The following is a 55,864-nucleotide window of genomic DNA, read 5'->3' as shown; positions in this document are numbered from 1 at the left end:
CCGTGTTCGCCGCGGCCTCCCTCGTCCGAGATGACGCCGGCATCGAGCACCGGGCCAATTTCCTGCCACTCGTTGGAGCCGCCGGCGCGCCAGAAGAATCGCAGGTCGTTGTCGCGGATCTCCATGGCGAGATGTATCGGGCCGTCGGGCACGGAAACACCGCTCCCTGCCTGAAAGCTCATGCGCCCATGCGGGAAATCACCCGGGCAGGAGAAGATCGTCACCACGCGGCCAAGCTTTTCGTGCAGTGACACCACGAGCGAGTGGAACTTGTGGCGGTTGTAATAATGCGTCAGGCCGGCGACCTGCTGGTAGGTCTCGGGCGAGAAATCGACTACCGTCTCGGTGCGGAAGGAATGGTGTTCCTGCCGGCGGGCGACGAGCGATTGTTCGAACCAGGATCCGATGCTTTCGCGGCCGAAGAGACGCAGATGACCGGGACGCTCGGTCAGGCTGAACAGGCGCTCCGGATGAGGTGTGCGCAGCCACTGGAATTCCGGAGGCAGGACCTTGTCGTCGAATGAGCGCTCGATGCGGACGGGCTGCTCGATGCGCTTGGCATCGTGCGGTGCCGGCACGTCGACATCCGGCACGGCGCCGCCTTGGGCGAGATAGAGCCAGTCGTCCTCCCAGATGCATTTCTGGATCGCGGTTTCGCGGCCGAGAGTGCAGCGGCGTTGCGGGGCGAGTGGCCGGCCGCAGAGATGGGTGTGATACGCTTCGCCATCCGGCGTTTCGACGTACTGGCCATGGCCGGCACGTTGCAGAACGGCTTTCGGATGGTCCTTCGAGGTGATGAGATGCGTCTGCGGATGCATCTCATACGGCCCGTCGATCGAACGCGCGCGCGCCATGGTGACGGCATGGTCGTAACCCGTGCCGCCCTCGGCGGTCGTCAGGTAATACCAGCCGTTGCGCTTGAACACATGCGGCCCCTCGACCAGGCCGAGTGCGCTGCCGGCGAAAATGTTTTTGATCGGGCCCTTGAGCGCCCTCGTCTCGAAGTCCCACTCCTGCAGCAGGATGCCGTCGAAGGCCGGATGTTTCGGCGCGCCGCCGTAACTCTCGGTGCGGTGGTTCCATTGCATGTTGAGGAACCACTTTCGGCCGTCGTCGTCATGGAAGAGCGAGGGATCGAACCCGGAGGAGTTCACATAGATCGGATCGGACCATTCGCCCTCGATCGTCGGCGACGTGACGATGTAGTTATGCGCATCCTTGAAGTTGCCGTCGAGGCGTTTGACGTCCGTGTAGACCAGGAAGAACAGTCCGTCCGAATAGGAGAGGCACGGCGCCCAGATGCCGCAGCTGTCGGGATTGCCGCGCATATCGAGCTGGCTCGCGCGCTCCAGCGGCCGGCGTACCAGGGTCCAGTTCGCCAGGTCACGAGATTGATGGATCTGCACACCCGGGTACCATTCGAAGGTCGAGGTGGCGATATAGTAATCCTCGCCGACGCGGCAGATGGACGGATCGGGATTGAAGCCCGGCAGGATGGGGTTGTGGATCATAAGCTTCTCCCAGATTGAAACCGCGGGCTTGCCCCTCATCCGGCTGCCGCCACCTTCTCCCCGCAAACGGGGAGAAGGACTGTGGAGCGCCGGCCGCGCCGCATCTCCCTTCTCCCCGTCAGAACGGGGAGAAGGTCCCGGCAGGGGGATGAGGGGCAAGCCCGCAACCCTCTGACGGCATTCTTACCGCGCCGGCCCTGCCCGCTCGGCCGACTTGGCCCAGAGGTTGATGTCGGCATCCTTGGCGTAGGTGTCGATCTCGGCGAGTTCGGCCGCCGTGAACTCCAGATTGTCGATCGCCCTGACGCAGTCCTCGACCTGTTCCGGACGGCTGGCGCCGATCAGCGCCGTGGTCACGCGGCCGCCGCGCAGGACCCATGCGAGCGCCATCTGCGCCAGCGTCTGGCCGCGCTTTTCGGCGATTGCGTTGAGCGCCTTGAGGTTGGCGATGTTCCGGTCGTTGAGGAAGGCCGGCCGCAGCGACTTGCCCTGCGCGGCGCGGCTGCCTTCCGGAATGCCGCCGAGATATTTCGAGGTCAGCATGCCCTGGGCGAGCGGCGAAAAGACGATCGAGCCGATGCCGAGGTTTTCGAGCGTGTCGAGCAGGCCATCTTCCTCGACCCAGCGGTTGATCATCGAATAGCTTGGCTGGTGGATGAGGACCGGCGTGCCGAGCTCCTTCAGGATCGCCGCCGCTTCCTGGGTGCGCTTCGAATTGTAGGACGAGATGCCGACGTAAAGCGCCCTGCCCGAGCGGACGATATGGTCGAGCGCGCCGCAGGTCTCCTCGAGCGGCGTATCCGGGTCGAAGCGGTGCGAATAGAAGATGTCGACATAGTCGAGGCCCATCCGCTTCAGGCTCTGGTCGCAGGAGGAGATCAGATACTTGCGGCTGCCCCATTCGCCATAGGGACCCGGCCACATGTTGTAGCCGGCCTTCGACGAGATGATCAGTTCGTCGCGATATCCCTTGAAATCCTCGCGGAGAATCTGGCCGAAGGCGGTCTCGGCGCTGCCGGGCAGCGGGCCATAGTTGTTGGCGAGATCGAAATGGGTGATGCCGAGATCGAAGGCCTTGCGGGCGATCGCGACCTTGCGTTCATGCGGCGTGTCGTCGCCGAAATTGTGCCAGAGGCCGAGCGAGATCGCCGGGAGCTTCACTCCCGAACGGCCGCAGCGGTTGTACTTCATGGTTTCGTAGCGGTTGGACGCTGGTTGCCAGGTCATGTCGTTTCCTCCGAATGAAATGCGACGCGCCGGTGTCTCAAGCGGTGCGCGCCGCATTCATAGCCGATCAGCGCAGAAGCGCCAGCGCCTCGTCGATGCCGAGCGCCGCCGGCTGGGTGCAGGTGGTCGAAAGCTCGATGAACCGCCCTTCCTCGCCGGATTTCAGGATCGAGGTCATGACGTCGACGCCGTGGAGCGTGCGCTCCAGCGAGCAGCGGGCATCGCGCCCCTCGATCAGCGCTATCGCCATGTCCGCAAGACCGGCCGTGCGGTAGTTGGCGCGCGGCCCCTGCGGGTGTTCCTGGTTGTCGATGCCGAACGGGTGATCCCAGGGCTCCAGCGGCTGGATATCCTTGTTGCGGCCGCTCGCCTCGACGACACCGCCGAAGAAGTTCGGGTCGGGCACGAAGATCGACCCTTCGGTGCCGTAGAGCTCCATATTGGCGTGGCGATGCGACCAGACATCCCAGCTTGCCGAGAGCGTGACCGTCGCGCCGCTGACGAATTCGAGCAGCGCGTGGATGTTGGTCGGCGTCTCGACCGGGATGATCTGGCCGTTCAGCGGCTCGCTGGTGACGAGGCGGGTGGGGTTCGCCATCGACGTCAACGCCCCGACCCGTTTGACCGGGCCGAGGAAATTGATGAGGTTGGCGATGTAATAGGGTCCGAGATCGAGGATGGGGCCGCCGCCTTCGAGGAAGAAGAAGCCGGGGTTCGGATGCCACATTTCCATGCCCGGGCTCATCACGTGGCAGGTGCCTGACGTGATGCGCCCGACACCGCCTTCATCGATATATTTGCGCGCGAGCTGGTGCGCGCCGCCGAGGAAGGTGTCCGGCGCGCAACCGACCGACAGGCCCTTCTCCCTGGCGAGCGCCTGCAGCGCCTTGCCTTCCTCCAGCGTGATGACGAGGGGCTTTTCCGAGTAGACGTGCTTGCCGGCTTCGAGAATTGCTTTCGAGACGGCAAAATGCGCTGCCGGGATGGTCAGGTTGACGATCACGTCGAGCTCGTCATTGGCAAGCATCTGCTCGATCGACTGTGCCTTGACGCCGTATTCCTCGGCGCGCATTTGGGCAGCCTGCGCGTTGAGATCCGCGCAGGCGAGAACCTTCAGGCCTTTGAAGAGCGGCGACAGCTTGAAGTAGGTCGTGGAAATATTGCCGCATCCCATGATGCCGACGCCAAGTTCCTTGGACATGGAAAACTCCGAAAAATCTGTGATCAATAGTTCTTGAAGGAAGCGATCGAGCGCGTCAGCAGCCGGTCGAGATCCTTCGGGTTGTCGTGTTCGAGGACGTAATGTTTTGCGGATGTCTTCTTGAGCGCCGCCATCAGGTCCTTCCACGGAACGGTGCCGTGGCCGACATCGGCCCAGCCGTCCTCGTCCGCGTTTTCGCCGGCCGGCGCGATGTCCTTGACGTGAACGGCGGTGATCCGCTTGGCGTAGCTCTCGATCCAGGCGAATGGATCGGCGCCGCCGCGGATGACCCAGGCGATATCCGCTTCCCAGGCGAGATCGGGGCCACCGGCAAGGATCTGTTCCTGCGGCGTCGAGCCGTCCGGCAGCGTCTTGAACTCGAAGTCGTGGTTGTGCCAGCCGAATGTGTAGCCGGCATCCCAATAGCGTTTGCCGACGTTCTGCAGCCGCTGGCCGAAGGCGCACCAGCCGGCGGCATCGGTCGGGCGCTGGTCGGCAAGCAGATGCGGGCAGTAGATCGCCTCGACGCCAAGCGTCCTGGCGATCAGCAGCGCCTGCTCCGGCTCCTTTTCGAGAAGGTCGATACCGAAGTGACCGGTCGGCATGGTCAGGCCATTGGCATCGAGATCACCTTTGAGCGTCTTCAGGCCTGCTTCGTCAAGCGTCGCATAGATGCCGCCATAACCTTCGACCTCCGTATAGCCCGCCTGCGCAACCTTCTTCAGGACATCCGAGAGCGGCGGAAAGTTGCGTGCGCAATAAAGCTGAAAACCGAGTTTCGACATGGTGTTCCTCCCTTGATAGAGACCTCAGCCTGCCGCCTGGCAGGAATAGAGGTCGTAGATGCGGAATTGCGGGATCGCGACCGTCGGGGCGGCGGGCGTGAAGCGGATGCTGCGGCTTTCGCCGCTGGCGAGATCGAAAGCATTGTCGGAATAACGGCCGGCCGTGCCGCTCTCGATCAGCACGAAAAGCGCAAGGCCGTCGGCCTTGACGACGAGGTCAAAGGCTCCGTCACCGGATGGAGACACGGCAAGCTCAAGCCCTGCCGGTTCGAGCTCCAGGGCCTTGTAGCTGCCCGGTACATGATGCCCCTCGCCCGCCATGCCGTTCGATACGGTAAAGCTCCAGGCGAGGATCCCGCCGTCGGGAATATCCGCGCTCGGCAAGGTGAACACGGTGACAGCTGCATCGGGCGTGCAGACGGCTTCCATGCTCTGAAGCGAGCTGCGCTCGCCCTGGAGCGTCAGGAGCGACAGATTGAGGGTCGCCGTCACGTCCTCCGCCGTATCGTTGACGAGCGAGAAGCGGACTTCCTGGGCGTCATCGGACGGGATCGCCGCAACCGTGACCGGCTGGAAGAAGCGCTTCGCCATGTAGTGCAGCACTTTCCAGCTGCCGCCATAGTCGAGGCTCGACCAAGAGGCGACCGGCCAGGTGTCGTTGAGCTGCCAGTAAAGCGTACCCATGTTATGAGGCTTCAGCGACCGCCAGAAATCCACGGCCGTCTTGATCGCCAATCCCTGCTGCACCTGGCTCAGATAGACGAAATTGGCGAAATCCGTCGGGAAGCGGAAGTTGCGGAACATCGTGCCGGCGATGCGCTCGTTGCCACCGGCATTCTTCTGGTGGTGCTCCATGACCGGCGAGGCAATGTTCATGTCCTTAGGTGCGGCATAGGTCTCGATGACCGGCAGCGACGTGTAGGACTGGAAGCCGAATTCCGAGCAGAAGCGCGGGCGAACAGAGCGGTAGTCGGCGAACGGTTTGTTCTCGTGCCAGACGGACCAGTAATGCATGTCGCCCGAACCGTCCGCATGCCAGGCGTCGCCGTAATCGAGATAGCCGGATGCGGGGCTGGACGGCCACCAGATGGCATCGGGCGCGGCCCTTTCGAGCGCCTGTTCGATGACGCGGTTCAACCGGTCGTAGGAGACGAGGTAGCGATCACGGTTTGCCCGGGATTCCGGAAACCATGTCAGCGCGCCGACCAGCTCGTTATCGCCGCACCAGAGCACGATGGAGGGATGCGAGATCAGCCTGCAGGCCTGGTACTCGACTTCCGCCGCGACGTTTTCGAGGAAATCGGGCGTCGACGGATAGAGATTGCAGGCGAACTGAAAGTCCTGCCAGACCATCAGGCCGAGTTGATCGCAGAGATCGTAGAACCAGTCCGGTTCATAAAAACCACCACCCCAGACCCGGATCATGTTCATGTTGGCATCGACGGCGGAGCGCAGCAGGTCCTCGGTCTTCTCCCGGCTCGAGAGAGAAAACAGCGCGTCGGCTGGAATCCAGTTCGCGCCGCGGCAGAAGATCTCGCGGCCGTTGATGCGGAAGGCGAAACGGCTGCCGGCTTCGTCCGGGTCGGTGAGCAGTTCGACGGTCCTGATGCCTATCTGGCGGGTGATGGCTTCGGTGGGGGTGCCGACCGTCAGCTCGTAGAGCGCCTGTTTGCCGCTGCCGGAGGGCCACCAGAATTCCGGCTCTTCGATATGAAAAACGTGCGTCACCGTGATTTCGCCGGCGCGCACGCCGCAATCGAGCCGGACCCGTTCACCGCCGAACGAGAAGAAGACCGGCAGGACACCCGGTCCTTCGGCATAAAGGGTCACCGTGACGACGAGGTCCACTTCGCCTGCGTCATGTCTCTGACTGGTGATGACATGCTCAAGGCGGGCAGTTTCGAGCTTCTTCAACGCGATTTCGCCGTAAAGCCCGAGGGGCGCGATCGCGATATTCCAATCCCAGCCGAAATGGCATTGCGGCTTGCGCAGCATGTTGCCGTTCGGGATCGGCGAATTGTTCGTGGAATAGGGAATGTAGAACGGCTGGCGCCCCTGCCGCTCCGCCCCCTCGGCGATGCTGGAACGGAAGAGAATGCGGATCGTATTCTCACCGGTTTTCAGCGCGTTCGACACGTCCGGCCGGTAGCGGTGGAAACAGTTGTCCGCCTGGAGCACGGGGACATCGTTGACGAAGACGGTCGCGACCGTATCTAGATAGGTGATGTCGAGATACCAGGAGCCGGCCGGATCATCGAGCGTGAAGCGCCGCTCGATCGTCCAGTCTGCATTTGCGACCCATTGCACGTCGTTCTCGTTGCGGCCGAAATACGGGTCGGGGATGATGCCGGCCGTCTTTAGCGCGCTGTGGACGTCGCCGGGGATCGGCATCCGCGTGCGATGCGTTCCGTCGGCAGAGGTCAGCTGCCAGGGGCCGGAGAGGTCGATATCCATTACGATGCCCACCCGCAAAATTCAGGGCGTACCGGGCCAGCCCCCTCTGCCCTGCCGGGCATCTCCCCCACAAGGGGGAGATTGGCTGGGCGCGCCCAGGTCACTTCGACCGTGAGCCTCGAAGATGGCGAGACGTTGCCACGAGTCGATCTCCCTCCTTGTGGGGGAGATGTCCGGCAGGACAGAGGGGGGTATTTCCTGCCGCGACCACAATTGCCCCAAGAGCGATCGGCCCACCTGCAACTGGCTCGGCGAAAACATCAGATCCGCTCTTCCGTCTCGGCGTCGAACAGCGAGGCCATGGTCATGTCGAAGGCGAGACGTACCTTGGCGCCGACGGCATAACGCCTTGCGCCGCCGATGCGAACCGACATCACATGGCCCGCATGCTTCAGCCAGAGCAGGTTGTCCGCGCCCATCGGCTCCTCGATATCGACCACCGCTTCGTGAATTTCGCCGCCGGTTATGTCGCCGTCTACCTTGATATGTTCCGGACGGACGCCGAGGGTGACCTTGCGTCCGGGCTTCAGCGGCTCGGAAGCACCATAACCGTCCAGAGAAAAGCTGACCCCATTCGTCCTGAAGACGGCGCGGCCGCCCTCCTCGGCCAGTTCGCCGGTGAGGAAATTCATCGCCGGTGAGCCGATGAAGGCTGCCACGAAACGGTTCTTCGGCTTGTTGTAGATCGTCACCGGATCGTCGAGCTGCTGGATGACGCCGCTCTTCATGATGGCGATGCGGTCGGCAAGCGTCAGCGCCTCGATCTGGTCGTGGGTGACGTAGATCATCGTGTTCTTGAGCGCCTGATGCAGCCGCTTGATCTCGACGCGCAGTTCGGAGCGCAGTTTTGCGTCGAGGTTCGACAGCGGCTCGTCGAACAGGAAGACGTCGACATCACGCACCAGCGCTCGGCCGATCGCGACGCGCTGACGCTGGCCGCCGGAAAGTTCCGAGGGCTTGCGCTTGAGAAGCGGTTCGATCTGCAGGATGCCGGAGGCGCGTGCCACGCGGCGATTGATCTCGTCCTTCGGGATCTTGGCGACGCGCAGGCCGAAGGATAGGTTTTTTTCCACCGTCATCTGCGGATAGAGCGCGTAGGACTGGAACACCATGCCGATGCCACGGTCCTTGGGCTCTTCCCAGGTGACGTTCTTGTCCTTGATGAAGATCTGGCCATCGGTCGGCTCCAGAAGCCCGGCGATGCAGTTCAGCAGCGTGGACTTGCCGCAGCCCGACGAGCCGAGCAGGACCAGGAACTCGCCGTCATAGATGTCGAGGTTGAGGTTTTCCAAGACCTTGACCGAGCCGAAGGACAGCGACAGTTCGCGGATGGAAACGCTGCTCTGAGTGCGCGTGGAAACATTGTTGAGCATCAGGCTTTACCCTTTGACTGCGCCGGCCGCGATGCCGCGGACGAAAAGCCGGCCGGAAACGAAATAGACGATCAGCGGAACCGCACCCGTCAACAGCGTCGCCGCCATGTTGACGTTGTATTCCTTCACGCCCTGGACGGAATTGACGATGTTGTTGAGCTGCACGGTCATCGGATAGGTATCCGGCCGGGTGAACACCACGCCGAACAGGAAGTCGTTCCAGATGCCGGTGGTCTGCAGGATCATCGAGACGACGAAGATCGGCAGCGACATGGGCAGCATGATCCGGAAATAGATCTGCCAGAACCCCGCCCCGTCGATGCGCGCCGCCTTGAAGAGTTCCTCCGGCAGCGAGACGAAATAGTTGCGGAACAGGAGCGTCTGGATCGGCATGCCGAAGATAGAATGCACCAGGATGAGGCCGTAGAGCGAGCCGTAGAGGCCCAGTTCGCGCAGCACGATGACGATCGGATAGATCATCACCTGATAGGGGATGAAGGCGCCGACGATCAAGATCGTGAAGAAGATCTCCGAGCCCTTGAACCGCCAGTTGGCAAGCGCATAACCGTTCACCGAGGCGATCGCGATCGACACGATCACCGATGGCACGGTGATGCGAACCGAGTTCCAGAAGCCGCGCGAAAGGCCGTCGCAATTCAAGCCCGTGCAGGCTTGAGCCCAGGCCTTCACCCAGGGCTCGAAGGTGATCTCCATCGGCGGCGAGAAGATATTGCCGAGACGGATTTCCGGCATGCCCTTCAGCGAGGTGACGACCATCACATAGAGAGGAATAAGGTAATAAATTGCCGCAAGGCCGAGCGCGCCATAGACGATGATATTGCGCGACGAGAGCGTTTTGCGGGGGCGTTTGCCCTGCGGACCGGATTCCAGCCGGGAACCGGCCTGGCCGGAGCCCGCAGCCACGGAAATGGCGGGCATCGTGAGCGATTTATCCACGCTTGCGTCCTCCGAATTCGAGGTAGGCCCAGGGCACGATGATGATGGCGACGGCGAGAAGCATCATGGTGGATGCCGCAAATCCCTGGCCGAGGTTCTGGGCGAAGAACATGTAGTCGTAGACGTATTTGGCAGGCACGTCGGAGGCGATGCCGGGGCCGCCGCTCGTCTGCGCCACGACGAGGTCGTAGATCCTGACGATGCCGCTGGCGATGATGACGAGCGTGGTGACGAAGACCGGCCGCATCATCGGGATGATGATGAAGAGATAGGTCTTCCACATCGGGATCCCGTCGACGCGCGCCGCCTTCCAGATGTCCTCGTCGATGCCGCGAAGCCCGGCGAGCATCAGGCACATGACGAGGCCCGTCCCCTGCCAGAGCGCGGCGATCAGGATGCCGTAGATGACGATATCGGAATTGTAGAGCGGATCGAAGGTGAAGCTCGTCCAGCCCAGTGAGCGGACCACGGACTGCACGCCGAATTCGGGGTTCAGGATCCATTGCCAGACAAGGCCGGTGACGATGAAGGACAGCGCGAACGGATAGAGGAAGATCGTCCGGAACGTGTTTTCGAAACGGATCTTCTGGTCCATCAGCGCGGCCAGCAGGAAACCGATCGTCAGGCTGAAGATCAGCGACAGGCATCCGTAGGTCGCCAGATTCTGGATCGAGACGATCCAGCGCGGCGTATCCCAGAGCCGCTCATACTGTTCCAGACCGACGAAGGACAGGCGCGGCAGGAGCTTGGAATTGGTGAAGGAATAAACGACGGTCCAGATCGTGCCGCCGAGGAAGATCACCACGGCTGTCAGCATCATCGGGATCGAGGCAATCTTCGAATTGAGATTGCGGAATAACTGGTTGGGTCGGCCGGGCTGAGTGTGCGCCGCCATGGTCAACTCCTCTGGATAGCAAAGGCTGCTGGAAGCAAGCCACCACCGGCCCCGCCCCTCTCGGACGCGGAGCCGGCTGTTGGATCGCTGTCTGTTGGATCAACCGGCCTTGGAGAAAATAGCGACGAAGCGCTTCTGGGCTTCCTCGGCAGTGATCGACGTGTTGGCGAAGAACTGCGACATCAGGTCTTCCAGCTGCTTCTGCGTATCCTGCGTAATAAGCTGGTCGGTGCTGGTGACGACATTGCCCTTGGCGAGGATCTCGAGACCCTTCTTCATGCAGTCGTTGGCGGCCGCAAGATCGACGTCGCCGCGCACCGGCAGCGAGCCCTTCTTGAGGTTGAAGGCAACCTGTGTCTTGGCGTCGAGAAGCGACGAGGCAAGCGCTTCCTGTGCCTTCGTCTTCGCCGCGTCCTTGAGGACCGGGAAATAGAAGGCGTCGCCCGCCGTCGAGATCACCTCGTTCACGCCGAGGCCAGGCAGGCAGGTATAGTCGACGCCGGCCTTCTTGCCGGCAAGCTGGAATTCGCCCTGCGCCCAGTCACCCATGATCTGGCCCCCGGCTTTGCCGGTAATCACCATGTTGGTCGCCTGGTTCCAGTCCTGGACATTGGTGCCCTTCGACATCTTGCGGGCGTCGTCGGCTGCCTTGAAGACCTTGGCCATTTCCGGACCGGCAGCGACCTTTGCGTCCTTGTCGCCATAGACCTTCTGGTAGATGTCCTTGCCGCCGATCGCGACCGTCAGCACGGCGAACAAGCCGGTCGATTGCCAGGCCTGGCCGCCGACTGCGAGCGGCACGATGCCGGCCTTTTCAAGCGCCGGAGCGGCTGCGACATATTCGTCCCAGTTCTTCGGAACTGCTACGCCCGCCTTCTTGAAGGCGTCGTTGGAAAGCCACAGCCATTGCCAGGAATGGATGTTGAGCGGCACGCAGTAGATCTTGCCCTCGAAAGTGCAGGATTTCAGCAGGCCCGCGGGGCGGACGATCTTGTCCCAGCCTTCCTTCTTGGCGAGATCGGTGAAATCGCGCATCAGGCCTGCCTGGACCAGCTCCTCGGCCTGGCGGCCATGGTTGAACTGGGTGGCCGCCATCGGATCGCCGCCGGTGATACGGCTGATCATGATCGGACGGGCGGTGCCCCCGGAACCTGCAATCGCGCCGTCAACCCACTTGTTGCCGGTTGCGTTGAAAGCCTTGGCGAGTTCCGCGACTGCGGCAGCCTCGCCTCCGGATGTCCACCAATGGGTGACTTCGAGATCTGTGGCATGAGCCGCGCCTAACGGCAGCATCACGGTTGCGGCAAGAACAGCCGCCATAGAACGAATATTCATGAGTCTCCTCCCTCACTGAAACGTTGCCGTAAAAACCTAAGGCAATCGCTGATATGACGCAACCGCTTTTGTCCGAAAAAATTTGCGAGTGGAGAAGATACAACCGAAAGAGGATTTGCGGGAAATTTGCTGGCTTGTTCATTCGCCCCGACGGGAGGTCCAAAAGGTAGGATATCGGCGACTGATGGGCAATATCAGGAAGTCTGATTTTCGCATCTGCAAAAAGTCATTTCGCATCTGCGTTGTACAACTCTGAGGAATAGGGGTTTCCCATTGGGCAAAATTCCTCTCGACATTTTACCTGTATCGTTTCAGTTATTGATTTCATATTGGAGGACAGGGAGGTGTCGCGACGTTTCCGGGCAAGCTTCGGCCCTTTATAGTGGCCACCTGACTCGGGGGCAGCGACGGCAAATCATGGATGACAGCGGAAGACCAAGGACGGCCGGAACGCAGACAGCGGTCCGTGAACGTCCAACCTTGAAAACGATCGCCTATATGACGGGCCTCGGCATCACTACCGTTTCGCGGGCGCTGAAGGATGCGCCGGATATCGGCGCCGACACCAAGGAACGCGTCCGCCTCGTCGCCAACCAGCTCGGCTACCAGCCGAACCGCGCCGGCGTGCGCCTCAGAACCGGCAAGACCAATGTCATCGCCCTCGTGCTCAGCATCGACGAAGAGCTGATGGGCTTCACCAGCCAGATGGTGCACGGCATTTCGGAAGTGCTGGGTGGCACGCAATATCACCTCGTGGTGACGCCGCATTCCTTCCAGAAGGACCCGATGGTGCCGGTGCGCTATATCCTCGACACCGGCTCGGCGGACGGGGTGATCATCTCACGCATCGAGCCCGACGACGCGCGGGTACGGCTGATGACGGAGCGGAACCTGCCCTTCGTCACCCACGGCCGCACCGACATGGGGATTGTCCATCCCTATCACGACTATGACAACGAGGCCTATGCCTATAAGGCCGTTCAGAAACTGGTAGAAAAAGGCCGCCGGAGGATCGCGTTTCTGTCGCCGGGAAGCCGCTTCTCGTTCTACGTCCACAGCCGCATCGGCTTCGAACGCGGGCTTGCCGATTTCGGTGCTACCGAAGTGCCAATGGGCCGGGTGACCAGCGAGACGCCGCTTGAAGAGACCCGCGCCTATGCGGAACGGATGATGCGCGCGACCGAGCCGCCGGATGGCATCATCTCGATCAGCGGATCGGCGTCGATCGCCCTAGTGGCAGGCATCGAGGCTGCGGGCAGGAAACTGGGCCACGACGTCGACATGGTATCGAAACAGTCGGCCGACTTCCTCAACTGGATTCGCCCGGAGATCTATACGGTCAGCGAGGATATCCGCCAGGCCGGGCGCGAGCTCGCCAAGGCCCTGATGGCGCGCATCGACGGCGTCGGCCCCGAACTGCTGCAGAGTGTCGCAAAGCCCGTCTGGTCGAAGATGGCGCCAAAGGACTGAAACGAAAACGCCCGCCGGATTGGCGGGCGTTTTGCGTTGCGTGGATCAATGATCAGGCAAATTCGCTAAGGCCGCTGCCCCACGGGCCGTGATGCTTGTCGACGCCGTCGAGGCGGTCGAAGCCATGGGCGCCGAAGAAGTCGCGCTGCGCCTGGATGAGGTTCGCCGTGCCACGGCCGCGACGATAGGCATCAAAATAGGAGAGCGCCGAGGAAAGCGCCGGAACCGGCAGGCCGGAGAGAGCGGCGTAGGAAACGACGCGACGCAGCGGGGCGTCGGTATCCTTGACCATCTGCGCGAAGGCCGGCGTGACGATCAGGTTCGGCACATGCGGATCCTTGGTGAAGGCCGAGGTGATCTCGTCGAGGAAGGCCGAGCGGATGATGCAGCCGGCGCGCCAGATCTTGGCGATCGTCGGCATCGGCAGGTTCCAGTTATATTCGGCGGACGCTGCCGACATGACGGCGAAGCCCTGCGCATAGGCGGCGATCTTGGCGGCGAGCAGTGCGCTTTCGAGGTCGGCGATGAACGATGCCCTGTCCTTCGGCGCTTCCGCGACCTTCGGGAGGCCGAAGATCTTTTCGGCAGCCAGGCGTTCGGTTCTCTGGGACGAGAGGACACGGCCGGCGACGGCAGCCTCGATGGCGGTGGCGGCAACGCCCATGTTCTGCGCTTCGATAACCGACCACTTGCCGGTGCCCTTCTGCCCGGCGGCATCGACGATGACATCGACCATCGGCTTGCCGGAAATCGGATCGGCGGCGGTCAGGACCGTCTGGCTGATCTCGATCAGATAGGAGTTCAGGCGGCCCTCGTTCCACTTGCCGAATACGTCGCCGATTTCGGTCGCGCTCATGCCGAGGCCGTCGCGCAGGATGCCGTAGATTTCGGCGATCATCTGCATGTCGGCATATTCGATGCCGTTATGGATGGTCTTGACGAAATGGCCGGCGCCGTTTTCGCCGAGCCAGGCGACGCAGGGCTCGTCGTTGAACTTGGCGGAGATCGAGGTCAGCACCTTCTCGACGCGCTTCCAGCTGTCCTCGGTGCCGCCGACCATGATCGACGGACCGTGGCGCGCACCTTCTTCACCGCCGGAGACGCCCATGCCGATGAAGGTCAGGCCGCTGTCCTTCAGATTGTCGAAGCGGCGCATCGTGTCGCGGAAATTCGCGTTGCCGGCATCGATCATGATGTCGCCGGCCGAAAGGTAGGGCTTCAGAAGTTCCATCTGCTGGTCGACCGGATCGCCGGCCTTGATCATGATGATGATCGGCCGCGGCGGGCGGATGGCGGCGACGAATTCCTCAAGCGTCTCGCAGGGGACAAGCTGGCCCTGCAGTTCGCCGGCGTCGGCGTAGAACTTGCGGGTCGCTTCCGGAGACCGATTGAAGACGGCGATCTTGTTGCCTTTTTCGGCAATGTTGAGGGAGAGGTTAGAGCCCATGACGCCGAGCCCGATAAGGCCGATTTCTGCCTGTTCCACGGATGTGCCTCCTTATTGAGATTCGAGGGTGTTGTCGCATTCATATGGGGAAACGGCAAGGCGATGGCGACGCTAAACGATTAAATTTCCATGACACTCCGTCTTCGTCCAGGCGACGCGGCGACCTGTATTCTCCGCGGCGGACGGCGTCTTGCGACTGCCCAATTCGGATGCGACAACAAGGTATGAATACGGGCAAAGATATGCGCAGGGATACGCCGATACTGGCAATGCGCGTCGGCACTTACCGAGAGCGAGCGGCGCACGGGCCGCTTTCGAGGCTGTTTTGCCGTGTCTGGTCGCATCGCCTACCGGAGGGATTCGACGGACGGATTGCCGTCGTGCCAGATGGCTGCGCGGACCTGATCTGGGCGGGCGGTCAACTGATGGTGATCGGCCCCGACCGCACCGCCGCCTTTCCTGCCCTCGCCCCCGGTGAAACCATCCTTGGCCTGCGCTTCAGGCCGGGTGCGGCCCTGCACTGGCTCGACGTGCCGCTCCGCGAGCTGGTCGGACGAGCCGTGCCGCTCCGCGAGTTCCGGGACAACGTCCGGACGGTCGAAGAACAGTTGGCCGAAGAGGACTGTGCACTGGAAAGGCAGCGACTGTTGAAGGCTTGGGCGGCAGGAGAGGCATCACTGGCCGCCGCACCCCAAAGCCTGGTGGAAACCCTTTTCGATGAGCTCGGCAGCGGCGCGCTGCATGGCTCGTCGGCGATGCAGGCGCTCGGCGAACGCACCTTGCGCCGCCGGAGCCACGATCACTTCGGGTATGGACCGAAAACGCTCGAGCGCATCTTGCGCCTCCAGCGCTTTCTTCGCATGGTCCGCCAGCCCGCATCCGTAAACCTCGCTCTTCTCGCGCTTGAAGCCGGTTATGCCGATCAGGCGCACATGACGCGCGACGTGAAGGAGCTGACCACCTTTACGCCGTGGGAAATCCGGAGACAGCTTTGCGCCTGATTGTCCGTTTTGTTCAAGAAACGCCGTTTCTCTTCAGATAGACCGAGGGGAAACTGAGGAGGCCCCATGACCACCCTGCCCGCCCGTATCATTCATATCGGCATCGAGAGACCTTGGCAGCACGTCTATGCCTTCGCGAGCCGGCCCGAAAACATGCCGCTCTGGGCGTCCGGCCTTGCCGCCGGGCTTACCCCGGACGGTGACGACTGGATCGGCGACGGCGGACCGGTCGGCCTGGTGCGCGTGCGGTTCTCACCCGACAATCCATTCGGCATCCTCGACCACACCGTGACGATGGAAAACGGCCTTGTCGTCGAAAACCCGCTGCGCGTCGTGCCGAACGGCGATGGCGCGGAAGTCATGTTCACGCTGTTCCAGCGCCCGGACCTTGACGACGCGGCTTTCGAGGCAGATGCCGCCCATGTGCGGAAGGATCTCAGAGCGCTGAAAAAACTGCTGGAAGAAACCAAATAAGAGAGTCCAATGGAAACCAAGGGAGCGGATCGCAAGATCGACTATATCGAGTTCAACGTGAAGGACGTCGAAGCCGCCAAGGCTTTTTACGGCTCGGCCTTCGGCTGGACTTTCACGGACTACGGACCGGACTACTGCGAGTTTCAGGACGGAAGGCTGACGGGCGGATTTGCGAAATCGACAGAAGTAACCGCCAAAGGCGGCCCACTCGTCATTCTCTTCGCGGAAGATCTGGAAGGCGCCCTTGAGCGGGTCGGAAAAGCCGGCGGCCGGATCGTCAAGCCGATCTTCTCGTTCCCCGGCGGCCGCCGTTTCCATTTCGCCGATCCGGAGGGTTACGAGCTGGCTATCTGGTCCGACAGGTAGAGGTCAGGCCGCGGGACGCCGGCGGCGGTCGGCTGTTTCCTGCATGACCAGGAGCGCGCCGATCAGCTGTGACGAGCCAGAAACACAGGGCGACATGCGGCAGCGGATCACCACGGTCTGCCCGTCGATCTGATCCGCATAGGTCAGTGATATGCTCTCGCCTGCAAAGCAACGGTCGAGGCTCGGCTTGAAATCGTTCCTGAAACGGTGGAGACCGACAAATTCTGCGAAATGCCGGCCGATCAGCGCGTCGCGGGCGAGATCGAGACGGCGTGCGTTGGTCTCGTTGGAGTAGAATATCCGATAGCCCGGCGCGATCACCACGATGCGGTCGGAAATCCGGTTCAGCAGGGCATCGTCGAGAAAACCGTCTGCCGTCGCATCGGCGATCACCGCGTGCTCCTGCGGTTCCGGCTCCGGACGGCGATTGGCCGACACGCCGGTCTCCGGAACGACGTAGCGCTCCACAAGCATCTGCAGCAGATGCCCGTTGCGACGGACGCAGCCGCGGTCGTCGGCCTCTTCGTTCAGGAGATCGAGTGCGAAGCGGAATTGCGCCTGGATGCTGGCCGGATCCTTGCTCTGGCTCGAAAAGACAGCGAGCAGAAGCGGATCGAGTTCACGATCGAGCGAGGCGGTTGCATCATCATCGTTGCGTTCGACGGCCCGCCGCAGATCGGCGTATTTTGACCAGAACAGATCGATCAACGCTTCCAAAATGCCCTCCCCCTCGTGCCGGAGACTATCGCGACCCTTCCCCAAGATCGACGCCTCCAAATATTCAACGCGAATCAGATTAATTTATCCCTCAAAAGCAGACCCGATTTCTAGCCGGTCACATAAAGTAGAAATTGCAGTAACGCGCTCCGAAAAATCTCAAAATCTGCTTACAGATAGCGCTTGATATGCCACCGGTCGTGGTACCAGAGCCATTGTTCGGGATATTCGCGAACCCAGCTTTCCACCTTGTCGTTGAGCAGCTGGCCGGTCGCCTGGAGATCGAGTTTGCCGTTGGCGTCCCGCGGCAATTCTATCTTCGGTTCGATCTCGAGCCGGAAGCGGTTGCCCGGCAGCCGGATGCAGCGGGCCGGATAAACTTCCGCATCGAACTGCCGAACCAGCTTTGCGAGCAATGGGCTCGTCTGGACGGGCTGACCGAAAAAGCTGGTCTTGAGGCCCTTGCGGAATTTCTGATCCACCAGAACGCCGACGCCGCCGCCCGTTTCGAGCTTGCGCGCCAGAGCAAAGGACGAGCCGGCATGCGAAGGCACGAGCTGGCCCATGCGGGCGCTGCGGAAGGCGAAGACCTTGTCGGCGATATAAGGATTGTTCGGCGGCCGGAAGAGAACCGTCACTTCGAGGCCGAACGCGTTGCCGGCGACCGGCAGCAGTTCGAAATTGCCCGTGTGGGCCGTAAAAACAATGAACGGCCGCGGATTGTCGCGCAAATCGGCGAAGATCGGAATGCCGGAGACTTCCACCCTGCCCGGCTTCTCCTGCTCGGGATCGAAATCGAACAACCGGTCGAGAAAGACGTATTCGGCGGCGAGCCGGCCCATATGGCCCCAGCTCGCCATGGCGATCTCCTCAAGTTCCTCGTCGGTCTTCTCCGGATAGGCGTTGCGCAGGTTGACGAGCATCAGCTTGTGGCGGCCGAGCTTCGGCCCGATGCGACGCGCCATGCGGTCGGCGAACCGGATGCCCGGATCCGCGGGAAAGATCTTCAGGAAATTCAGGAGACCGAACGCGCTCTGCGCCACCAGCCATTGCTGGAAGTGAAGCAGCGCCAGAGCGATCCGGGTCAGGAACATCTTCACGGGGGGACGCCTCAGTCCATCCGGAGCACGATCTTGCCGAACACCTGGCGGGTTTCCATCCGCTCCAGCGCCTTGTCGATCTCGGCGAAGGTGACTTCCGTGTCGATCACCGGATGAACGATGCCCTGGGCCATCTTCTGCATGGCGTTCGCCATGTTCTCCATGCGGCAGCCGAAGGAGCCGAACAGCTTCAGCTGCTGCTGGAACAGCATCATCAGGTTCATGTCGGTCGAAACGCCGGACGTGGAGCCGCAGGTGACGAGCCGCCCGCCGCGCTTCATGCACAGCATCGAGCCGGCCCATGTGTCCTTGCCGACATGTTCGAAGACGACGTCGACGCCCTTCTTCTTGGTGAGCTTGCGCACGACGCCTTCAAACCGGTCGGTGCGGTAGTTGATGACGTGATCGGCGCCGAGCGCCTTGGCCCGTTCGATCTTGTCGTCCGAGCCGACGGTCGTAATGACGGTACAGCCGATCTTCTTGGCGAGCTGGATCGCCGCCGAACCGATGCCCGAGCCGCCGGCATGCACCAGAATGGTTTCGCCCGGCTGCAGCTTGGCATTGTCGAACAGCATGTGCTCTACGGTGCCGAAGGTGACCGGCGCCAGTGCTGCGGCAACCGCATCGACGCCCGGAGGCGCCGGCACCAGCAGGCGGGCCGGAAGGTTGGCCTTTTCCTGCGCAAAACCGTCGAGATGGAAACCGTGCACGCCGGAAACGTGTTCGCAGAGGTTGTCGCGCTTCTCGCGGCAGGGCTTGCAGAGGCCGCAGGTACGCGCGCCGTAGATCGATACGAGTTGGCCCGGCAGGACGCTCGAGACGCCCGGACCGATCGCTTCGACCACGCCGGAGGCTTCCGCGCCGATCGTCAGCGGCATCTTGCGCTTGGCGAATGCCATGCCGCGCCAGCCCCAGACGTCGATATGGTTGAGCGCGACGGCCTTGACCCGCAGCGTTACCTCGCCTGGGCCGGGGGCCTCCGGCTCGGGAATGTCCACCGCTTCGAGCTTCCGGTCATCGATCAGTTGCAGAGCGCGCATAATAGGTCTTCCTTCGCCCGGAGGCGTCCCAATTCGTCAAACGTGATTGGCGACGGTCTCTAAGCCGGTTCCAGCGCCATGACAAGGCTGGCGTTCTGTCCGCCGAAGCCGAATGAGTTGGAAAGGACCGCCGTCGGCTGCCCGTCCCGCTTTTTGTTCGGCACGACGTCGAGCACGATCGTCGGATCGGGGTTGGTATAGTTGATGGTCGGCGGCAGGGTTCCGGTCAGCATCGTCTGGATCGAGAAGACGGCTTCGACAGCGCCGGCGGCGGTGAGCGTGTGGCCGATCATCGACTTGTTGGAGGAAACCGGGATTTCCTTCAGCCGGTCGCCGAAGACGGCGAGCATCGCGCCATATTCCATCTTGTCGTTTTCCGGCGTCGAGGTGCCGTGCGCATTGATATAGCCGATTCGGCTCTCATCCATGCCGGCGTCTGCCAGTGCCGCGCGGATCGTCGCAATCGCCGGGCCACCGTCAGGCGAGGACCGGGTGCGGTGGAAATGGTCGGCCTTTTCGCCGCAGCCCTTCATGATGCCGAGCACCTTCGCACCGCGGGCGATTGCCGATTCGAGCGATTCGAGCACCAGCGTCGCGGCACCTTCGGCGATGACGAACCCGTCGCGATCCTTGCTGAAGGGCTTTGACGCCTTTTCCGGCGGGTCGTTCTGGGTGGAGAGTGCGGAAAGGAGCGAGAAGCGGATCAGCGCCTCGGCGCTGACCGAACCGTCAGTCGCAACCACCAGCGAGCGCTCGGTGCGGCCCTGGCGGATCGCTTCGACGCCAAGCTGGATGGCCGTGACGCCTGAGGCGCAGGCCGTCGAGAGGGTCACGGGCAGTCCGCGGGTGCCGAACTTGTCGGCAAGGCGTTCGGAGATCGAGCCGAACTGGACGGCTTCGAGGAAGACCGGGTCCGGACGTTCGCGCATGGCGGCGAGGAAACGGTCATAGGCGTCGCCCTCGGCCTTCGACGGCGGGGCGCGATCGGCAAGCGCGAAACGGTCGCTCCATTCCGGCTCGACCGGCGGTGCTGCAAGAAAGAGCGGCCCGTCGAAATCGCCGGAAAGGCCAGACTGGGCGAGCGCCTCGGTGGTGGTCTCGCGGGCAAAGGCGAAGGAACGTTCGACGGAATTTTCGGCCGGAACGGCGATGAAATCCACCGTGCCGCTGATCCGGGTGGACAGGCCCTCGGTCGGAAAGCGGGTCACCTTGTGGATGCCCGAGGTGCCGGAGGTCAGCGCCGCCCAGTTGTCGGCGAGGCCCTGGCCAAGCGAGGTGATGACGCCCATGCCGGTGATCGCGATGATCGGGCGGCCGAGATGATCCTTGAAGCGGTTGTCGCTCATCATAGCTCCTTTACGCGGCCGAGAGGACTGCAAGGCCCTCGCCGCGCGTATAACCGACGGTCGTCACCACCGCATGCTTTGCGGGCGCCGCCATCGGCTTTTCGTTCTGGGCATCGAATGTGGGTACTGTAGCCGCGCCATCCAAGGCCAATGCCGCAAGCGCCAGACCCAAGGGGAACTGCGCTTCCATGCCGTGGCCAGTGACGCCGCCAAATCCGCGGATCGCAGCGCCGGGGAATTCGGTCTCCAGCAGCGCTTTCTCCCGCGTCGCGAGATCGACGACGCCGCTCGCGCCCGAAAACACGATCGTATCGGCCTTGGAAATGCCCGACGCATGACCGGCGAGACGGGTGAGGCGCTTTTCGAGGCGGCCCTCGTCACGATTGCCGCGATCACCTTCGATCGCGTCGATGACGGCGTAGATATGGGCGCCGCGGGCTTGCGCATGGGCGCGCGATTCGAGCACCAGGAAGGCGCCGACCGTGCCCATGATCATGCCGCCGCCATTATCGGGCGAACGCGACCAGAGCGGATGCCAGCCGCCCGTCGCATGCGCACGAATACCCTCGACAAGAAGGATGATGTCGGCGCGTTCGGCGATGAATGCGCCGCCGACCAGGCAGTGGGTGGATTGGCCGGCCTTGATGCGATGGAAGGCGGTCTCGACGGCGGAAATGCCGGCCGCCTCTTCGCCCATGAAGGTGCGTGACGAACCGGTGACCTTGTGGACGATCGAGATATTGCCGGCGACCAGATTGGAAAGCTGTGCCAGAAACAGCGTCGGGCGAAGCTCGGTCGTCAACTTCTCGTTGAGCAGCATTTCGCGGTCGTTGCGCTTCAGTGCTTCGTCGACGATCAGCGAATCGACCTTGATGTCGCGCTCGCCGCCGCCGGCGGCCACGATCATGTCCATGGAAGCGCAGGCGTCCGCATCCGTCTTCAGGCCCGCGTCGTCGAGCGCAAGGCCTGCGGAAAATACGCCGAGCCGCTGCCAGTTCTCCATCTGGCGCTGGTCACCACGCTTGGCGATCTGCGCCGACCAGTCGATCTCGGGCATCGGATGCACCGGATACGGCGCGAAACGATCGATCTCGACTTTCGGGGCACCGGTTTCTGGCGACGACAGGAGCGCGATATGCGGCTCCTTGCCCACGCCCTGGCTGGTGACGATCCCGATACCAGTGATCACGACATCATTGTCAGACTTCATAATGTCCTCTTTGACCCACCGGACTGAACGGGCGGGCTTTTATGCGCTTGCGGCAATCGCATCCATCAGGCCGACCTCTTCCGCACGCTTGCGGATGACCGGCGCCAGCGGGATTTCGCTGAACGGCATGGTACGCAGTTTGAGCTGTGCGTCGCAGACCTTCTTGCCGTTACACGTGATCTTAGCCTTGGTCACCGCGTAACCGGACCCCTCATGCTCCAGAAACGCCTCGATGTCGAGAACCGCGTCGGGTTCCACAAAGGCGCGCATCTTGGCGCCGTCGACCGACATCAGGAACGGCATGGCGGCGAAATCGGTGGCGGCGAGCACCAGGAAACCGGAGGCCTGGGCCATGGTCTCGATCAGGAGCACACCCGGTACCAGCGGCATTCCGGGAAAATGGCCTTCGAAGACAGGGCTTTTAGACGGCACGACAGACCGCGCCTTCAACACTTTGGCCCCAAGATCGACCGCTTCGACGCGGTCGATCATCTGGAAATATTCGAGCAGCATGAGTTTGCCGGCCCGGGATGATCAGTGACGATCAGCCCTTGGCCGCCTTCAGCTCGTCGATCTTGGCACACAGGTTCTTCAGCACGAAGTACTCTTCGGTCGAAACCTTGCCTTCGTTGACTTCCTGGGTCCACTGTTCCAGCGGAATCTTGATCCCGAATTCCTTGTCGATGGCGAACACGATATCCAGGAAGTCCAGGCTATCGATGCCCAGGTCATCGATCGTGTGGCTTTCCGGCGTGATGGTCTCGCGATCGATTTCGCTGGTCTCAGCAATGATGTCGGCAACTTTATCGAATGTAGCTGTCACGCCCATGTCCTTCGCAGAATATCAAAATCAAGGTTCCACATAGGGAAATCGATCACAAATGCCAATGGCTTCGTGTTCCCACGTGAAAATTTGCACCGGAACTGTTGCCTAAACAGCAATCGCCTAGGCGCCGGAGGCCCGGCTCTCGACCAGCGCAGCCCGGATCACCTCCAGAACCTCGCCCGATCGGACGTCGGTGCACACCCACTGGCTCGGCTGGCCGTCCCAGGCCGTGCCGACGAATTTGCGGCCGCTGTCGGGGGCCTGGATCGTTTCGCCGTCGGCGATGCCGCCGCAGACGACCCGCACCGCGCCGCTGCGCAAAATGAAGAGGTCCGGCCGCACCAGATAGACGCAGGCCGTGCTGTCATGTACCGCCATGCCGGCGATGCCGACCCGGCTCTTGTAGAACTCGATGTAATATTGCGACAGGTCGGAGAGCAATTGCACCGATTTTTCGCCCGACTTGGCCATGTCGGCAAGATACTCCCCCGTCATGATCGTCTTCAGCGTCACGTCGAGCCCGACGATGGTGACCTTCCAGGGCGTGGTGAAGATGATGTCGGCGGCTTCCGGGTCGCCATGGATGTTGGCTTCCGCTGCCGGCGTGACGTTGCCGTTCACATCGAAGGCGCCGCCCATGACGACGACTTCCTTGACTAGACCGGCGAAATCCGGATCGGCCTGCAGCGCCAGCGCCAGATTGGTCATGCGGCCGACGGCGATCAGCGTCACTTCGCCCGGATTGTCGCGGACGGTATCGATGATGAACTGGTAGGCGGGACGCGGATCGAGCGGCCAATCGATCGTCTCAGGCAGGCCGATATTGCCGAGACCGTCTAGACCGTGCACGACGGAAGCGGCGCGATCGTCGCTGCGCAGCGGATCGATCGTTCTGTCGGCGCCTTTGGCGATGGGGGCTGAAATTCCCCATTCCCGATGCAGGAACTGCGCATTGCGGGTGGTGAGATCGAGCGAAACATTGCCGAAAACGGTCGTCACGCCGAGAAGATCGATTTCCGGGTGCCGATGCAGAAAGAGCAGCGCCATCGCGTCGTCAACGCCGGGGTCCGTATCGAAAATGACCTTGTGCATAAGCTTTTCCTCGTTCGGCTCTTCGAAAGCCGCGCACAATAACGCCAAACCGATGATGCGCAATCCCGGAAGCGACATGGCTGGGGTCCTGCCGGAAGCGGTTGCAGTCCTCACTGTTCGATGCGAGAAGCACGCCGCACCCGTCCGGGTGCGCTTCCGCTTACAGAGTCTCCTCCCCTTGACCGACCTCGCATTCCAATTCCTCTTCCTGCTGTTTCTCGCCGCGATTTTTGCCGGTTTTGTCGATTCGATCGCCGGCGGTGGCGGGCTCATCACCATCCCGGTCATGCTGATTGCCGGCATCCCGCCGCTCGAATCGCTTGCGACGAACAAGCTGCAGTCGCAGTTCGGATCGGCATCCGCGACGATCGCCTATGCGCGCCGTGGCCATGTGAACTTGAAAAGCCAGTTGCCGATGGCGGCGATGTCGCTGGTCGGCGGGGCCGTCGGCGCCACGCTCGCGTCGCTGGTGCCGGCAGGCTGGCTTGCCGCGGCAATCCCCTTCCTGCTGATCGCCATCGCGCTGTTCTTCGCCATCAAGCCCAATCTCAACGATATCGACAGCCACCGCCGGGTGACGCCGTTGGTGTTCGGGGTGACGATCGTCCCGTTGATCGGCCTGTATGACGGCATATTCGGACCTGGCGCAGGCTCGTTCTACATGCTGGGTTTCGTGCTGCTCGCGGGCTTTGGCATGCTGAAGGCGACCGCCCATACCAAACTCATCAATCTCGGCTCGAATTTCGGCTCGTTCCTGGTCTTTGCGGCAACCGGGTCCGTACTTTGGAAGATTGGCCTGATCATGGGCGTCGGCCAGTTCCTCGGCGCCCAGGTGGGCTCACGGCTGGCCATGAAGAACGGCGCGAAGCTGATCAAGCCGCTGCTCGTCATCTCCTGTCTGGCACTCGCCCTGAAGCTGCTCGCCGATCCAACCCATCCCGTCCGCGTCTGGCTCGGCTTCTAGCCCTTCATCCTGAGCGGCAGACCGGCGGCGATGAAGAAGACCTCGTCGGCAGATGCCGCGATCCGCTGATGCAGCCTTCCGGCATGGTCTCTGAACTCCCGCGCCATTTTGTTGTCCGGCACGATGCCAAGGCCGACCTCGTTGGAGACGACGATCAGTTTCGCCGAGAGGCTTTCGAACCGATGCACGAGTGCGGTGGCGGCAGTGCCGATATCGCGCTCGTCCATCATCAGGTTGGTGAGCCAGAGCGTCAGGCAATCGACAAGGATGACCCTCCCCGGCGCATCGATTTCGGTCAGTTGCTCGACCAGGTCGAGCGGCACTTCGTGCGTGGTCCAGCCGTCTCCGCGATCGACACGATGCCGGGCGATGCGCGAGCGCATCTCGTCGTCATAGGCACGACCGGTGGCAACGTAGTGCCGTTCCAGGCCGCTCTCCTTGGCAAGCCTTTCCGAAAACCCGGATTTGCCCGAGCGGGCGCCGCCGAGGACAAGGGTGACGTGACCGTTGCATGTCATGGAGAAAATGGCCTGAACCAGAGGGGACCGGACGATTCGTAGACAGGAGGCGTCCGGCCCTGTTGGTGATGATGTCTCTGGATTCGCATTACGGTCAAATGGTGCAGCTATCTACGCGTAGTGTCAACCAACACCCGCTTGCCGTTGCTCGGTTTCATCGCCCGCAGGCAGCCACGGCTGGCCGGGTCCGGCCAGCCGATTTCGGCCACAAATCCGCGCATTTGGCAAATGAGGCCGCGGCCCCGTATTTGACAATCGCGAATTTGACAACGATCGGAAGATGAAGTGTCCGCGGGCCAACAAAACAGGGCCTGCCATCGGACGGCAAGGGCGACCGGTACGCACTACCTGATCCGGCGCCAAGCGCGAGCTAACCGCCCGCACGAAAAGCAATAGCGCCACATTCTTACCGGATGGTTAGTGAACTCCGTAAGCTGCGCGCTTTTCTCATTTTTTCTGTTCTTTCCGATGGAATGGCAGAGTGAATGGCGGCGGCTGGCGGAAAAGGCCCAGCCTGACACGACACTGCTTCGCACTCAGTGAGTGTTTTCCTCGTCGCGAGTGACGATCTCAAGGGCTGAAGTCGACGACCGGCGCAGATTGCGCGGGTGTGTGCATGTTGATTTCTGAGGAGGAAGACGTACCGTGATTTGAACTGACATAATAAGTGCACAGTATCCGTGGAAAGCTGTCGCAGATGCGAACGTGACCTATACTCTCTCCGGCCTGCTCAGACTGAATCCAACAGTGTGCACACCTCGCGCTCGATTGAAGTGAACAGTGAAAGGAAAGACCGGGAGGTCCCTGAATGAAAAAAATCCTCGCTTCCACGGTCTTTGCTGCCGGTCTCTATGCTTTCGCAGGGTCAGCCTCGGCGGATTGCGGTACGGTCTCTATCGCCGAAATGAACTGGGCTTCGGCCGGCATTGCGGCCAATCTCGACAAGATCATCCTCGAACAAGGTTTCGGCTGCACGGTCCAGCTCGTCCCGGGCGACACGCTTCCGACCTTCACTTCCATGAACGAAAGAGGCCAGCCGGATCTCGCGCCGGAGTTCTGGATCAACTCTGTGCGCACCACACTCGACAAGGCCGTTGCCGACGGCCGCATGATCGTCGGCGCGGAGATCCTCTCCGACGGGGCCGTCGAAGGCTGGTGGATCCCGAAATTCCTGGCCGACGCCCATCCCGATATCAAGACCGTGCAGCAGGCATTGACCCATCCGGATCTTTTCCCGGCGCCGCAGAAACCCGGAAGGGGTGCCGTCTATAACTGCCCGTCCGGTTGGAGCTGCCAGGTTTCGAGTGCCAACCTTTTCAGGGCGCTAGGCGCCGAGGAAAAGAAGTTCGAGCTGATCGATACCGGCACTGCCGCCGGTCTTGACGGTTCGATCACCAACGCCTTCGAGAAAAAGACCGGCTGGCTCGGCTACTACTGGGCTCCGACGGCTTTCCTCGGCAAATACGAGATGGTGAAGCTCTCCTTCAACGTCCCGCACGACAAGGCCGATTGGGACGCCTGCACCGCCGTGCCGAACTGCCCGAACCCGAAGGTCAACTCCTATCCGACGTCTCAGGCCTTCACGCTGGTCACCAAACAATTCGCTCAGAAGGCGGAGGTGGCGATGGACTATATCAAGAGGCGCAAGTGGACCAATACGACGGTCAACAGCGTGCTCGCCTGGCAGGAAGCGAACAAGAGCACCAACGAAGCTGCCGCCAAATATTTTCTGGAAAGCAGTCCGGATATCTGGACCAAGTGGGTCGCTCCTGATGTCGCTGACAAGATCAAGGCATCGCTCTGAAGTGATTGTTTGAACCGGCGCTGCTGAAGCCGCCGGCGTCGCGAAGAGGCACGCGGCTGCGAGTTGCAATCATATAAAGGTTTCTTTATATGATGCATCCATTGCAAGGAGCGCCGCCATGCCGACCGCCAACGCACTGACCGAACTTCTGGCCGAAAAGGGCGTGCTGCTGGCCGACGGCGCGACCGGCACCAATCTCTTCGCCATGGGCCTCGAGGCCGGCGAAGCGCCGGAACTGTGGAACGAGGCCGCGCCTGAAAAGATCGAGAAGCTGCATCAGGATTTCGTCGATGCGGGCGCCGACATCATCCTGACCAATTCCTTCGGCGGCACGCGCCAACGGCTGAAGCTGCACAAGGCAGAAGGCCGAGTGCACGAACTCAACCGGCTTGCCGCCGAGATTGCCCGTAAGGTGGCAGACGGAGCGGACCGCAAGGTGATCGTCGCGGGTTCAGTCGGACCGACCGGCGAATTGTTCGTTCCGCTCGGAGCCCTGACCTATGAGGATGCGGTCGCCGCCTTCGCGGAACAGATCGAGGGCCTGAAGGCCGGCGGCGCCGATATCGCCTGGATCGAGACCATGTCCGCGCCGGAAGAAATCCGCGCGGCGGCCGAAGCTGCCGTCAGGGCCGGGTTGCCCTATACCTATACCGGCTCTTTCGACACGGCCGGCAGGACGATGATGGGCCTCGATCCCAAGCAGATCCACGGCGTGGCGAAGGATGTCGGCGAAGGCCCGGTCGCCGCCGGCGCCAATTGCGGTGTCGGCGCCTCCGATATCCTGTCGAGCCTGCTCGACATCACCGCCGCCGATCCTGACGCCGTCACCATCGTCAAGGGCAATTGCGGCATTCCGGAATTTCGCGGCTCCGAGATCTTTTATTCGGGCACGCCGCCGCTGATGGCCGAATATGCAAGGCTCGCCCGGGATGCCGGCGCAAGGATCATCGGCGGATGCTGCGGCACGTCCTGCGAACATCTGGCCGCCATGCGCGCCGCACTTGACGATTATACCCCTCGACCGCGACCGACGATCGAGGAAATCGTCGACAAGATCGGCCCGCTGCGCAATAAGACAGCCAGTGAATCGGGCGGAGATTCTGGCCGGGAAAGACGTCGCCGCCGCGGCTGACGTGTAAGGCTGAAGGATAGAGACATGGCAAACATATCGCCGATCGGCAGCCGGGAAACGGTGGCGGAGAGCCTTTCCACCTTCTCGGCCGAAAATCAGTCCTGGCTTACTCTGTTGATGGACAATCCGACGTCCGACGACCTGCTGCTCGATGGTTTGCACCTCTACCTGCATAACGCGTCGGAAGCGAAGTTCCTGAATTCGCTGAAGCTGCAGAAATGCGGCGAGTGGATCGGCGACATCGCCCCTGCCCGGCTGCAGATCCGGCTGATGGAAGCGGCGAAATCCAGCCAGCATCCGGCCTATTCAGCGTTTCGCGACGGGCTCGCCCGCTCCGGCGGCCTGGAGCGGGCGTACCCAAAGGTTTGAGTGCCACCTAACGACGGTCCAGGGTCTCGGCGAGCCGCACCAGGTCGAGAAACCCGCCCCGATATCCGAACGCATCCTCGCCGCGGGCATTGCGCGCCATGTCGAGGATCAAGCGGTAGGGATAGGCGTCGAGCGCATCGGTGCCGCGCAGTTTCTGACCGAAGGCGGCGACGGCCGCGGCGAAGCGCACATCCTGAGGCGCCGCCGAGAAGTCGCGCACCGCATTCATCTCCGTGACCGGCGTGGTGATCAGCTTGCTGGTGTCGCCATCCGGCTGCTTGTAGCGGATTTTGACGAAGGCCATTTCATCGGAGACCGCAACCGGAGCGGAGGGCGCTGCCGGACCGTAACGCAGCGGGTCGTTGAGCGCCGAGGCACTGCCCTTCGGCGTCACCTCGTAAATCGCCGTCACCGCATGGCCGGAGCCGATATCGCCGGCATCCACCCGGTCATTGTTGAAATCCTCGCGCTTCAGCGCCCGGGTCTCGTAACCGACCAGACGATATTCGCCGATCTGTTGCGGATTGAACTCCACCTGGATCTTGACGTCCTTGGCGATCGGAAAAAGCGTCGAGCCGGCCTCGTCGACAAGTGCCTTCTGCGCCTCGGCGAGCGTATCGATATAGACGGCCGTACCGTTGCCGTTCTGAGCGAGCGTCTGCATCAGGCTGTCGTTGAGATTGCCCTTTCCGAAACCAAGAACCGACAGGAAGATGCCGTCCTTGCGGCGCTGCTCGATGATCCGCTTGAGCTCTTCGTCGCTCGAAACGCCCACGTTGAAATCGCCGTCGGTCGCCAGCATCACCCGGTTGACGCCGCCCTGGATGAAGGCCTGGCGGGCCAGGCGATAGGCCGCATCGATGCCTTCGGCGCCGGCCGTCGAGCCGCCGGGTCGAAGATTGTCGATTGCCGCGAGAATCTTGTCCCGCTCACGGGCAGACGTCGGCTCAAGCACCGTCCCGGCATTGCCTGCATAGGTGACGATCGAGACCTTGTCCTCCGGCTTCAGCTTGCCGACCAGCAGCCGGAAAGCGCTTTTCAGCAAAGGCAGCCTGTCCGGCGCGTTCATCGAGCCCGAGACGTCGATCAGGAAAACGAGATTGGTGGCAGGCTGCGCGGCCGGCGCGGCCTCGTACCCCTTGATCGCCACATGCATCAGCCGCGTGCCGCTATTCCACGGCGTCGGCGTGACGGTGACGGTGGTTCGGAACGGTTCGTCGACCGTCTGCGGCCGTGGCCAGTCATAGGGGAAATAATTGATCATCTCCTCGACGCGCACGCTGTCGGGATCGGGCAGGTGTCCCTCCAGCAGCGAGCGTCGGACGAAGGCATAGGACGCGGTATCGACGTCGACGGAGAAGGTCGAGACCGGATCGGTTGCGACGCTCTTTACCGGATTGGTGTCCGCATTGGCGAAACGGTCGCGGCTCTCTTCGAGCGGCGGCAGGACTTCGCGCTCAGTTGGCGCATAACGGGGAGCGGCGGCCATTGGTACTGCACGCTCAGCCATGACCGGCGGCGGTGCCGCGGGAACGGGCGCCACGCTTCGTTTGGCCGCGCCACCGCTGGCCTCCTGCTTGTTCAGCAGCCGGGCAATATCCGACGCGGGAAAATCGCGTTGCCTGGAGGATTGAACCGATGGTGCAGCGTCACTCCCCCGTACCGCTTCCTGCTGCCGCGGTTCAGCCGGCTTCTCGACCGGCGGCACCGGAACTCTTTCTACGGCGGGCTTCGGCGCGTCCAGGACTTGCGGCAGGGCGACCTGGCCTGAGTTCGGCAGGTTTCCGCGCGTCAGTTCGAATGTCAGCAGTGCGGCTGTGGGAATGATCAGCATCGTCGCAAGCGCAGAGCCGGCGAGATAACGGTGTTGGGTGACCATGCGAGTGCTCCAGATCCGGTTGAGAACGGAGCTTTGACGCTGCCACCAGGAGCTTCCTTTGCCGCGTGCGGCATTTTTTCCCGTCTCGTCGAAGGCTTGCATGGCGGCGGCAAGCGCGCGAGCGCGCGCCGAGCTAGAAGCGCGGGGCGCCGGGGCTAAATTGCCGAGCTGGTCGAATTCGTCCGTCATGGTCAAACCGCCTCCTTCTTCAGAAGGTCCTTCAATCGTTTACGCGCCTCGTGCAGATGCCAGGAGACCGTGTTTTCGCTGCATTCGAGAATGCCCGCCGCAGCCGCATGGGAGAGCCCTTCGCCATGAACCAGCAGGACCGCATCCCGCTGCTTTTCCGGCAGGCGGCGCACCGCGGCCCACAGCCAGTCGCCGCGATCGTCTTCCTCCGACTCCAGATGCGAAAAGAAGATCGGGTCGTTTGCAAGCCGGTCGTGGTCCCGTCGCCGGCGGGAGGACTGGCGCTGATGGTCGCGCACCGCATTCAGTGTCAGCGTGTAGAGCCAGGTGCGGAACGCCGACTGCCCCTTGAAGCTGCGGATCGCCCTTCCCAGCCGGATGCAAACATCCTGGGCGATGTCTTCCGCATCGCTTTGCGAGCCGGACCAGCGCCAGGCGACGGCATGAATGAAATCGTAATGCGTCTCGACGAGCGCTGAGAACGCATGGCGATCGCCCTGGCATGCCTTATCGAGGATTTCCGCGCTCACTTATCCGCCCGCTTTTCCGTCGCTTACGAGCTTAGACGTTTCGCTCCGGAAATTCCTTGGGTGCCCAAGAAAAACTTTTTCGTTCACCGCACCAGCGCTTCCATATGGAACCGGAGCTGCCCCGGCGGGTAGCGATGTTGCACACCGACCGGACAGGAGTTGCGGGCCGCACAGCCGGAAATCATGCAGGTCGCCTTGCCCGCGTCGCTTGCAAGATAGGCGCTGCATCGGGGAATGTCGAAGCCCGACAGGCTGACCGCATTGACGGGACAGGCCGACAGGCAGGGCTTATCCGCGCAGCTCTCGCAAGGATGCTCGGCCTCATCAGGCGAATTCTCTGTCGCAAACGGAAAACCGAGAGCGCCGCGATAACCGTGCCAGAGCCCGAACTGCGGATGGATGAGGATGCCGAGCGGCGACGACTTCAGACCTTCGGCCTTCATCGCCCATCGCTGGAACGGCTGCCAGGGCGGATCGGAGGGGAAATAGGCAGTGGCTCCGAGCTGCTCGGCAAGCGGCCGGATCAGCGTCTTCGACCACGTGTCGAGGGGATCGCGGCCGTCACGGCCTTTTCGCCATTCCGTAAACGACGGCCAGATCGAACCGCCGACATTGCCGAGCAATACGACGGACCGGGCAAGCGTGCCGTCGCCCAGCGACGGTCCCTCGCCCGCTCCGAAATTCACCACGCCGCGGATCAGGATGCCGTGGGGTTCGAGCCCAGCGGCAATCTCGTCGAGGACTGGCGAAGGCGGCCTCACCGAGGCCCCTGGTATTTGTAGTGAGGGCGCCAAACCCCCTCCTGGACGAAATCCGCGACCAGTCTGGCACCGCCTTGCTCCCTGGCGGCATCGGGCTCCCTTCAGGTGAAGGCGTCGGGCATCGAATCCTTGCGATCCTTGATGAACGCGAGCAGCGCCTCGTCGATCGCAGGATCGAGCGGCGGTGCTTCGTAGCTGTCGAGCCAGGTGCGGCAGAGCGCGTTGGCGCGCTGCTCGATCCGTTTCTCGCCCTCGATCTCCCACTGTTCGAAGGAATTGTTGTCCATCAGCGCCGAGCGATAGAAGGCCGTCTGGAAATGCGCCTGGGTATGGGCGCAGCCGAGATAATGGCTGCCGGGACCGACTTCGCGGATCGCGTCGAGGGCCTGGCCCTCCTCGGACAAATCGATGCCCTGCGCCATCTTCTGCATCATGCCGAGCTGGTCCTGGTCGATCATGAATTTCTCGTACGAAGACACCAGGCCGCCCTCCAGCCAGCCGGCGGCATGCAGCACGAAATTGGTGCCAGCAAGCAGCGTCGTGTTGAGCGTATTGGCCGATTCGTGCGCCGCCTGGGCGTCGGGCACTTTCGAGCCGCAGAGCGAACCGCCGGTGCGGAACGGCAGGCCGAGGCGGCGGGCGAGCTGGGCCGCACCGTAAGAAACCAGCGACGGCTCCGGCGTACCGAAGGTCGGAGCACCCGACTGCATCGAGATCGACGCCGCGAACGTTCCGAACAGCACCGGCGAGCCCTTGCGGATCAACTGCGTCAGCGCAGCACCGGCCAGCACCTCGGCAAGGATCTGCGTCAGCGTGCCGGTCACCGTCACCGGGCTCATGGCGCCCGAGAGAATGAACGGCGACACGACCGAGGCCTGGTTATGCCGCGCATAGACCTTCAGTGCGCCGAGCATGGTCCCGTCGAATACCATCGGAGAGTTCGCGTTGATGAGGTTCAAGGTGACGCAATTGTTTTCGACGAACTCGTCGCCGAATACCAGCTTCGCCATGGCGACGGTGTCCTCGGCACGTTCCGGCGCGGTGACCGATCCCATGAACGGCTTGTCGGAATACTTGATATGGCTGTAGATCATATCGAGGTGCCGCTTGTTGACCGGCACGTCGACCGGCTCGCAGACCGTGCCGCCCGACGAATGCATCGACGGCGCCATATAGGCGAGCTTCACGAAATTGCGGAAATCCTCGATCGTCGCGTAACGGCGCTTGCCGTCGAGATCGCGCACGAAGGGAGGTCCGTAGACCGGCGCGAACACGGTCGCCTTGCCGCCGATCTGGACGTTGCGCTCCGGATTGCGCGCATGCCACGTGAATTCGCTCGGTGCGGTCTTCAGGAGTTCCCGGCAGAGGCCCTTGGGGAAATGCACCCGGTGGCCCCTGACGTCGGCACCCGCCTTCGCCCAGAGTTCGAGCGCTTCCTCGTCCTCGCGGAATTCGATGCCGATCTCTTCGAGGATGAGATCCGCGTTGCGCTCGATGAGAGCAAGGCCCTCCTCGTCCAGCACTTCGTAGACGCCTATTCTGCGGGTGATATAGGGCAAGGAGGGGCCGGGACCGTTGCCTGCGCGGGCCGCGCGGCGGCCTGCCGCTCCCCGCTCGCCGCGGCCGCGTCTGGCCCCGCTGCCTGCCGGTTCCGTCTCTGGGGTTAAATCGTCCATGATGTTCCTCGCCTCCGCTTTGAAAAGCGCCTCAAGCTTTTTTGATGCGCCATGCTAGGCTCAAGCGCAAGCGGAGCCCCGCCTTTCTGCGTCACGGGTTTGTACAGGACAGACATCACGCCGCGATCTTCCGTCGCTTTTCCGACGCGCCGCTGTCGCATACGAAAGAAATTGCCAAGCAAATTAAAGGTACAGATAGTCGGGACGGTAAACGTCTGATTTGCCGGCCTCCGAACCGGCCCCTCGAACGAAGGGAAGCATTGCATGTCCGACGACGAAATCATCCTGGCGGAACTTTCCGACGAGGAACTCGTGCAGCAGATGCACGACGATCTTTACGACGGCTTGAAGGAGGAGATCGAGGAGGCGACGAACATCCTGCTCGCGCGCGGCTGGACGCCCTATGACGTCCTCACCAAGGCCTTGGTCGAGGGTATGCGCATCGTCGGCATCGACTTCCGCGACGGCATTCTCTTCGTGCCGGAAGTGCTGCTGTCGGCAGGTGCCATGAAGGCCGGCATGTTCATCCTGCGGCCGCTGCTGGTCGAGACCGGCGCTCCGAAACTCGGCAAGATGGTGATCGGCACGGTCAAGGGCGATATCCACGATATCGGCAAGAACCTCGTCGGCATGATGATGGAAGGGGCCGGCTTCGACGTCGTCGATCTTGGCATCAACAACCCGGTCGAGAACTATCTCGATGCGATCGAGCGGGAACAGCCGGATATTCTCGGAATGTCGGCGCTTTTGACCACGACCATGCCCTATATGAAGGTCGTCATCGATACGCTGAAGGAAAAGGGCATGCGCGACGACTATATCGTGCTGGTCGGCGGGGCGCCGCTCAACGAGGAGTTCGGCAAGGCGGTCGGCGCCGATGCCTATTGCCGTGATGCGGCGGTCGCCGTCGAAACGGCAAAGGAATATATCCGCCGCAAGCACAACAGCCTTGCCGCCGGCGCCTGAAGCGCCGAACGGCTTGCCGACAGCGATGTCTTAGCGCGCAGCGCGATCGACCCGGCGGCCCGCGTCCTGCGTGGCATTGACGGTATTGGCCGTATCCTGGCCCATGCCGCGAATGGTATTGCCGCAGGAGGTAAGAGAAACCATCGTCGCGAGAAGAGCGGCGATCATCGTGACTGTCTTGGCCGTCATGTTAGAATACTCCGATGGAGAGAGATGAAATCGTGGCGGAAATGGAATTTCCGGCAGAGGAACGTTCAACTCGCGAAAAAGTTCACGTGATCGCGTGCGGAGCGATCGCCAGGGAAATCCTTGCTGTTTCCAGGCAGCAAGGCCTCGGCCACATCGACCTCAACTGTCTGCCGGCGATCTGGCACGCCTATCCGCAGAAGATCGTTCCGGGTCTTGAAAAAGCCGTCGCCGAGGCGCGGGAAGCGGGTTTCGAAAAGATCTTTTTCGCCTATGCGGATTGCGGAACCGGCGGCGACATCGACCGGCTCTGCGAGCGCGAAGGCATCGCCCGCATCGAAGGTCCCCACTGCTATTCCTTCTTCGCCGGAAACGACGCTTTTGCCGCAAAAGCGGACGAAGACCTGTTCTCATTCTTCCTCACCGACTTCCTCGCCCGCCAGTTCGAAGCCTTCGTCATCGAACCGCTCGGCCTCGACCGTCATCCGCAGCTGAAGGACATGTATTTCGGCAATTACCGAAAGCTCGTCTATCTCAGCCAGGAGGAAGATCAGGCCCTTCAGGAAAAGGCGCGCGGGGCCGCCGAATATCTCGGCCTGGAGTACGAGTACCGTTTCACCGGCTACGGTGATCTCACGCAGGCGTTACGCTCGATTTAACCGTTTCTTCGGGCCTTCGGCGGAAGAGTGCGGCCCTGCGCTTTTTGCGGGGGGATCGATGCAGGACGTGAATTCTCGGATCGTGGTGATGACATCAGGCGGGGCGAACCCGCAGGTGATGATCAACGCATTGGCAAAACATTTTCCCGACCTGCATGTCGTCGAGGAACAGCCGGAATCGAAGGGCACGCTTTTGAAACGCCGCGCCCGGCGGTTCGGCTGGTTCACCGCACTCGGCCAGTTCGCGACGATGATCGCCTCGAGGCTGACCAAGAGCGTGGCAGCAAGGCGCTCCGCCGAGATCATCCGCGACTACGGCCATTCCGCCGAACCGAACCCGGCGATCCCCGTGACGCACGTGGCTTCCCTCAACGATCCGGCATGTCACGCGGCGGTGACAGCCCTGAAGCCCGCTGCGATCTTCACCATATCCTGCCGCATCCTGTCGCCGGAGACGCTTGCCGCGATCCCCTGCCCGGTCATCAACTTCCACGCCGGCATCAATCCGATGTATCGCGGCCAGATGGGCGGCTACTGGTCGCGCGTCGAAGGCGACGACAAGAACTTCGGCGCGACCGTGCATCTGGTCGACAAGGGAATCGATACCGGGGGGACGCTCTACGAGAAGCGGATGGACCCGGCGCGATCGGATTCGCTCGCCACCTATCCGCTGCTGATGACCGCCTCTTCGGTCGATATCAGCGTCCGCGCGCTTCAGGATGCCATCGACGGCACGCTGAAGCCGTACCAGCCGCAAGGCCAGTCCGCACTGCGTTTTCCGCCGCCGATCTGGACCTGGCTCTATCACGGGCTGACCCGGAAGATCTGGTAACCGGCATCCGGCCCCGCATCCGGCAAGGCAATCCCATCGCCGCGTCGTATTTTGCTGGGTGCGACGTCGTCGCAAGCGCAGTCTTGTCGCCCGCACCCGTGCATGCTGCGCCTCAACACGGAGGAATTCATGGCCGACCGCATCGTCGTCTTCTGGCGGGATATTCCGGCGCAGGTGATCATCAAGAAGGGCCGCCAGACCGCCAAGCGGGAACTGTCGCTGCGCTTCACCGAGGCGATCGACATGTGCGCCATGCGCAGCGGCGCCGCCGGCACCGACGACTATCTCGCAGAATGGCGCAAGGCCGAACCGACCGCCGTTTCCGACGATCTCGAAGCCGAGGCCGACAGGGCGGCAGCCGAGCTGGAAGCAGCCTATGACAGGGAAAAACTCGTCGCGCTGGTGAAGACCGGCGGTCGCGAAACCGCCTGACGTTCAGACAATCACATCGTTTCTGCGCCGCATCGCGCGCCTGGAGGAAGAAATGACCCGCACCATCGTCGCATCCGCAACCCGGGAGATCGTGATCGGCTTCGACCAACCCTTCTGCGTGATCGGCGAACGCATCAACCCGACGGGCCGCAAGAAGCTCGCGGCCGAGATGATCGAGGGCAATTTCGACACGGTCATCAGGGATGCGCTGGAACAGGTGGCGGCGGGTGCCACCATGCTCGACGTCAATGCCGGGGTCACCTCGGTCAATCCCAACGAGACCGAACCCGGCCTGCTCGTCCGGACGCTGGAGATCGTCCAGGGCCTCGTCGACGTGCCGCTGTCGATCGACAGTTCGGTGACAGCCGCAATCGAGGCGGCGCTGAAGGTCGCCAAGGGCCGGCCGCTGGTCAATTCGGTCACCGGCGAGGAGGAAAAGCTCGAGGCCATCCTGCCGCTCTGCAAGAAATACGACGTACCGGTCGTGGCGATCTCCAACGACGAGACCGGCATTTCCATGGATCCGGACGTTCGTTTCGCGGTCGCCAAGAAGATCGTCGAACGCGCCGCCGACTACGGCATAAAGCCCCACGACATCGTCGTTGATCCGCTGGTCATGCCGATCGGTGCGCTCGGGACGGCCGGCCTGCAGGTCTTCGCGCTGCTGCGGCGCCTGCGCGAAGAATTGAAGGTCAACACGACCTGCGGGCTTTCCAACATCTCCTTCGGCCTACCGCACCGCCACGGCATCAATGCCGGCTTCATCCCGATGGTGATCAGCGCCGGAATGACGTCGGCGATCATGAACCCTTGCCGGCCGCAGGAAATGGAAGCGGTACGCGCCGCCAACGTGCTGAACGGCACCGATCAGAATTGCGGCAACTGGATCATGACCTATCGGGACTATAAGCCGGTGGAAGGCGGTGGAGCCGCGGCCACTGCTGCACCTTCGGCTGCCAGCGGCCGACGTGGCGGCCGGGCTGCACGGGCTGGCGCCGGAGCGCGGACGGAGTAAGTACAGGTATCATGGCGGATATTTCCAAGAGAGATCCCCTCGTCCTTTTCATGCCGTCCGGCAAGCGCGGCAGGTTTCCGGTCGGCACGCCGGTGCTCGATGCCGCGCGCCAGCTTGGCGTCTACGTGGAGAGCGTCTGCGGCGGGCGGGCGACCTGCGGGCGCTGCCAGATCTCGGTCCAGGAGGGACATTTCGCCAAGCACGGCATTACCTCGGCAAACGACCACCTGTCGCCGTTCGGCCCCAAGGAGGAGCGTTACGACCGCGTGCGCGGGCTTCCCGAGGGGCGCCGCCTCTCCTGCTCGACCCAGATCCTCGGCGATCTCGTCATCGATGTGCCGCAGGATACGGTGATCAACGCGCAGGTGGTCCGTAAGGCCGCCGACGAGCGTGTCTTCGACCGCAATCCGGCGATCCGCATGTGTTATGTCGAGGTGGAAGAGCCCGACATGGAAAAACCGCTCGGCGATCTCGATCGCCTGAAGGCGGCGCTTGCCGCCGAGTGGCATTTCGACGATCTGGATGTCGATTTCCACCTGATTCCCAAGATGCAGCAGATCCTGCGCAAGGGCGAATGGAAGGTCACGGCGGCAATCCACAAGGACCGGGACGAGGACCGCGCCCGCCTCGTCGCGCTCTACCCCGGCCTGAAGAACGAGGCCTACGGGATTGCCTGCGATATCGGCTCGACGACGATCGCCATGCATCTGTCGTCGCTGCTGTCGGGCCGCACCGTGGCGTCCGCGGGTACATCGAACCCGCAAATCCGCTTCGGCGAGGATCTGATGAGCCGCGTTTCTTATGTGATGATGAACCCCGATGGCCGCGAGGCGATGACGTTAGCCGTGCGCGAGGCGCTGAACGGGTTGATCGACAAGGTCTGCGCCGACGGCGGCGTGTCGCGCACCGACATTCTCGACAGCGTCTTCGTCGGCAATCCGATCATGCACCATCTGTTCCTTGGGATCGATCCGACGGAGCTTGGCGGCGCCCCCTTCGCGCTTGCCGTTTCCGGAGCGGTTCAGGTCAGATCCTCCGAGATCGGCTTGCCGATGAACGAAGGCACCCGCACCTATCTCCTGCCCTGCATCGCCGGCCATGTCGGTGCCGATGCCGCCGCGGCAACCCTGTCGGAAGGTCCGCACCGGCAGGAGGAGATGATGCTGCTGGTCGATATCGGCACCAATGCGGAAATCGTGCTCGGAAATTCGACCCGGGTCGTCGCGGCCTCCTCGCCGACCGGTCCGGCCTTCGAAGGTGCCGAAATCTCGTCTGGCCAGCGGGCAGCACCAGGCGCCATCGAGCGTATCCGCATCGACGCCGAAACCCTCGAGCCGCGCTTCCGGGTGATCGGCATCGAGCCCTGGTCGGACGAGCCGGGTTTCGCCGATGCAGCCGCTGCGACCGGCATCACCGGCATCTGCGGCTCGGCGATCATCGAGGTGATTGCCGAAATGTATCTCGCCGGACTGATCTCGGAAGACGGAGTGGTGGACGGCACGATGGCGGAGCGCAGCCCGCGCATCCTCCAGAACGGCCGGACCTTCTCCTATCTCGTGCATGACGGCGAGCAGCGCATCACCGTGACCCAGAACGACGTGCGCGCCATCCAGCTCGCCAAGGCGGCGCTTTATGCCGGCGTGAAGCTGTTGATGGACAAGCAGGGCGTCGACCATGTCGATCGCATCGGCCTTGCCGGCGCCTTCGGCACGTTCATCGATCCCAAATACGCGATGGTGCTGGGTCTCATCCCGGATTGCGATCTGGCCCGTGTCAAATCGGTCGGCAATGCCGCCGGCACGGGCGCGCGGATGTGCCTGCTGAACCGCGGCTACCGCCGCGAGATCGAGGAAACCGTGCGCAGGATCGAGAAGATCGAGACGGCGCTGGAGCCGAAATTCCAGGAGCATTTCGTCTATGCCATGGCCCTGCCGAACAAGGTCGATGCCTTCCCGCATCTGGCCTCTGTCGTGACCCTGCCTGAGCGCAAGGCGCTGGCCGAGCCTTCGGGAGAAGGCGGCCGCAGACGTCGCCGCAGCCGCGAGTAGGATCAGGCAGCAGCGGCGACCAGGGAGCCGAAGGCCTCGCGGATGCTTTCGGCCACGGCCTTGCCGGGCACGGAAAGCTGCGGTGCCGTCAACAGGCGGATATCGAAGTTGATGAGCTCCGGCAGGCCCTCTTTCGCCCCGAGTATCTGCATGTCGTCGGTGACGTAGGAGCGCGGGAACGGCGCGATCGCCAGATCGGACAGCACGGCGGCGCGCTGCGCCATCGTATGGGCGCTGGCATAGGCGATGCGATAGCTCCGCTTGTGCTTCTCGAGCTGAGAAATTGCATCATGTCGCCACACGCATCCGTCTTCCCAGACGGAGATCGGCAGCGGATCGCGCAGATAGGCCGTGCCGCATTTGGCGCCGGCCCAGACCAGTCGTTCCGTGTGAATCATCTCTCCGGCCGTCGAGAAAGGCCGGGTGGCACAGTTGATCAACGCCAGGTCCAGCCGCTGCTCGTCCATGCGCTTCTTGAGCGCCAAGCTCATGTCGACCGTGACATCGACCATGATGCCCGGAAAGCTCTCGCCGAAGTCCTTGAGCACCTTTGGCAGAAGGCGTTCGGCGATATCGTCCGGCGCGCCGAGACGGACCACGCCGGAGAGTTCCGGCATGACGAAACGTGACACTGCCTCGTTGGAGAGCGCCAGCATGCGCCGCGCGTAGGAAAGCAACATCTCGCCATGCTGGGTCAGCGACACCGAGCGGGCGTCGCGCAGGAAGAGCGTCGTCTTCAACTGCTCTTCCAGTTTCTTGATCTGCATCGAGACCGCTGACGGCGTGCGCAGAACTGCATCGGCCGCGGTCGAGAAATTGCCGGTTTCGGCAATCGCCACGAACGTGCGCAATACATCATTATCGAGCAGCGGAAGCGGCGGGCGGAATGGAACAGTCATGTCAGCCTCTATCAATAATTCTGAACTTAAGCACCATATCATTTCGTTTGATTGAATGTCAAACGGGCGGCATACTCAAAAACATCGGAAGCGAGCGTCGATACAAAACAGAATTTCATGAGACGCATAACTTGCATCCGATTGATTGATGAATTGATGGCGTTCATTGTCCCGATTGAGCGTTGTCCCCATGAGACACCCAAGGAGAACTGACATGACTATGATCACCTATCAGGAGAGCGATCGCTCCCGGTTGCGGCCGTCATCGTTCGCCTCGCTGATCCGCCCTGCCCTGAATGCCGTTATCAGCCTTCGCGATCAATGGCGTCGTCGCCAGACCGAAAGAATGCTGGAAGGTCTGCCGGCAGAAATCCGCAAGGACATCGGATGGCCGACGACCAATGCCGCACCGCATCGCCGATAACCCTCCCGCCCCATGGCCCGCCGACGCGAACAGCGAAGCGGGCCATGTAGTCTGAGACACGCATTGAGCCTGCTGCCTTTGGCAAATACGCGTGCGACCCGCTTATGTCGCAAAAATGTTATCAGCCTGTCGTCAGAAGCCCTTCTCCGCCGCCTTTCCCCGTGCCAATGTCGCTTTTGAAGAAAAGCGGGCCGCAATGTACGGCCACGAACAAGGGGAATGACGGCATGAATGTGATGACCAAAAACCCGGCAGCCAAGCGCTCTCTCGTCTTTTTTCTTGTTCCCCATTTCACCATGCTGCCTTTTGCTGCAGCGGTGGAGACGCTGCGAATCGCCAATCGCATGCTCGGATACTCGGCCTATACCTGGCGGCTCTGTTCTGCCGACGGCGAAAAGGTCTATTCCTCCAGCGGCATCGGGATCGAGGTAAACTCCTCTCTCGCCGACGAACGTCGCAACCTCTCCGGTGAAAACCGTCCGAACATGGTTCTGGTCTGCTCGGGCGTCTACGTGGAGGAGTTCAACAACAAGTCGGTCAACGCCTGGCTGCGCGAAACCTATAACCGCGGCATTGCCGTTGGAAGCCTCTGCACCGGAGCGCACGTTCTGGCCCAGGCCGGGCTGCTGAACGGCAAGCGCTGTGCGATCCACTGGGAGAACCTGCCAGGCTTTGCCGAGGCATTCCCGCAGGCGGAGGTCTATGCGGATCTCTACGAGGTCGATTCGAACCTCTATACCTGCGCCGGCGGCACCGCCTCGCTCGACATGATGCTGAACCTGATCAGCCAGGATTTCGGCGAGAACCTCGTCAACCGAGTCTGCGAGCAGCAGTTGACGGACCGCGTCCGCAATCCGCACGACCGCCAGCGCCTGCCGCTGCGGGCCCGCCTCGGCGTGCAGAACGCCAAGGTCCTGTCGATCATCGAGGTCATGGAAAACAACCTCTCCGAGCCGCTGTCATTGGTCGAGATCGCCGACGACGCCGGCCTCTCCCGGCGCCAGATCGAACGCCTGTTCCGCCAGGAAATGGGCCGCTCGCCGGCGCGCTATTATCTGGAGATCCGGCTCGACCGGGCAAGGCACCTGCTCGTGCAGTCGTCGATGCCCGTGGTCGAGGTGGCGGTTGCCTGCGGGTTCGTGTCCGCGTCGCATTTCTCGAAATGTTATCGGGAGGTCTATAACCGTTCGCCGCAGCAGGAACGGGCCGAGCGCAAGCTCAACATGAATACGTCGCGCACGGGCGTCGTGGCCTGACCCGTGGGATCGCGGCGGGTCAGCCTGCCGCCTGCAGAACGATCGTATAGTCCGAGAACACTCTATTCCGGCCATGGCTTTTCGCCATGAACAGGAATTGTTCTGCAGCGTTGAGATAATTGTCGAACGTTTCCGGGCCGCAGACCTCCGCCAGCCCGATCGAAACCGTAATCGAAAAATCGATAGCGCCGGAGATAGTCCTGATGCCGGCGATCTCAAGCCTCAGCTTCTCGCACAACTCCGTCGCGGCGGCTGGGTCGAGACCGACCAGCAGCATGCCGAATTCTTCGTCACCCAGCCGGGCAAGAAGATGCCGGCCGCCGCCGCATGCGGAACCAAGCCTAGCGGCGGTGGCCTTGAGGAGCTGGACGATGGTTTCCTTGCAATGAACATCGTTCAATCGCCGGAAATGGTCGATGTCCACGATCGCGACGGCGCAGGATATCCCCTCGGCAAGACATTTCCTCACCACCGGTTCGCCAAGCCGGTAAAATTCCTTCAGGTTGGCAAAACCGGTCAACGGATCGGCAGCCAGACTGGCCGCCTCCATCTGGACGCGCGACGGCGCCGCCAAACCGTAGGTCAGGCGCTCCGTCTCTCGGAAATGCTGGCTTAGAAGGTACGGCATGCGGAGTTCCTCGGGGATCAGGCGACGTTCTTCACCGCCGTTTCCTGACGTCTTGCCTGCATCGACCGGATCTGGATGAGGGTATCCAGGTTCTGGTTGACGCGGCAGTAAAATTCCTCGTCGATGAAGGGGCGCAGCATGAAGTCATTGCCGCCGGCCTTCAGGAAGCGGGCCGAAAGCAGCCTGTTCGAAGAGGACGAGACGCCGATGATCCTGAGTTCGTGCGAGCCGCGCACCGAGCGGATGCGGCGAGTGAGTTCGAATCCGTCGATATCGGGCATGTTGTAGTCGGTGACGACGAGGCCGATATCCGGGTTCTTCTTGAGGATTTCCAGTGCCTTGGCACCGTTCTCCGCGACGCTGACCCGGAAATTGTAGCGCTTCAGGCGGCTCGAGAGCAGTGCCCGGGCGGTCGGGCTGTCGTCGACGATCAGCACATGGTGGCGATGATTGGTCAGGAACCGGCAGACCGATTCGGCCAGCATTTCGACCGCAAAGACATTGTCCTTGAGGATATAGTCGACGATGTCCTTGGTCAGCAGCTTGTCGCGGGTTTCTTCATGGAAGGTCCCGGTAAAGACGATGGTTGGGATCGACAGATCGACGAGATACTCCAGCGCCTCCCCGTTTTCCGCGCCTGGCAGATTGATATTGGAAATCGCCAGCATCACCGGCTCGGCGGAGCGGTCATAGGCGTACTGCAATTCCTCGAAGTTGCGGCAAATCTCGACCTCGATGCCGAACAGCTCCTTGAGCCGGGTCCCGATCATCGATGTGAAGACGTTCGAATCCTCCGCAAGGAGAATGCGGGAGTTTGCCAGTGATTGGCCGGAATACTGCATCCCGGAGATGCCGAGGAATGTCATGGTGCCCCTATCGAATAAGATATTATCCCCTCTGATAACATCCCTAGTGGAAACGGTTTGCAGAACCGTTAATCGGAGCCGCACTACGGTATCAAAACGGTACGGGCGGCCCGAAGACCGCCCGCTAACGTCAATGACTTCTTACTTTTAGCCGGTTTTCAGGCCCGCAGCGCAGCATTGTCGGTGTCGAACGGGCTTTCCGCCACGACGCTGGCGTTGTAGAGGCTGCCGAGAATCTTGATCCTGAGCCTGGTGCCGGTCTCCGCATAACCCGGTTTGACCATCGCAAGCGCCAACGACTTGCCGATACGCCAGCCGTAGGCGCCGTTGGTGGCGCGACCGATCAATTCGCCATCTTCGTTGTAGATCGCCTCCGAACCGCGGGCATCGACATCATTGGCGCCCTCAATGACCAGCGTGCAGAAATTCCACTTCAGCCCCTTTTCCTTGTAGGAAAGCAGGCCTTCCTTGCCGAGAAACTCCTTGTCGGTCTTGATGAACCGGTCGAGGCCGGATTCATAGGCATTGTACTCGATCGACATTTCGCGCGGGATGAGCCGGTAGGATTTCTCGACCGACATCGAGAGCATGGCTCGGATGCCGAAAGGCTTGATGCCGAATTCGGCGCCGGCTTCCATCAGCTTGTCGAAGATATAGTTCTGCATCTCGATCGGGTGATGCAGTTCCCAGCCGAGTTCGCCGACGAAATTGACGCGAAGCGCATGGGCGGAGGCCATGCCGACGGAAATCTCCTTGCCGGACAGCCAGGGGAAATCCTTGTTGTCGAGGCTGGTGCGGGTGAGCTTCTTCAGGACCTGGCGGGACTTCGGGCCGGCCAGAACCAGCACGCCGAGCTTCTGGGTGATCTGGGTTAGCTTGACCGAGCCATCCGTCGGGGCGAGCTTACGCAGGTAATCCTGGTCATGTGCCTCATAGGCGCCCGCCGACACGAGATAGAAACGATCCGGTGCCCATTCGTAGACGGTGAATTCGGAGCGCACGCCACCCTGTTTTGTCAGAAGGTGGCAGAGCGCGATGCGGCCGCGCTTCTTCGGGATCGCATTGGCAAAGATCGAGTCGAGGAAAGCGCGCGCTCCCGGGCCGGACACTTCCATCTTGGCGAAGGCCGACATGTCGAGCACGCCGACATTCTCGTGGACATTTTTGACCTCGTTGCCCACGTGGTCGAAATAGTTCGACCGGCGGAAGGACCATTTTTCGACGATACGGCCATCTTCCAGCGCCGGCGCATGATTGTGGCCGGTCAGCACCTCGACGCCGACGCCGAGGTCTTCCGCAGGCACTTCATAGCCTTCGGGAGCGAACCAGTTGGCGCGTTCCCAGCCGTAGACGGAGCCGAACACGGCACCCATCTTCTTCAGCCGGTCATAGACCGGCGTCGTCTTCAAGGGACGCGCGGCGGAACGCTCTTCGTCAGGATAATGCATCGTGAAAACATTGGCATAGGCCTCTTCGTTCTTCTCGATGAGGTAGCCTTCCGTTGCGTAAGGCCCGAAGCGGCGCGGATCGACGCCCATCATGTCGACGGTGGGTTCGCCATCGACGATCCATTCCGCCAGCTGCCAGCCGGCGCCGCCGGCGGCGGTGATGCCGAAGGAATGGCCTTCGTTCAGCCAGAAATTCTTGAGGCCAGGCGCGGGACCGACGATCGGCGAGCCGTCCGGCGTATAGGCGATCGCGCCGTTATAGACCTTCTTGATGCCCACATCGCCGAAGGCCGGCACGCGCACGATGGCGGTCTCGATATAGGGCATCAGCCGGTCGAGTTCCTCGTTGAAGAGCTCATATTCGCTCTCGTCGGACGGACCGTCGACGTAACAGACGGGTGCTCCGACCTCGTAAGGCCCGAGCAGCAGGCCGCCATTCTCCTCGCGCATGTACCAGGAGGAGTCCGATTCGCGTAAGACACCCATTTCCGGCAGGCCCTTGGCCTTGCGCTCCTGGATCGCCGGATGCGGCTCGGTGACGATATACTGGTGCTCGACCGGGATGACCGGAATGTTGATGCCCACCATCTCGCCGGTCTTGCGTGCGAAGTTGCCGGTACAGGAAATGATGTGCTCGGCTGATATCTCGCCCTTGTCGGTCGTCACCTTCCAGAGCCCGTCCGGCTGTTGCTCGATGGCGGTGACGGTCGTGTTGCGATAGATCGTGGCGCCGAGATCGCGCGCACCCTTGGCAAGCGCCTGCGTGAGGTCCGCCGGCTGGATATAACCGTCGTCAGGATGCTGGATGGCACCGAGAATGCCGTCCGTCTCGCAGAGCGGCCAGATCTCCTTCACCTGTTCCGCCGTCAGGATGTTGACCTTGACGCCGATCGTCTCGGCGATCCCGGCATAATACATGTACTCTTCCCAGCGGTCCTTGGTGCGGGCGAGACGGATGTTCGAGACTTTCGAGAAACCGACATTCATGCCGGTTTCTTCCTGTAGTTCCTGATAGAAACGCACCGAATATTTATGCAGCTGGCCGACCGAATAGGATAGGTTGAAGAGCGGCAGAAGCCCCGCCGCGTGCCAGGTCGAACCGGAGGTCAATTCCTTGCGTTCGATCAGGATGGCATCGCTCCAGCCCTTTTTCGCCAGATGATAAAGCGTCGAAACACCGACCACGCCGCCGCCGATCACCACCGCCCGTGCATGTGTCTTCATGGAAAGAACCCCTCTTCGGCCTCGTGCGGCCTTTTCGCAAACTGCAGGGACTATGCAATTCCGACAGGCGGGCCAAACGCCTGATTACGACATGCCAAGAGCCAGCCCGCGACGATCATCAGAATGGCCGCGCGGGCTTGAGCGGAGGGACGGTCATGCGCCCCCTCTTGCATCGTGCTCCTCCTGCGGGATCGGCCTGCCCCGGTGAAAGATGATTTCCTGCTGCGGGAACGGGATATCGATCCCCTCCTCCTTGAACCGCCTGAGGATGGCGATCCTCAGGTTGTTGCGGATTCTCAAACCCTCGCCCATGTCGGCCAGATGGAACCTCAGTTCGAAATTGAGCGAGGAAGGACCGAAGCTCAGGAACTCCACGTGCGGTTCCGGATTGCGCAGCACTTCCGGCACCTGATCGACCAGTTCCAGAAGGATATCCATCACCTTCTGCGGATCGGTGTGGTGGCTCACCGCGACCGGCACTTCGGAACGCCCGATCTTGTTGCGATGCGTCCAGTTGCCGACCGGCGAATTGATGAGGTCGGAATTCGGAACGATGATCGACTGCTTGCGGAACGTCTCGATCTCTGTGGCGCGCACCGAAATGCGCTTGACGATACCTTCCGTTGCCCCGGTCACCACATGGTCGCCCACCTTGAACGGCCGTTCGACGAGCAGGATCAGACCGGACACGAAGTTCGAGACAATATTCTGGAGACCGAAACCGATGCCGACCGACAGCGCGGACGCAACCAGCGCGAAGCTCGAGAGATCGATCCCCGCGGCCGAGACGCCGACGATCACCGCAAGCCCGACGCCGAGATAGCCGATACCGGTCTTGACCGAGTTGCGGACGCCGAGATCCACCTGGCTGCGCGCCAGCACATTGCCGTCGATCCACTTCTGCACCCAGCGCGTGACGACGAAACCGAGGCCGAAGAGCAGAATGCCGCCGAGAATGCCGACGATCGAGATCGAGATGTTGCCGATCCGGATCTGCGTGAAGAAACTGTAGATCCAGGCTTCGATATCGGCGATCTGGAAGCCCCAGGTCAGCAGGATGAGCGGGATGCCGAGGACCAGCGCAAAGGCATAGATGCCCAGTCCCGCCACGAGCCCTGCCTGGTCGAGGGACACCTCGCCGAAATTGAAGCGTTCGGCGAGCCGGCGGCCGACCGCCGTATCCGTGAACGATCCCTGTTTCGAAACCGCCCTGCCTGACAGGAGCCCGATATAGATCAGCACGATCACCGCACCGGTCAGCACGATCTGGGTCGAAGCGAACCGGGCAAGCCCCACATATCCCGTCAGCACCGACAGGATCAGGAGCAGGCCCATGATACGAAGGAACAGCGGAAAGAAGCGCGGCCACCGATGTCCAGGCCCATCGGGATCCTCACCCTCGACAAGCCGCGGCTGGACGAAGGAGATGGCAATCAGGATCAGGCCGATGGTCACCGACGCGAGCAGGCTTTTGACGATGGTCAGAACCAGCGGCGAATTCAGCGCCTCGCTGATCGCGCCGAGCAGATAGTCGAGCCCGTTGACGATCGCCATGGCGAGCACGGCGAGCGTCAGCAGGCGGGCACCGCGATTGGTGATGCGGACGAGCCGCCATTCCGGCTCGCCCGGCGCCAATACGCCATAGGTGAGCTTCCAGACGAAATTGACGAACCAGACGAAGCCGAAGAAGGTCACCACGATCGGCGTGATATCCGTCCTGAGCACGTTGAAGCCGTCGAGGAACAGGAAGGAAGCGACCAGGAAGGCCGCCAGCGACACGGTCTGGATGACCGTCGACCAGAACGCCACCGACAGACGCCGGATGTAGGAGGGATGCTCATGGTCGCTTCGCCGGATGAAGCGCCCGAACAGCCGGTATCCTCCGGACAGGAAGAGCATGGCCGCGCCGAGCGACAGCGCCAGAGCGCCCAGCAGCTGCAGCTTCTTGAATTTCCATACGAAACTGATCCAGCCGCTGAAGGTGGAGCCGAAATTCCTGACCTCGGCGACGAACGCGTGGCCGGCATCGGCGAACAATTCGCCCGACAGCTCGGTGTGGCGAAACAGCGTCTGGGTAAACAGCGTGCGGCGCAGATTGGTGATCGTGTTGGCGACCTGGTTCGCGCTGTTGGAAAGCTGGCCAGCGTCATCGACGATAAGATTGAGCTCTGAGCGCTCGTTCAGCAGCCGGTTGCGCTCTTCGACGACCGCGGGCGCTTCCGGAGGCTGGCCGGCTGCCGGCGCCTCGCCGAGGCTCTTGAGCCGGGCCTGGATCTGTTCGACGCGGGTGCGCATGGCATCCGAGGCCGAGCGCATTTCACCGACGATCGTTTCCGCCTGGACCCTGAGTTCCGCAAGACGTGCATCGTCATCGGCGTCGCTTTGGATCCGGTTGCGGAAGCTATCGAGCTGCTGACGGATCGTGTCGATCTTACCCTTCATGTCCGAATTGATCGAATCGAGGGTGACGTCGGGTGGCACCTGCTCCTGGCGCTGTCCCTGTGCCTGCTGTTGCGTCTGGGCGAACACATGCGACGGCGAGCCCAGCTGGACGGCGGCGATCATGAGTGCTGCGAAGAGCACGCGGGTTATCCGCTGGATGGTTGAAGGGCCGGTCGTGGGAAGTTCTGTCAAATGTCTGCTCTTTTGTCTTTCGATCGGATTCGTCGGCGAAAATAGAGTGACTTCTGGGCGAAGAAAAGGAATGCTGGAGTCCAGGTTCCGGGAATTGTTCCAATTCCCGGAACCTGGAACATTTCTTCGCGTTTCCCCGTCCCAACAATCATTGAGGGTAAGTCATGGAACAGGCAGGTATCGGCTGGATCGCAGCCATCATCATCGGCGGCATTGCCGGCTGGCTCGCAGAAAAGTTCATGAAAAGCGACATGGGCTTGATCATGAACATCATTCTGGGCATTGTCGGCGCCATCATTGCCAATGCCATTCTCGGAGTCTTCGGCGTCGCGCTCGGCGGCTGGATCGGCTACCTGATCGCCGGTTTCATCGGTGCATGCATCCTGATCGCCGTCGCCCGCATGTTCCGCCGATAATTATTTCAAGATCAGAAACCGGCGCCGGGCTTGGCAAGATATTCGAGTTCGGCGGCGGTCGATTCCCGGCCGAGCAGTGCATTGCGATGCGGGAAACGGCCAAATTCGCGGATCACCGCACGGTGACGTTCCGCATAATCCCGATATTCCGCATCACCCAGCAACGCGAACAGTTCAACCGACCGATCCTGATCGGCAAGCGTCTCCGAATGTTCGAAGGGAAGATAGAAGAAGCCGCGCTGCTCGGGCAGGACAGCCATATCCGCACCAGCTTCGATCGCCAGTCTGGCCTCACGCAAAGCCAGCCAATCCGTTGCAAAGGCAAGCGGAGTGCCGCGATAGAGGTTGCGGGAAAGCTGGTCGAGCACGATCACCGCCGCGAGCCGGTTTTCCGGCGACGTCCGCCAGGCGTCGAGCTCGCCGCGGGCAAGCGAAAGATGAGTGGCCGCGAAATGCCGGCGCATCGCCTCGTCGAGCGCCTCGTTCTTCTCAAACCAGTCCTTGCGGGTCAGTTCCCTGAACCAGAAGGTAAAAACTTCCTCGGGGGTTTTTATGTCGGCCTGCGCCATGGCATATCTCCTTAGTCGAGACGGAGTGCGGAGATATCCTTGCCGGTCATCCGGGCAAGGGCTTCGACGACCATGTTATGATCCTCGCGCTGCGGCAGGCCCGACACCGTCACCGCCCCGATGCAGCCGACACCGGCGACCTTGATCGGAAAGCTGCCGCCGTGCGGCGCGTGGTCCGCTGCGGAAATACCATATCGGCTTTCCACCGTATCGCCCTGGAGCTCGAGCTTCCGCCCGATTGCATAGCTCGATTGGAAAAAGCGGAACACCAAATTGCGCTTGCGGCGTACCCAGTTTTCGTTGTCTGCCGTCGTGCCCGGCAATGCCGTATAGAAGGCCGGCATCGAATGCAGCCGCACGTCGATGACGACGCTCAGGCCTCGCTCGACGGCCATGTGGCGCAGCAGCGATCCGAGGTCCCAGGCAGTGGTCAGGTCGAACCGGTCGAAGACCAGTGCCTTTTCCTGTTCCGCGATCTTCGCCATGTCTTCTTCGATCGTCATGCGTTCCCCTCCGGATTGCGATGGCGGGGATTGATGACGACAAATCCGGCGAAAGTAAAGTTACTCGGCGGCAGCGAGTTCCCGGACGGGGAAGAAGGCGGCAAGCTCGCCGACGGCAAAGCCGATCCGTTGCTGCAGGGACTCCGAGACGATCCGATAATCGACGAAATCGCGATCGGACGCGTAGACGGCCGTCGGCAATGTATGGGCCATGAAGAAGCCGAAAAGCGGTCGAAGCTGATGTTCGACCATCAGCGCGTGCCGGTCGCCGCCGCCGGTTGCGGTGATCAGGATCGGCTTGGCACGCAGTTGTTCCGGATCGATCAGATCGATGAAATGTTTGAACAGGCCGGGATAGCTGCCCTTGTAGGTCGGCGAACCGACGATCAGGAAATCGGCCTCCACCACATCGGCGAGCACCTTGGCGGCTGCTTCGTCGAGATCGCCCTGGCGTTGTGCCTGACCGAGAGACGGCCCGACATCGGTGAGGTCGTGAAGCCGGACATCGAATCCATAACGCTCGGCCGCCACGGAAGCGATGTGTTCGACCAGCGCAAAGGTCTTGGATGGGCGGTTATAGCTACCCGCAAGACCGACGAGTTTCAGGGCCATGGAAATTCCTCTCTGCGCAATGACTTTCTCCAGATTAGCGTGGGTACCGCAGCATGAAAGCAAGGAACCTGCCGCAGATATCCAGTCAGGAGAAAATCATGCTCAGGGAATACCTGATCACGCGATGCGGGCCGTCCGCGGCGCAGCGCGGGCGATCTGGGTCGTGATCTCTTCGGCAAGCGCCTTCGCCTGAAGACGGATATCCGGCACCGCCGTGATCTCCCAGAACTGGCCGGCCGTCAGCGCTCCGGCTGCAAACAGGCCCGGCTGCGGCCGGCCGTCCGGGTCGAGAACCCGAGACTGCCGGTCGACGGAAATGCCAAGTCCGAGTTCGTCCATGGAGATCATCTGTCGATTGCGCATCTCGCTCAGCAGCGGCGAATGGCCGATGCCGGCGCGCTCCATGCCTGTGCAGTTGACGATCCAGTCGGCATGGAGGGAGACGATGTCCGGCGTGCCCCGCTGCCTGAACTGGACACGCGCACCCTCGCCTTCCCTGTCGATCGAGCGGAGGAAGCCTGCATGCACGATCACCGTGCCATCCTTCAGAAGCGCGTCGAAGCGCGCAAACACCTCCGGCGCGATACGATGGCGGTGGACATTCCACCAGGCGAGCGCGTGCCGAAGGAAACGGGAACGCTGATCGGCACTGAGGCTCTGCCACAAGGCCTGGGTCTGCGGTCGCAGGCCATCGACGACACCCCGCCAGTCGGCACCGTTCTCCACCCGCCGGCGCAAAGCGTGAAGCAGCGCGCTGATCTCTCGGGTATCGGGCAGGTCCGGCGTGACCGGGGCGGCGCGCCGTGTCGGATGCGGATGCGGCACCAGTCCGCGCCGCGACAGGACATGGATGCGGCCGCGATGGCCCTGGGCGCGCAGCGACAGGACCTGGTCGATCATCGTCAGGCCTGAGCCGAAGATACAGAGTTCGTCGGTGCGTCCGACGCGCGACAGCCAGCCGAGCCGCCAGGGATTGTCGATGGTTCGGGCGCGGACGGCCGCATCGATGCGATCCTTCGGCAGAGGCAGATCGGCGTTGCCGACGCCGAGCGCAAGGATAACGGTACGGGCGCGCAACTCGCCGCCATTGTCGAGACGGAAGACGAGCCCGTCCTGTTCGCAGTGGACGCAGGCGGTGGCCTTGGCCCGGATGAAATCCACATGCGCCCGCCGCTCGCGGGGCCTCAGCAACGAGGCCAGCGTGTCGCGCAGGTAAAGGCCGTAGTCGCCGCGAGAGGCGAAATCCTCCGGAAAGGCCGCCTTGCCCTGGCGGCGCAGCCATTCGACGAAATCGTCCGGCCGATCCGGAAACACGCTCATCCGCGCCGCCGGCACATTGAGGCGGTGCAGGTAAAATTCGGTACGGTAGGCGGTGCCCCGCCCGAAGCCGGGATCATCGCCGACCACAGCGATCGATGCGGAGGCCGGCAGGAAACGAAGGAGATTGATGGTAAGGGCGATTGCGGAAAAACCGGAACCGACGACGGCGACATCATAAGTCATCAAGCACACTCCTCGTCCTTGGTTGCGTTGGGCGAAAGGCTGTCTTGGGAGCCGCAGGAAGGCGGTTTTGGATCCGCTTCTGTGGCCGCTTCAATGTCTACCAACTTAATAGAGATTGACGAAGTGTAAAGGCGTTTTCGCGTCTCTATCAGTTGCACGCCTGTTCAGGCCGCGGCAGCGTCGGGGCTTCGGCGCTTGGATTGGTATTGCTCGGCGTCCCCGGCGGCTGGCAGTGATCTTCCTGATCGACGGTGCCCGTCGTGCTGTTGGTCGTCGTCGGATCGGTAACGCCGGGAAGCGTCGTGACCGTCGAGGCGCCGGAATTGGCATCGGGTGTGGTCGTTGTCGTGCCGGGCAAGGTGGGAGTTGCGCCAGGGCCGGATGTCTGGGCCAGGACGGGTGCTGCAAGCGACAGCGAGAGGGCGGAAAACGCGATGAGCCTCTTCAGCATCTGAAAATTCCTCCGGTTGATCGGAGGAGATAACCGGAAGCCATGCCACTTGGTTCCGGCGGCCCGTCTTCGGCCCGGCACGTTCAAGTCAGCCCGGCATCATCTCGTGGATGGAGGACAGCAGCAGGTCGTGCTGATAGGGTTTCGGCAGGAACACGGTGTTGGCCGGCAGAAGCATCGGATCGAGGCTGACAACGCCCGACGTGATGATTATGCCGATGCTCGGGCGGATGGCTCGGATACGCTGAGCAAGCTGGATGCCATCCATGGAGCCGGCCATGTTGACGTCGGTGAAGACAATGTCGATATCCTCGCGGTTGCGGAACAGCACCATCGCCTCGTCGGCATTGCCGGCTTCCAATACGTGATGCCCGACCTCTTCCAGCGCATCGAGCGTGGTAAAACGGATCAGCGGTTCATCCTCGACGACAAGCACAACGGCCTTCTGCGCCATCAACGTCTCCTTTATCCTTTGGACGCTTGCCCCCACAGCTTCCCAGGCGAAAAAATTTCCGCGCCTTGAATGGCAGTCGTGGACCCGCTCCGTCGTGAGGCCATATAGGAGGCAGGTGAGTCGCGGCAAGTGGAGGTAGAGCCGGTGAAAAGCTGATGCTCGGATCCTCTGCCTTCTCCCCGGGCAAAATCCGCTTCGATAATGGACGATGCCGTTTGACAAAACGCAAAATGCGCTTGCCAAGCGCTTGGAAATATCCTGTACCAGTCCGCATAAAAATATGACTAGAAGATCAGCATAGCCTCATACCCTCAATCTACTCCCGATTCAGGTTCACGCTTCATGATGGAACTCTTCACCGCAGGCGGTTTTGCGGCGCTTCTCGAGGTCATTGCCATCAACCTCGTTCTTTCCGGCGACAATGCCATCGTCATCGGCCTTGCCGCCGCCGGTCTTCCAGCCGCACTGCGCAAAAAAGCGATCATCTTCGGCATTTCCGCCGCGACCGTGCTGCGCCTCGCGTTTGCGGTCGTCGCCACCTATCTTCTGGCGATCAAAGGGCTCCAGCTTGCGGGTGGCCTGCTGCTCGGCTGGGTCTGCTGGAAGATGTGGAGCGAACTGCGCGAAGGCCAGATCGGCGATGCACATTCCGCCGACGAAGCGAAGGAAAGGGCCGCCAACAAGACCTTTTTCCAGGCCGCCACCCAGATCGTCGTCGCCGACGTCTCCATGTCGCTCGACAATGTGCTCGCCGTCGCCGGCGCCGCCAAGGAACATTCCATAGTGCTGATCCTCGGCCTGATCATCTCGATCGCGCTGATGGGCGTGGCGGCCAACTTCGTCGCCAAACTCCTGTCCCGCTTCCGCTGGATCGCCTATGTCGGCCTGGCCGTCATCGTCTATGTGGCCCTCGACATGATCTACCAGGGCTCGATTGAAGTCCTGCCGCTCATTCAGGGCGTATGAAGCTCCTTCACGCACGGACCTCGGCGGCATTCGCGATGCAACCGCCAAGCGGCAGTTCGATCCGCCGCTCGCGCGGGAGAGGCTAAAGGGGCTATCGGTGCGTGACAGTGCGTTGATTTGAAACAGGAAAGTTATTCTTTCCTCACCAAGTCTTTGACATTTGGGATGTTCCCATTGATCATGTTCCTTGAGCAAAGCTACGTGGCCTTCAGCCGGCATGACGCCGGTCAGGGGCTCGCGGACCCCCTACTCGCAAGAGTTGGTGAGCCCCGTCCTAGTCAATGAGAACCGATCTTGAGCCATAGCCACGACGATCATCACCACTCTCATGACGATGACCATGACGGTCATTCCAACGTCGATTGGCGCGAGCACGGCGTGAAAGTCATTCCCGGCAATTCGCTCGATCCCAACACCGCCCAGACTCCCGGCATGAACCGCGCGACCGCGATCAACAACGCCCGCGCGGGCGCCGAGAAGATCTGGGCCGGCACGGTGACGATCCATGCCAACGCCAAGACCGGCGCGCATCACCACGGCGATCTCGAAAGCATCATCTACGTGCTGAAGGGAAAAGCGCGGATGCGCTGGGGCGACAACCTGGAATTCGTGGCGGAGGCCGGCCCCGGCGATTTCATCTACGTGCCGCCCTATGTGCCGCATCAAGAGATCAATGCCAGTCCGGACGAAACGCTGGAATGCGTGCTTTGTCGCTCCGGCCAGGACCCGGTGGTCGTCAATCTCGACATCGAACCCATCGAGAAGCCGGAAGAAGTCCTGTGGAAGGACCCGATCCACAAATAGAGGCGGCGTCTTCATGGTCTCATGCAGGCAGATCGGCAAAAGCGCCGATTTCGGACCTGCAATGCCGTGATCGGCGCAAATGCCGCCGCAATCTGCCTTTACGCTCCCGGCCTACTGGAGATTGACCGCCTCGAACCTCTCCTTTAGAAGGCGGCATTCCGTTCCGAAGCAAAGACTTCGGGATTTTTAACGCTCCGGAGCTGATGCGGATGGCGCTGTTTTCGCAGGACAAGCGGACGAGAAACGGACGTGAACAGGAAAGCCACCTGTCGCGCTGGCCGGTCTTTGCCGCCGCTCTGCTGATCGCCGCCCTGTTCGGTCTGCTGTCGAGTGTCGTCAAGGACGTACAATTCCCCCGCGGCATTCTTTCGGCCGACAGGACCAGCGACACTCCGCACCTGAGCAAGCGCGAACCTTTGC

55 protein-coding genes (2 of these 55 only partly in view) are annotated in these 55,864 nt (G+C 61.9%); 20 read left to right on the top strand and 35 right to left on the bottom strand.

The features are described from left to right. The 9 genes from LZK81_RS11245 to LZK81_RS11205 all read right to left on the bottom strand — a co-directional run. On the bottom strand, window positions 1-1,511 hold the 5' portion of the coding sequence (locus LZK81_RS11245; RefSeq protein WP_233956329.1) for a glycoside hydrolase family 43 protein. Its footprint begins 103 nt before the window's first position; 1,511 of the gene's 1,614 nt are visible here — the first part of the coding sequence; its start codon is at window positions 1,509-1,511; its stop codon lies off the left edge, out of view. A 183-nt stretch (window positions 1,512-1,694) separates the two neighbouring features. Further along, entirely contained in the window at window positions 1,695-2,738 is a 1,044-nt protein-coding gene (gene mgrA / locus LZK81_RS11240) for an L-glyceraldehyde 3-phosphate reductase (protein WP_233956327.1), read from the bottom strand. 67 nt (window positions 2,739-2,805) lie between these two features. Continuing rightward, window positions 2,806-3,939 (bottom strand): Gfo/Idh/MocA family protein, encoded by a 1,134-nt coding sequence (locus LZK81_RS11235; RefSeq protein WP_233956325.1) that lies wholly within the window; start codon window positions 3,937-3,939, stop codon window positions 2,806-2,808. A gap of 23 nt (window positions 3,940-3,962) precedes the next feature. Further along, window positions 3,963-4,724, bottom strand: coding sequence for a sugar phosphate isomerase/epimerase family protein (locus LZK81_RS11230; protein ID WP_233956323.1), 762 nt, complete (start codon window positions 4,722-4,724; stop codon window positions 3,963-3,965). A gap of 24 nt (window positions 4,725-4,748) precedes the next feature. Beyond that, entirely contained in the window at window positions 4,749-7,178 is a 2,430-nt protein-coding gene (locus tag LZK81_RS11225; RefSeq protein ID WP_233956321.1) for a beta-mannosidase, read from the bottom strand. 260 nt (window positions 7,179-7,438) lie between these two features. Continuing rightward, the gene (locus LZK81_RS11220) at window positions 7,439-8,551 is read right to left on the bottom strand and encodes an ABC transporter ATP-binding protein (RefSeq protein ID WP_046606888.1); all 1,113 of its coding nucleotides are present in this window, start codon (window positions 8,549-8,551) and stop codon (window positions 7,439-7,441) included. Window positions 8,552-8,557: 6 nt separating this feature from the next. After that, complete coding sequence (locus LZK81_RS11215) at window positions 8,558-9,490, bottom strand: carbohydrate ABC transporter permease (RefSeq protein WP_233956527.1); 933 nt, start codon at window positions 9,488-9,490, stop codon at window positions 8,558-8,560. 10 nt (window positions 9,491-9,500) lie between these two features. Beyond that, window positions 9,501-10,403 carry a carbohydrate ABC transporter permease gene (locus LZK81_RS11210; protein WP_007760323.1) on the bottom strand — a complete coding sequence of 301 codons (903 nt, stop codon included), beginning with the start codon at window positions 10,401-10,403 and terminating at the stop codon, window positions 9,501-9,503. A gap of 99 nt (window positions 10,404-10,502) precedes the next feature. After that, entirely contained in the window at window positions 10,503-11,738 is a 1,236-nt protein-coding gene (locus LZK81_RS11205) for an ABC transporter substrate-binding protein (RefSeq protein WP_233956319.1), read from the bottom strand. A 417-nt stretch (window positions 11,739-12,155) separates the two neighbouring features. On the opposite strand from LZK81_RS11205, the gene LZK81_RS11200 reads away from it, so the two are divergent. After that, window positions 12,156-13,208: a LacI family transcriptional regulator gene (locus LZK81_RS11200; protein WP_233956317.1), complete on the top strand. Its 1,053-nt coding sequence runs from the start codon at window positions 12,156-12,158 to the stop codon at window positions 13,206-13,208. Window positions 13,209-13,260: 52 nt separating this feature from the next. Here the strand turns inward: LZK81_RS11200 and gndA are convergent, their stop codons facing one another. Next, on the bottom strand, window positions 13,261-14,694 hold the full coding sequence (gndA, locus tag LZK81_RS11195) for an NADP-dependent phosphogluconate dehydrogenase (RefSeq protein WP_233956315.1): 1,434 nt from the start codon (window positions 14,692-14,694) through the stop codon (window positions 13,261-13,263). 185 nt (window positions 14,695-14,879) lie between these two features. Here gndA and LZK81_RS11190 point away from each other — a divergent pair, with 185 nt between their 5' ends. The 3 genes from LZK81_RS11190 (at window position 14,880) to LZK81_RS11180 (ending at window position 16,496) form a co-directional block, all read left to right on the top strand. After that, window positions 14,880-15,656: a helix-turn-helix domain-containing protein gene (locus tag LZK81_RS11190; RefSeq protein WP_233956313.1), complete on the top strand. Its 777-nt coding sequence runs from the start codon at window positions 14,880-14,882 to the stop codon at window positions 15,654-15,656. A 66-nt stretch (window positions 15,657-15,722) separates the two neighbouring features. After that, window positions 15,723-16,130: an SRPBCC family protein gene (locus LZK81_RS11185; RefSeq protein WP_233956311.1), complete on the top strand. Its 408-nt coding sequence runs from the start codon at window positions 15,723-15,725 to the stop codon at window positions 16,128-16,130. A gap of 9 nt (window positions 16,131-16,139) precedes the next feature. After that, window positions 16,140-16,496, top strand: coding sequence for a VOC family protein (locus LZK81_RS11180; RefSeq protein WP_233956309.1), 357 nt, complete (start codon window positions 16,140-16,142; stop codon window positions 16,494-16,496). Window positions 16,497-16,499: 3 nt separating this feature from the next. Here the strand turns inward: LZK81_RS11180 and LZK81_RS11175 are convergent, their stop codons facing one another. The 8 genes from LZK81_RS11175 to LZK81_RS11140 all read right to left on the bottom strand — a co-directional run bounded on the left by LZK81_RS11175 (window position 16,500) and on the right by LZK81_RS11140 (window position 23,827). Continuing rightward, window positions 16,500-17,213, bottom strand: a complete 714-nt coding sequence (locus LZK81_RS11175; RefSeq protein ID WP_046627422.1) for a PAS domain-containing protein — start codon at window positions 17,211-17,213, stop codon at window positions 16,500-16,502. 170 nt (window positions 17,214-17,383) lie between these two features. Further along, on the bottom strand, window positions 17,384-18,313 hold the full coding sequence (locus LZK81_RS11170; RefSeq protein WP_046627423.1) for a lipid A biosynthesis lauroyl acyltransferase: 930 nt from the start codon (window positions 18,311-18,313) through the stop codon (window positions 17,384-17,386). Window positions 18,314-18,324: 11 nt separating this feature from the next. Then, a complete protein-coding gene (locus tag LZK81_RS11165; protein WP_046606879.1) occupies window positions 18,325-19,353 on the bottom strand; it encodes a zinc-binding dehydrogenase in 1,029 nt (342 codons plus the stop codon). A 59-nt stretch (window positions 19,354-19,412) separates the two neighbouring features. Continuing rightward, on the bottom strand, window positions 19,413-20,699 hold the full coding sequence (locus LZK81_RS11160; protein WP_046606924.1) for a beta-ketoacyl-ACP synthase: 1,287 nt from the start codon (window positions 20,697-20,699) through the stop codon (window positions 19,413-19,415). A 10-nt stretch (window positions 20,700-20,709) separates the two neighbouring features. Then, window positions 20,710-21,909, bottom strand: coding sequence for a beta-ketoacyl-ACP synthase (locus LZK81_RS11155; RefSeq protein WP_233956307.1), 1,200 nt, complete (start codon window positions 21,907-21,909; stop codon window positions 20,710-20,712). 39 nt (window positions 21,910-21,948) lie between these two features. Continuing rightward, the gene (locus tag LZK81_RS11150; RefSeq protein WP_037082199.1) at window positions 21,949-22,422 is read right to left on the bottom strand and encodes a 3-hydroxyacyl-ACP dehydratase FabZ family protein; all 474 of its coding nucleotides are present in this window, start codon (window positions 22,420-22,422) and stop codon (window positions 21,949-21,951) included. Window positions 22,423-22,453: 31 nt separating this feature from the next. After that, complete coding sequence (locus LZK81_RS11145; RefSeq protein ID WP_092662234.1) at window positions 22,454-22,738, bottom strand: acyl carrier protein; 285 nt, start codon at window positions 22,736-22,738, stop codon at window positions 22,454-22,456. Between the two features lie 117 nt (window positions 22,739-22,855). After that, the gene (locus LZK81_RS11140; RefSeq protein WP_233956305.1) at window positions 22,856-23,827 is read right to left on the bottom strand and encodes a nucleoside hydrolase; all 972 of its coding nucleotides are present in this window, start codon (window positions 23,825-23,827) and stop codon (window positions 22,856-22,858) included. 178 nt (window positions 23,828-24,005) lie between these two features. Here LZK81_RS11140 and LZK81_RS11135 point away from each other — a divergent pair, with 178 nt between their 5' ends. Further along, window positions 24,006-24,791, top strand: a complete 786-nt coding sequence (locus LZK81_RS11135) for a TSUP family transporter (protein WP_233956304.1) — start codon at window positions 24,006-24,008, stop codon at window positions 24,789-24,791. On the opposite strand, the gene cobU is transcribed toward LZK81_RS11135, so the two are convergent. After that, complete coding sequence (gene cobU / locus LZK81_RS11130; protein WP_233956303.1) at window positions 24,788-25,309, bottom strand: bifunctional adenosylcobinamide kinase/adenosylcobinamide-phosphate guanylyltransferase; 522 nt, start codon at window positions 25,307-25,309, stop codon at window positions 24,788-24,790. The two genes, LZK81_RS11135 and cobU, sit on opposite strands and share 4 nt — an antisense overlap. 808 nt (window positions 25,310-26,117) lie before the next feature. Here cobU and LZK81_RS11125 point away from each other — a divergent pair. The 3 genes from LZK81_RS11125 (at window position 26,118) to LZK81_RS11115 (ending at window position 28,614) form a co-directional block, all read left to right on the top strand. Then, window positions 26,118-27,113: an ABC transporter substrate-binding protein gene (locus tag LZK81_RS11125; RefSeq protein WP_233956301.1), complete on the top strand. Its 996-nt coding sequence runs from the start codon at window positions 26,118-26,120 to the stop codon at window positions 27,111-27,113. A gap of 118 nt (window positions 27,114-27,231) precedes the next feature. After that, a complete protein-coding gene (gene bmt / locus LZK81_RS11120; protein WP_046606874.1) occupies window positions 27,232-28,245 on the top strand; it encodes a betaine--homocysteine S-methyltransferase in 1,014 nt (337 codons plus the stop codon). A 24-nt stretch (window positions 28,246-28,269) separates the two neighbouring features. After that, window positions 28,270-28,614 carry a hypothetical protein gene (locus LZK81_RS11115; RefSeq protein ID WP_233956299.1) on the top strand — a complete coding sequence of 115 codons (345 nt, stop codon included), beginning with the start codon at window positions 28,270-28,272 and terminating at the stop codon, window positions 28,612-28,614. Between the two features lie 7 nt (window positions 28,615-28,621). On the opposite strand, the gene LZK81_RS11110 is transcribed toward LZK81_RS11115, so the two are convergent. The 4 genes from LZK81_RS11110 to LZK81_RS11095 all read right to left on the bottom strand — a co-directional run bounded on the left by LZK81_RS11110 (window position 28,622) and on the right by LZK81_RS11095 (window position 33,649). Continuing rightward, window positions 28,622-30,688, bottom strand: coding sequence for a vWA domain-containing protein (locus LZK81_RS11110; protein ID WP_233956297.1), 2,067 nt, complete (start codon window positions 30,686-30,688; stop codon window positions 28,622-28,624). Next, complete coding sequence (locus LZK81_RS11105; RefSeq protein ID WP_233956295.1) at window positions 30,685-31,212, bottom strand: RNA polymerase sigma factor; 528 nt, start codon at window positions 31,210-31,212, stop codon at window positions 30,685-30,687. The genes LZK81_RS11110 and LZK81_RS11105 overlap by 4 nt, the downstream gene beginning before the upstream one ends. An 83-nt stretch (window positions 31,213-31,295) precedes the next feature. Next, window positions 31,296-31,973: a 4Fe-4S dicluster domain-containing protein gene (locus LZK81_RS11100; protein ID WP_046606870.1), complete on the bottom strand. Its 678-nt coding sequence runs from the start codon at window positions 31,971-31,973 to the stop codon at window positions 31,296-31,298. Between the two features lie 101 nt (window positions 31,974-32,074). Then, window positions 32,075-33,649, bottom strand: coding sequence for a trimethylamine methyltransferase family protein (locus LZK81_RS11095; RefSeq protein ID WP_233956293.1), 1,575 nt, complete (start codon window positions 33,647-33,649; stop codon window positions 32,075-32,077). A 264-nt stretch (window positions 33,650-33,913) separates the two neighbouring features. Between LZK81_RS11095 and LZK81_RS11090 the strand changes: the two genes are divergently transcribed. After that, window positions 33,914-34,615 (top strand): corrinoid protein, encoded by a 702-nt coding sequence (locus LZK81_RS11090; protein ID WP_046611345.1) that lies wholly within the window; start codon window positions 33,914-33,916, stop codon window positions 34,613-34,615. 30 nt (window positions 34,616-34,645) lie between these two features. On the opposite strand, the gene LZK81_RS11085 is transcribed toward LZK81_RS11090, so the two are convergent. Continuing rightward, the gene (locus tag LZK81_RS11085; protein ID WP_046606867.1) at window positions 34,646-34,804 is read right to left on the bottom strand and encodes an entericidin A/B family lipoprotein; all 159 of its coding nucleotides are present in this window, start codon (window positions 34,802-34,804) and stop codon (window positions 34,646-34,648) included. A gap of 14 nt (window positions 34,805-34,818) precedes the next feature. On the opposite strand from LZK81_RS11085, the gene LZK81_RS11080 reads away from it, so the two are divergent. The 5 genes from LZK81_RS11080 to LZK81_RS11060 all read left to right on the top strand — a co-directional run bounded on the left by LZK81_RS11080 (window position 34,819) and on the right by LZK81_RS11060 (window position 39,787). Further along, complete coding sequence (locus tag LZK81_RS11080; protein ID WP_233956291.1) at window positions 34,819-35,460, top strand: DUF1638 domain-containing protein; 642 nt, start codon at window positions 34,819-34,821, stop codon at window positions 35,458-35,460. Between the two features lie 58 nt (window positions 35,461-35,518). After that, window positions 35,519-36,292 (top strand): formyl transferase, encoded by a 774-nt coding sequence (locus tag LZK81_RS11075; protein WP_233956289.1) that lies wholly within the window; start codon window positions 35,519-35,521, stop codon window positions 36,290-36,292. 129 nt (window positions 36,293-36,421) lie between these two features. Continuing rightward, window positions 36,422-36,724, top strand: coding sequence for a virulence factor (locus LZK81_RS11070; protein WP_037082451.1), 303 nt, complete (start codon window positions 36,422-36,424; stop codon window positions 36,722-36,724). Between the two features lie 52 nt (window positions 36,725-36,776). Beyond that, window positions 36,777-37,739 (top strand): methyltetrahydrofolate cobalamin methyltransferase, encoded by a 963-nt coding sequence (locus tag LZK81_RS11065; RefSeq protein ID WP_046627451.1) that lies wholly within the window; start codon window positions 36,777-36,779, stop codon window positions 37,737-37,739. A gap of 11 nt (window positions 37,740-37,750) precedes the next feature. Then, window positions 37,751-39,787 carry an ASKHA domain-containing protein gene (locus tag LZK81_RS11060; protein ID WP_233956287.1) on the top strand — a complete coding sequence of 679 codons (2,037 nt, stop codon included), beginning with the start codon at window positions 37,751-37,753 and terminating at the stop codon, window positions 39,785-39,787. Window positions 39,788-39,789: 2 nt separating this feature from the next. Here LZK81_RS11060 and LZK81_RS11055 read toward each other — a convergent pair whose 3' ends face one another. Next, on the bottom strand, window positions 39,790-40,686 hold the full coding sequence (locus LZK81_RS11055; RefSeq protein WP_046611350.1) for a LysR family transcriptional regulator: 897 nt from the start codon (window positions 40,684-40,686) through the stop codon (window positions 39,790-39,792). Between the two features lie 214 nt (window positions 40,687-40,900). On the opposite strand from LZK81_RS11055, the gene LZK81_RS11050 reads away from it, so the two are divergent. Together LZK81_RS11050 and LZK81_RS11045 are read left to right on the top strand one after the other, a co-directional pair. Beyond that, window positions 40,901-41,110, top strand: a complete 210-nt coding sequence (locus LZK81_RS11050) for a hypothetical protein (protein WP_233956285.1) — start codon at window positions 40,901-40,903, stop codon at window positions 41,108-41,110. A gap of 236 nt (window positions 41,111-41,346) precedes the next feature. Continuing rightward, window positions 41,347-42,366 carry a GlxA family transcriptional regulator gene (locus tag LZK81_RS11045; RefSeq protein ID WP_037082450.1) on the top strand — a complete coding sequence of 340 codons (1,020 nt, stop codon included), beginning with the start codon at window positions 41,347-41,349 and terminating at the stop codon, window positions 42,364-42,366. A 19-nt stretch (window positions 42,367-42,385) separates the two neighbouring features. On the opposite strand, the gene LZK81_RS11040 is transcribed toward LZK81_RS11045, so the two are convergent. The 4 genes from LZK81_RS11040 to LZK81_RS11025 form a co-directional block, all read right to left on the bottom strand. Continuing rightward, window positions 42,386-42,994, bottom strand: a complete 609-nt coding sequence (locus LZK81_RS11040; protein ID WP_233956283.1) for a GGDEF domain-containing protein — start codon at window positions 42,992-42,994, stop codon at window positions 42,386-42,388. A 17-nt stretch (window positions 42,995-43,011) separates the two neighbouring features. Further along, window positions 43,012-43,860: a response regulator gene (locus LZK81_RS11035; RefSeq protein ID WP_037082162.1), complete on the bottom strand. Its 849-nt coding sequence runs from the start codon at window positions 43,858-43,860 to the stop codon at window positions 43,012-43,014. Between the two features lie 158 nt (window positions 43,861-44,018). Then, window positions 44,019-46,532, bottom strand: coding sequence for a GcvT family protein (locus LZK81_RS11030; RefSeq protein WP_233956281.1), 2,514 nt, complete (start codon window positions 46,530-46,532; stop codon window positions 44,019-44,021). 153 nt (window positions 46,533-46,685) lie between these two features. Further along, the gene (locus LZK81_RS11025) at window positions 46,686-49,166 is read right to left on the bottom strand and encodes a mechanosensitive ion channel family protein (protein WP_233956280.1); all 2,481 of its coding nucleotides are present in this window, start codon (window positions 49,164-49,166) and stop codon (window positions 46,686-46,688) included. A 164-nt stretch (window positions 49,167-49,330) separates the two neighbouring features. Here LZK81_RS11025 and LZK81_RS11020 point away from each other — a divergent pair, with 164 nt between their 5' ends. After that, window positions 49,331-49,582 carry a GlsB/YeaQ/YmgE family stress response membrane protein gene (locus LZK81_RS11020; protein WP_037082159.1) on the top strand — a complete coding sequence of 84 codons (252 nt, stop codon included), beginning with the start codon at window positions 49,331-49,333 and terminating at the stop codon, window positions 49,580-49,582. Between the two features lie 11 nt (window positions 49,583-49,593). Here the strand turns inward: LZK81_RS11020 and LZK81_RS11015 are convergent, their stop codons facing one another. The 6 genes from LZK81_RS11015 to LZK81_RS10990 all read right to left on the bottom strand — a co-directional run bounded on the left by LZK81_RS11015 (window position 49,594) and on the right by LZK81_RS10990 (window position 53,674). After that, window positions 49,594-50,151 carry a DUF924 family protein gene (locus LZK81_RS11015; RefSeq protein WP_046606859.1) on the bottom strand — a complete coding sequence of 186 codons (558 nt, stop codon included), beginning with the start codon at window positions 50,149-50,151 and terminating at the stop codon, window positions 49,594-49,596. An 11-nt stretch (window positions 50,152-50,162) separates the two neighbouring features. Beyond that, window positions 50,163-50,654 (bottom strand): heme-degrading domain-containing protein, encoded by a 492-nt coding sequence (locus tag LZK81_RS11010; protein ID WP_046606858.1) that lies wholly within the window; start codon window positions 50,652-50,654, stop codon window positions 50,163-50,165. A 60-nt stretch (window positions 50,655-50,714) separates the two neighbouring features. After that, the gene (gene msuE, locus LZK81_RS11005) at window positions 50,715-51,266 is read right to left on the bottom strand and encodes an FMN reductase (protein ID WP_233956278.1); all 552 of its coding nucleotides are present in this window, start codon (window positions 51,264-51,266) and stop codon (window positions 50,715-50,717) included. 117 nt (window positions 51,267-51,383) lie between these two features. After that, window positions 51,384-52,769 (bottom strand): FAD/NAD(P)-binding protein, encoded by a 1,386-nt coding sequence (locus LZK81_RS11000; RefSeq protein WP_233956276.1) that lies wholly within the window; start codon window positions 52,767-52,769, stop codon window positions 51,384-51,386. Window positions 52,770-52,917: 148 nt separating this feature from the next. Continuing rightward, the gene (locus tag LZK81_RS10995; RefSeq protein WP_046606855.1) at window positions 52,918-53,220 is read right to left on the bottom strand and encodes a hypothetical protein; all 303 of its coding nucleotides are present in this window, start codon (window positions 53,218-53,220) and stop codon (window positions 52,918-52,920) included. An 88-nt stretch (window positions 53,221-53,308) separates the two neighbouring features. Further along, window positions 53,309-53,674: a response regulator gene (locus LZK81_RS10990; protein WP_046606854.1), complete on the bottom strand. Its 366-nt coding sequence runs from the start codon at window positions 53,672-53,674 to the stop codon at window positions 53,309-53,311. A 345-nt stretch (window positions 53,675-54,019) separates the two neighbouring features. On the opposite strand from LZK81_RS10990, the gene LZK81_RS10985 reads away from it, so the two are divergent. The 3 genes from LZK81_RS10985 to LZK81_RS10975 all read left to right on the top strand — a co-directional run. Next, complete coding sequence (locus LZK81_RS10985; RefSeq protein WP_233956525.1) at window positions 54,020-54,640, top strand: YjbE family putative metal transport protein; 621 nt, start codon at window positions 54,020-54,022, stop codon at window positions 54,638-54,640. Between the two features lie 294 nt (window positions 54,641-54,934). After that, a complete protein-coding gene (locus LZK81_RS10980; RefSeq protein WP_046606853.1) occupies window positions 54,935-55,444 on the top strand; it encodes a cupin domain-containing protein in 510 nt (169 codons plus the stop codon). Window positions 55,445-55,653: 209 nt separating this feature from the next. Continuing rightward, window positions 55,654-55,864, top strand: partial view of a hypothetical protein gene (locus LZK81_RS10975; RefSeq protein WP_233956274.1) — the 5' portion only. Its footprint extends 197 nt past the window's final position; only the first 211 of its 408 coding nucleotides appear in the window; its start codon is at window positions 55,654-55,656; the stop codon falls past the right edge of the window.

Source organism: Neorhizobium galegae (assembly GCF_021391675.1).
GTDB classification, from domain to species: domain Bacteria; phylum Pseudomonadota; class Alphaproteobacteria; order Rhizobiales; family Rhizobiaceae; genus Neorhizobium; species Neorhizobium galegae_B.
This window is presented reverse-complemented; position numbering and strand designations above follow the sequence as displayed.

Excerpts from the sequence above, each read along its gene's own strand:
- mgrA (WP_233956327.1), bottom strand. The coding sequence starts at position 2,738 with ATGACCTGGCAACCAGCGTCCAACCGCTACGAAACCATGAAGTACAAC.
- LZK81_RS11235 (WP_233956325.1), bottom strand. The coding sequence starts at position 3,939 with ATGTCCAAGGAACTTGGCGTCGGCATCATGGGATGCGGCAATATTTCC.
- LZK81_RS11230 (WP_233956323.1), bottom strand. The coding sequence starts at position 4,724 with ATGTCGAAACTCGGTTTTCAGCTTTATTGCGCACGCAACTTTCCGCCG.
- LZK81_RS11225 (WP_233956321.1), bottom strand. The coding sequence starts at position 7,178 with ATGGATATCGACCTCTCCGGCCCCTGGCAGCTGACCTCTGCCGACGGA.
- LZK81_RS11220 (WP_046606888.1), bottom strand. The coding sequence starts at position 8,551 with ATGCTCAACAATGTTTCCACGCGCACTCAGAGCAGCGTTTCCATCCGC.
- LZK81_RS11215 (WP_233956527.1), bottom strand. The coding sequence starts at position 9,490 with ATGCCCGCCATTTCCGTGGCTGCGGGCTCCGGCCAGGCCGGTTCCCGG.
- LZK81_RS11210 (WP_007760323.1), bottom strand. The coding sequence starts at position 10,403 with ATGGCGGCGCACACTCAGCCCGGCCGACCCAACCAGTTATTCCGCAAT.
- LZK81_RS11205 (WP_233956319.1), bottom strand. The coding sequence starts at position 11,738 with ATGAATATTCGTTCTATGGCGGCTGTTCTTGCCGCAACCGTGATGCTG.
- LZK81_RS11200 (WP_233956317.1), top strand. The coding sequence starts at position 12,156 with ATGGATGACAGCGGAAGACCAAGGACGGCCGGAACGCAGACAGCGGTC.
- LZK81_RS11190 (WP_233956313.1), top strand. The coding sequence starts at position 14,880 with ATGAATACGGGCAAAGATATGCGCAGGGATACGCCGATACTGGCAATG.
- LZK81_RS11185 (WP_233956311.1), top strand. The coding sequence starts at position 15,723 with ATGACCACCCTGCCCGCCCGTATCATTCATATCGGCATCGAGAGACCT.
- LZK81_RS11180 (WP_233956309.1), top strand. The coding sequence starts at position 16,140 with ATGGAAACCAAGGGAGCGGATCGCAAGATCGACTATATCGAGTTCAAC.
- LZK81_RS11165 (WP_046606879.1), bottom strand. The coding sequence starts at position 19,353 with ATGCGCGCTCTGCAACTGATCGATGACCGGAAGCTCGAAGCGGTGGAC.
- LZK81_RS11160 (WP_046606924.1), bottom strand. The coding sequence starts at position 20,699 with ATGAGCGACAACCGCTTCAAGGATCATCTCGGCCGCCCGATCATCGCG.
- LZK81_RS11155 (WP_233956307.1), bottom strand. The coding sequence starts at position 21,909 with ATGAAGTCTGACAATGATGTCGTGATCACTGGTATCGGGATCGTCACC.
- LZK81_RS11150 (WP_037082199.1), bottom strand. The coding sequence starts at position 22,422 with ATGCTGCTCGAATATTTCCAGATGATCGACCGCGTCGAAGCGGTCGAT.
- LZK81_RS11145 (WP_092662234.1), bottom strand. The coding sequence starts at position 22,738 with ATGGGCGTGACAGCTACATTCGATAAAGTTGCCGACATCATTGCTGAG.
- LZK81_RS11140 (WP_233956305.1), bottom strand. The coding sequence starts at position 23,827 with ATGCACAAGGTCATTTTCGATACGGACCCCGGCGTTGACGACGCGATG.
- cobU (WP_233956303.1), bottom strand. The coding sequence starts at position 25,309 with ATGACATGCAACGGTCACGTCACCCTTGTCCTCGGCGGCGCCCGCTCG.
- LZK81_RS11125 (WP_233956301.1), top strand. The coding sequence starts at position 26,118 with ATGAAAAAAATCCTCGCTTCCACGGTCTTTGCTGCCGGTCTCTATGCT.
- bmt (WP_046606874.1), top strand. The coding sequence starts at position 27,232 with ATGCCGACCGCCAACGCACTGACCGAACTTCTGGCCGAAAAGGGCGTG.
- LZK81_RS11115 (WP_233956299.1), top strand. The coding sequence starts at position 28,270 with ATGGCAAACATATCGCCGATCGGCAGCCGGGAAACGGTGGCGGAGAGC.
- LZK81_RS11095 (WP_233956293.1), bottom strand. The coding sequence starts at position 33,649 with ATGGACGATTTAACCCCAGAGACGGAACCGGCAGGCAGCGGGGCCAGA.
- LZK81_RS11090 (WP_046611345.1), top strand. The coding sequence starts at position 33,914 with ATGTCCGACGACGAAATCATCCTGGCGGAACTTTCCGACGAGGAACTC.
- LZK81_RS11085 (WP_046606867.1), bottom strand. The coding sequence starts at position 34,804 with ATGACGGCCAAGACAGTCACGATGATCGCCGCTCTTCTCGCGACGATG.
- LZK81_RS11080 (WP_233956291.1), top strand. The coding sequence starts at position 34,819 with ATGGAGAGAGATGAAATCGTGGCGGAAATGGAATTTCCGGCAGAGGAA.
- LZK81_RS11075 (WP_233956289.1), top strand. The coding sequence starts at position 35,519 with ATGCAGGACGTGAATTCTCGGATCGTGGTGATGACATCAGGCGGGGCG.
- LZK81_RS11070 (WP_037082451.1), top strand. The coding sequence starts at position 36,422 with ATGGCCGACCGCATCGTCGTCTTCTGGCGGGATATTCCGGCGCAGGTG.
- LZK81_RS11065 (WP_046627451.1), top strand. The coding sequence starts at position 36,777 with ATGACCCGCACCATCGTCGCATCCGCAACCCGGGAGATCGTGATCGGC.
- LZK81_RS11060 (WP_233956287.1), top strand. The coding sequence starts at position 37,751 with ATGGCGGATATTTCCAAGAGAGATCCCCTCGTCCTTTTCATGCCGTCC.
- LZK81_RS11055 (WP_046611350.1), bottom strand. The coding sequence starts at position 40,686 with ATGACTGTTCCATTCCGCCCGCCGCTTCCGCTGCTCGATAATGATGTA.
- LZK81_RS11050 (WP_233956285.1), top strand. The coding sequence starts at position 40,901 with ATGACTATGATCACCTATCAGGAGAGCGATCGCTCCCGGTTGCGGCCG.
- LZK81_RS11045 (WP_037082450.1), top strand. The coding sequence starts at position 41,347 with ATGACCAAAAACCCGGCAGCCAAGCGCTCTCTCGTCTTTTTTCTTGTT.
- LZK81_RS11040 (WP_233956283.1), bottom strand. The coding sequence starts at position 42,994 with ATGCCGTACCTTCTAAGCCAGCATTTCCGAGAGACGGAGCGCCTGACC.
- LZK81_RS11035 (WP_037082162.1), bottom strand. The coding sequence starts at position 43,860 with ATGACATTCCTCGGCATCTCCGGGATGCAGTATTCCGGCCAATCACTG.
- LZK81_RS11030 (WP_233956281.1), bottom strand. The coding sequence starts at position 46,532 with ATGAAGACACATGCACGGGCGGTGGTGATCGGCGGCGGCGTGGTCGGT.
- LZK81_RS11020 (WP_037082159.1), top strand. The coding sequence starts at position 49,331 with ATGGAACAGGCAGGTATCGGCTGGATCGCAGCCATCATCATCGGCGGC.
- LZK81_RS11015 (WP_046606859.1), bottom strand. The coding sequence starts at position 50,151 with ATGGCGCAGGCCGACATAAAAACCCCCGAGGAAGTTTTTACCTTCTGG.
- LZK81_RS11010 (WP_046606858.1), bottom strand. The coding sequence starts at position 50,654 with ATGACGATCGAAGAAGACATGGCGAAGATCGCGGAACAGGAAAAGGCA.
- msuE (WP_233956278.1), bottom strand. The coding sequence starts at position 51,266 with ATGGCCCTGAAACTCGTCGGTCTTGCGGGTAGCTATAACCGCCCATCC.
- LZK81_RS11000 (WP_233956276.1), bottom strand. The coding sequence starts at position 52,769 with ATGACTTATGATGTCGCCGTCGTCGGTTCCGGTTTTTCCGCAATCGCC.
- LZK81_RS10995 (WP_046606855.1), bottom strand. The coding sequence starts at position 53,220 with ATGCTGAAGAGGCTCATCGCGTTTTCCGCCCTCTCGCTGTCGCTTGCA.
- LZK81_RS10990 (WP_046606854.1), bottom strand. The coding sequence starts at position 53,674 with ATGGCGCAGAAGGCCGTTGTGCTTGTCGTCGAGGATGAACCGCTGATC.
- LZK81_RS10985 (WP_233956525.1), top strand. The coding sequence starts at position 54,020 with ATGGAACTCTTCACCGCAGGCGGTTTTGCGGCGCTTCTCGAGGTCATT.